This window comes from Spirosoma terrae (assembly GCF_010435915.1).
Lineage (GTDB): Bacteria > Bacteroidota > Bacteroidia > Cytophagales > Spirosomataceae > Spirosoma > Spirosoma terrae.
This window is the reverse complement of record NZ_JAAFZH010000008.1, coordinates 173015-230685: the sequence shown is the minus strand read 5'-3', so window position 1 is coordinate 230685 and position 57671 is coordinate 173015. Positions and strand designations below refer to the sequence as shown.

General features: G+C 44.7%; 53 protein-coding genes (2 of these 53 running past the window's edge). 24 read left to right on the top strand and 29 right to left on the bottom strand.

Annotated elements, in window-relative coordinates; translation table 11 throughout:
• On the top strand, window positions 1–3084 hold the 3' portion of the coding sequence (locus tag GK108_RS18465) for a ThuA domain-containing protein (protein ID WP_163951778.1). Its footprint begins 336 nt before the window's first position; the window shows 3084 of its 3420 coding nt (coding positions 337–3420); its start codon lies off the left edge, out of view; its stop codon occupies window positions 3082–3084.
• Between the two features lie 55 nt (window positions 3085–3139).
• Here GK108_RS18465 and GK108_RS18460 read toward each other — a convergent pair whose 3' ends face one another.
• On the bottom strand, window positions 3140–4033 hold the full coding sequence (locus tag GK108_RS18460; protein ID WP_163951776.1) for an AraC family transcriptional regulator: 894 nt from the start codon (window positions 4031–4033) through the stop codon (window positions 3140–3142).
• Between the two features lie 397 nt (window positions 4034–4430).
• Between GK108_RS18460 and GK108_RS18455 the strand changes: the two genes are divergently transcribed.
• Window positions 4431–5645 (top strand): proline dehydrogenase family protein, encoded by a 1215-nt coding sequence (locus tag GK108_RS18455; protein ID WP_163951774.1) that lies wholly within the window; start codon window positions 4431–4433, stop codon window positions 5643–5645.
• Window positions 5646–5659: 14 nt separating this feature from the next.
• Here GK108_RS18455 and GK108_RS18450 read toward each other — a convergent pair whose 3' ends face one another.
• Window positions 5660–6196, bottom strand: coding sequence for a transposase (locus tag GK108_RS18450; RefSeq protein ID WP_212592832.1), 537 nt, complete (start codon window positions 6194–6196; stop codon window positions 5660–5662).
• A 53-nt stretch (window positions 6197–6249) separates the two neighbouring features.
• Window positions 6250–6690 (bottom strand): helix-turn-helix domain-containing protein, encoded by a 441-nt coding sequence (locus GK108_RS18445; protein WP_163951708.1) that lies wholly within the window; start codon window positions 6688–6690, stop codon window positions 6250–6252.
• 180 nt (window positions 6691–6870) lie between these two features.
• Between GK108_RS18445 and GK108_RS18440 the strand changes: the two genes are divergently transcribed.
• The 5 genes from GK108_RS18440 (at window position 6871) to GK108_RS18420 (ending at window position 9835) form a co-directional block, all read left to right on the top strand.
• Window positions 6871–7062 (top strand): hypothetical protein, encoded by a 192-nt coding sequence (locus tag GK108_RS18440; protein ID WP_163951772.1) that lies wholly within the window; start codon window positions 6871–6873, stop codon window positions 7060–7062.
• A gap of 199 nt (window positions 7063–7261) precedes the next feature.
• Window positions 7262–8158 (top strand): NUMOD4 domain-containing protein, encoded by an 897-nt coding sequence (locus GK108_RS18435; protein ID WP_163951770.1) that lies wholly within the window; start codon window positions 7262–7264, stop codon window positions 8156–8158.
• On the top strand, window positions 8148–8774 hold the full coding sequence (locus GK108_RS18430) for a hypothetical protein (RefSeq protein WP_163951768.1): 627 nt from the start codon (window positions 8148–8150) through the stop codon (window positions 8772–8774). The genes GK108_RS18435 and GK108_RS18430 overlap by 11 nt, the downstream gene beginning before the upstream one ends.
• Before the next feature lie 16 nt (window positions 8775–8790).
• The gene (locus GK108_RS18425; protein WP_163951767.1) at window positions 8791–9162 is read left to right on the top strand and encodes a hypothetical protein; all 372 of its coding nucleotides are present in this window, start codon (window positions 8791–8793) and stop codon (window positions 9160–9162) included.
• Entirely contained in the window at window positions 9155–9835 is a 681-nt protein-coding gene (locus GK108_RS18420) for an antA/AntB antirepressor family protein (protein WP_163951764.1), read from the top strand. Before GK108_RS18425 ends, GK108_RS18420 begins: the two co-directional genes overlap by 8 nt.
• 69 nt (window positions 9836–9904) lie before the next feature.
• On the opposite strand, the gene GK108_RS18415 is transcribed toward GK108_RS18420, so the two are convergent.
• The gene (locus tag GK108_RS18415; protein ID WP_163951762.1) at window positions 9905–11335 is read right to left on the bottom strand and encodes a phosphoribosyltransferase-like protein; all 1431 of its coding nucleotides are present in this window, start codon (window positions 11333–11335) and stop codon (window positions 9905–9907) included.
• Window positions 11336–11554: 219 nt separating this feature from the next.
• Between GK108_RS18415 and GK108_RS18410 the strand changes: the two genes are divergently transcribed.
• The 4 genes from GK108_RS18410 to GK108_RS18395 all read left to right on the top strand — a co-directional run bounded on the left by GK108_RS18410 (window position 11555) and on the right by GK108_RS18395 (window position 13837).
• Window positions 11555–12160, top strand: coding sequence for a ParA family protein (locus tag GK108_RS18410; RefSeq protein ID WP_163951760.1), 606 nt, complete (start codon window positions 11555–11557; stop codon window positions 12158–12160).
• A 58-nt stretch (window positions 12161–12218) separates the two neighbouring features.
• Window positions 12219–12491: a hypothetical protein gene (locus tag GK108_RS18405; RefSeq protein ID WP_163951758.1), complete on the top strand. Its 273-nt coding sequence runs from the start codon at window positions 12219–12221 to the stop codon at window positions 12489–12491.
• 102 nt (window positions 12492–12593) lie between these two features.
• On the top strand, window positions 12594–12959 hold the full coding sequence (locus GK108_RS18400) for a hypothetical protein (RefSeq protein ID WP_163951756.1): 366 nt from the start codon (window positions 12594–12596) through the stop codon (window positions 12957–12959).
• Window positions 12956–13837 (top strand): hypothetical protein, encoded by an 882-nt coding sequence (locus GK108_RS18395; protein ID WP_163951754.1) that lies wholly within the window; start codon window positions 12956–12958, stop codon window positions 13835–13837. The genes GK108_RS18400 and GK108_RS18395 overlap by 4 nt, the downstream gene beginning before the upstream one ends.
• A gap of 21 nt (window positions 13838–13858) precedes the next feature.
• Here the strand turns inward: GK108_RS18395 and GK108_RS18390 are convergent, their stop codons facing one another.
• The 8 genes from GK108_RS18390 to GK108_RS18355 all read right to left on the bottom strand — a co-directional run bounded on the left by GK108_RS18390 (window position 13859) and on the right by GK108_RS18355 (window position 19389).
• The gene (locus tag GK108_RS18390; RefSeq protein WP_163951752.1) at window positions 13859–14167 is read right to left on the bottom strand and encodes an HNH endonuclease; all 309 of its coding nucleotides are present in this window, start codon (window positions 14165–14167) and stop codon (window positions 13859–13861) included.
• 260 nt (window positions 14168–14427) lie between these two features.
• The gene (locus GK108_RS18385; RefSeq protein WP_163951750.1) at window positions 14428–14799 is read right to left on the bottom strand and encodes a hypothetical protein; all 372 of its coding nucleotides are present in this window, start codon (window positions 14797–14799) and stop codon (window positions 14428–14430) included.
• A gap of 217 nt (window positions 14800–15016) precedes the next feature.
• Window positions 15017–15823, bottom strand: coding sequence for a helix-turn-helix domain-containing protein (locus GK108_RS18380; RefSeq protein ID WP_163951748.1), 807 nt, complete (start codon window positions 15821–15823; stop codon window positions 15017–15019).
• 95 nt (window positions 15824–15918) lie between these two features.
• Window positions 15919–16224: a hypothetical protein gene (locus GK108_RS18375; protein WP_163951746.1), complete on the bottom strand. Its 306-nt coding sequence runs from the start codon at window positions 16222–16224 to the stop codon at window positions 15919–15921.
• 450 nt (window positions 16225–16674) lie between these two features.
• Entirely contained in the window at window positions 16675–17283 is a 609-nt protein-coding gene (locus GK108_RS18370) for a phosphoribosyltransferase (RefSeq protein ID WP_212592833.1), read from the bottom strand.
• Window positions 17284–17293: 10 nt separating this feature from the next.
• Window positions 17294–18016 (bottom strand): DNA-processing protein DprA, encoded by a 723-nt coding sequence (locus tag GK108_RS18365; RefSeq protein WP_163951744.1) that lies wholly within the window; start codon window positions 18014–18016, stop codon window positions 17294–17296.
• Between the two features lie 110 nt (window positions 18017–18126).
• Window positions 18127–18783 (bottom strand): recombinase family protein, encoded by a 657-nt coding sequence (locus GK108_RS18360; RefSeq protein ID WP_163951742.1) that lies wholly within the window; start codon window positions 18781–18783, stop codon window positions 18127–18129.
• 69 nt (window positions 18784–18852) lie between these two features.
• The gene (locus GK108_RS18355) at window positions 18853–19389 is read right to left on the bottom strand and encodes a hypothetical protein (RefSeq protein WP_163951740.1); all 537 of its coding nucleotides are present in this window, start codon (window positions 19387–19389) and stop codon (window positions 18853–18855) included.
• Between the two features lie 178 nt (window positions 19390–19567).
• On the opposite strand from GK108_RS18355, the gene GK108_RS18350 reads away from it, so the two are divergent.
• The 5 genes from GK108_RS18350 to GK108_RS18330 all read left to right on the top strand — a co-directional run bounded on the left by GK108_RS18350 (window position 19568) and on the right by GK108_RS18330 (window position 25303).
• Entirely contained in the window at window positions 19568–19744 is a 177-nt protein-coding gene (locus GK108_RS18350) for a hypothetical protein (protein ID WP_163951738.1), read from the top strand.
• A gap of 38 nt (window positions 19745–19782) precedes the next feature.
• Window positions 19783–20178 (top strand): hypothetical protein, encoded by a 396-nt coding sequence (locus GK108_RS18345; RefSeq protein WP_163951736.1) that lies wholly within the window; start codon window positions 19783–19785, stop codon window positions 20176–20178.
• The gene (locus GK108_RS18340; RefSeq protein WP_163951734.1) at window positions 20175–22745 is read left to right on the top strand and encodes a DnaB-like helicase C-terminal domain-containing protein; all 2571 of its coding nucleotides are present in this window, start codon (window positions 20175–20177) and stop codon (window positions 22743–22745) included. The genes GK108_RS18345 and GK108_RS18340 overlap by 4 nt, the downstream gene beginning before the upstream one ends.
• A gap of 33 nt (window positions 22746–22778) precedes the next feature.
• Complete coding sequence (locus tag GK108_RS18335) at window positions 22779–24401, top strand: hypothetical protein (protein WP_163951733.1); 1623 nt, start codon at window positions 22779–22781, stop codon at window positions 24399–24401.
• Window positions 24402–24886: 485 nt separating this feature from the next.
• Window positions 24887–25303, top strand: a complete 417-nt coding sequence (locus GK108_RS18330; RefSeq protein WP_163951731.1) for a hypothetical protein — start codon at window positions 24887–24889, stop codon at window positions 25301–25303.
• A 758-nt stretch (window positions 25304–26061) separates the two neighbouring features.
• Here the strand turns inward: GK108_RS18330 and GK108_RS18325 are convergent.
• Complete coding sequence (locus GK108_RS18325) at window positions 26062–27621, bottom strand: hypothetical protein (protein WP_163951729.1); 1560 nt, start codon at window positions 27619–27621, stop codon at window positions 26062–26064.
• A 141-nt stretch (window positions 27622–27762) separates the two neighbouring features.
• On the opposite strand from GK108_RS18325, the gene GK108_RS18320 reads away from it, so the two are divergent.
• A complete protein-coding gene (locus GK108_RS18320; protein WP_163951727.1) occupies window positions 27763–28467 on the top strand; it encodes a hypothetical protein in 705 nt (234 codons plus the stop codon).
• 12 nt (window positions 28468–28479) lie between these two features.
• Window positions 28480–29619, top strand: a complete 1140-nt coding sequence (locus tag GK108_RS18315; RefSeq protein WP_163951725.1) for a hypothetical protein — start codon at window positions 28480–28482, stop codon at window positions 29617–29619.
• A gap of 804 nt (window positions 29620–30423) precedes the next feature.
• On the opposite strand, the gene GK108_RS18310 is transcribed toward GK108_RS18315, so the two are convergent.
• From GK108_RS18310 to GK108_RS18280, 7 genes are all read right to left on the bottom strand, one after another.
• Window positions 30424–30783, bottom strand: a complete 360-nt coding sequence (locus tag GK108_RS18310; protein ID WP_163951723.1) for a helix-turn-helix domain-containing protein — start codon at window positions 30781–30783, stop codon at window positions 30424–30426.
• On the bottom strand, window positions 30767–31078 hold the full coding sequence (locus GK108_RS18305; RefSeq protein WP_163951722.1) for a type II toxin-antitoxin system HigB family toxin: 312 nt from the start codon (window positions 31076–31078) through the stop codon (window positions 30767–30769). The genes GK108_RS18310 and GK108_RS18305 overlap by 17 nt, the downstream gene beginning before the upstream one ends.
• Window positions 31079–31847: 769 nt before the next feature.
• A complete protein-coding gene (locus GK108_RS18300; protein WP_163951720.1) occupies window positions 31848–32624 on the bottom strand; it encodes a hypothetical protein in 777 nt (258 codons plus the stop codon).
• A 250-nt stretch (window positions 32625–32874) separates the two neighbouring features.
• Window positions 32875–33525, bottom strand: a complete 651-nt coding sequence (locus GK108_RS18295) for a hypothetical protein (protein WP_163951718.1) — start codon at window positions 33523–33525, stop codon at window positions 32875–32877.
• A gap of 11 nt (window positions 33526–33536) precedes the next feature.
• Window positions 33537–34655 (bottom strand): DUF2971 domain-containing protein, encoded by a 1119-nt coding sequence (locus GK108_RS18290; protein WP_163951716.1) that lies wholly within the window; start codon window positions 34653–34655, stop codon window positions 33537–33539.
• Window positions 34656–34751: 96 nt separating this feature from the next.
• The gene (locus GK108_RS31495) at window positions 34752–35330 is read right to left on the bottom strand and encodes an ImmA/IrrE family metallo-endopeptidase (RefSeq protein ID WP_163951714.1); all 579 of its coding nucleotides are present in this window, start codon (window positions 35328–35330) and stop codon (window positions 34752–34754) included.
• A gap of 11 nt (window positions 35331–35341) precedes the next feature.
• Window positions 35342–35689: a helix-turn-helix domain-containing protein gene (locus GK108_RS18280; protein WP_163951712.1), complete on the bottom strand. Its 348-nt coding sequence runs from the start codon at window positions 35687–35689 to the stop codon at window positions 35342–35344.
• 191 nt (window positions 35690–35880) lie between these two features.
• On the opposite strand from GK108_RS18280, the gene GK108_RS31095 reads away from it, so the two are divergent.
• Complete coding sequence (locus GK108_RS31095) at window positions 35881–36048, top strand: hypothetical protein (RefSeq protein WP_170305404.1); 168 nt, start codon at window positions 35881–35883, stop codon at window positions 36046–36048.
• Between the two features lie 89 nt (window positions 36049–36137).
• Window positions 36138–36410: a hypothetical protein gene (locus tag GK108_RS18275; RefSeq protein ID WP_163951710.1), complete on the top strand. Its 273-nt coding sequence runs from the start codon at window positions 36138–36140 to the stop codon at window positions 36408–36410.
• A gap of 226 nt (window positions 36411–36636) precedes the next feature.
• On the opposite strand, the gene GK108_RS18270 is transcribed toward GK108_RS18275, so the two are convergent.
• From GK108_RS18270 to GK108_RS18235, 8 genes are all read right to left on the bottom strand, one after another.
• The gene (locus tag GK108_RS18270; RefSeq protein ID WP_212592832.1) at window positions 36637–37173 is read right to left on the bottom strand and encodes a transposase; all 537 of its coding nucleotides are present in this window, start codon (window positions 37171–37173) and stop codon (window positions 36637–36639) included.
• 53 nt (window positions 37174–37226) lie between these two features.
• Window positions 37227–37667 (bottom strand): helix-turn-helix domain-containing protein, encoded by a 441-nt coding sequence (locus GK108_RS18265; protein WP_163951708.1) that lies wholly within the window; start codon window positions 37665–37667, stop codon window positions 37227–37229.
• A gap of 136 nt (window positions 37668–37803) precedes the next feature.
• The gene (locus GK108_RS18260) at window positions 37804–39393 is read right to left on the bottom strand and encodes a S10 family peptidase (protein WP_163951705.1); all 1590 of its coding nucleotides are present in this window, start codon (window positions 39391–39393) and stop codon (window positions 37804–37806) included.
• A 140-nt stretch (window positions 39394–39533) separates the two neighbouring features.
• Window positions 39534–41021: a S10 family peptidase gene (locus GK108_RS18255; RefSeq protein ID WP_163951703.1), complete on the bottom strand. Its 1488-nt coding sequence runs from the start codon at window positions 41019–41021 to the stop codon at window positions 39534–39536.
• Between the two features lie 33 nt (window positions 41022–41054).
• On the bottom strand, window positions 41055–43958 hold the full coding sequence (locus tag GK108_RS18250) for a tetratricopeptide repeat protein (RefSeq protein ID WP_163951700.1): 2904 nt from the start codon (window positions 43956–43958) through the stop codon (window positions 41055–41057).
• A gap of 293 nt (window positions 43959–44251) precedes the next feature.
• On the bottom strand, window positions 44252–45781 hold the full coding sequence (locus tag GK108_RS18245; RefSeq protein WP_163951698.1) for a SusD/RagB family nutrient-binding outer membrane lipoprotein: 1530 nt from the start codon (window positions 45779–45781) through the stop codon (window positions 44252–44254).
• Window positions 45782–45814: 33 nt separating this feature from the next.
• Window positions 45815–48976, bottom strand: coding sequence for a SusC/RagA family TonB-linked outer membrane protein (locus GK108_RS18240; RefSeq protein WP_163951696.1), 3162 nt, complete (start codon window positions 48974–48976; stop codon window positions 45815–45817).
• Window positions 48977–49707: 731 nt separating this feature from the next.
• Window positions 49708–50268 carry a hypothetical protein gene (locus GK108_RS18235; RefSeq protein WP_163951693.1) on the bottom strand — a complete coding sequence of 187 codons (561 nt, stop codon included), beginning with the start codon at window positions 50266–50268 and terminating at the stop codon, window positions 49708–49710.
• 201 nt (window positions 50269–50469) lie between these two features.
• Between GK108_RS18235 and recQ the strand changes: the two genes are divergently transcribed.
• The 4 genes from recQ (at window position 50470) to GK108_RS18215 (ending at window position 56649) form a co-directional block, all read left to right on the top strand.
• Window positions 50470–52599 (top strand): DNA helicase RecQ, encoded by a 2130-nt coding sequence (gene recQ, locus GK108_RS18230; protein ID WP_163951691.1) that lies wholly within the window; start codon window positions 50470–50472, stop codon window positions 52597–52599.
• A 185-nt stretch (window positions 52600–52784) separates the two neighbouring features.
• Window positions 52785–53849: a lytic transglycosylase domain-containing protein gene (locus GK108_RS18225; protein ID WP_163951689.1), complete on the top strand. Its 1065-nt coding sequence runs from the start codon at window positions 52785–52787 to the stop codon at window positions 53847–53849.
• Window positions 53850–54028: 179 nt separating this feature from the next.
• Window positions 54029–55261 carry a lytic transglycosylase domain-containing protein gene (locus tag GK108_RS18220; RefSeq protein WP_163951687.1) on the top strand — a complete coding sequence of 411 codons (1233 nt, stop codon included), beginning with the start codon at window positions 54029–54031 and terminating at the stop codon, window positions 55259–55261.
• Between the two features lie 152 nt (window positions 55262–55413).
• Window positions 55414–56649, top strand: coding sequence for a lytic transglycosylase domain-containing protein (locus GK108_RS18215; RefSeq protein ID WP_246224964.1), 1236 nt, complete (start codon window positions 55414–55416; stop codon window positions 56647–56649).
• Between the two features lies 1 nt (window position 56650).
• Here GK108_RS18215 and GK108_RS18210 read toward each other — a convergent pair whose 3' ends face one another.
• Window positions 56651–57671: the final stretch of a carboxypeptidase-like regulatory domain-containing protein gene (locus tag GK108_RS18210; RefSeq protein WP_163951685.1), read on the bottom strand. It continues 2327 nt past the right edge of the window; only the last 1021 of its 3348 coding nucleotides appear in the window; the start codon falls outside the window, past its right edge; the stop codon is at window positions 56651–56653.

Here is a 57671-nt window from a genome sequence, read left to right as displayed (position 1 = left end):
GATGAAGCACAACAAGCGGCCTTCGAGCGGTATATCCAGGCAGGGGGCGGTTTTGTTGGTATTCACGCAGCCGCCGATACCGAATATGATTGGCCCTGGTATAACCAACTGGTGGGTGCTTATTTCCTAAGTCATCCTAAGCAGCAAAATGCCGAAATCGACATCGTCGATAAAAATCACCCGTCCACTAAAATGCTGCCTGACCACTGGAAACGGTGGGACGAATGGTATAACTACAAGAGCATTCAACCCACTCTGAAAGTCCTGGGTAAACTAAATGAAAAAACGTATGAAGGCGGCCAGAATGGCGATAATCATCCGTTTATCTGGCATCATGAGTTCGATGGAGGTAAAGCATTCTATACGGGTGGTGGCCACACAGACGAATCCTATAGCGATGCGTTGTTTTTACAGCATATTTTAGGTGGTATCAAATCGGTGATGGCCAGTAGCCTGAAGTTTGGTCAGGCTAAAACGCAGCCTTATCCCGAGGAGAATCGTTTTGAGCGGCAGGTACTAACGGCCGGTCTGGATGAACCGACGGAACTGGTTGTGCTCGACAACGGAAAGGTGCTTTTCTCGGAACGGAAGGGTGCTTTAAAGCTTTGGGACCCTACTAAAAAGAAAGTAAAGGTAGTCGCCAATTTTCCGGTGTTTACCAAGTTTGAGTATGGTCTGATGGGATTAAACGTAGATCCAAATTTCAAACAGAACAAATGGATTTACGCCTACTATTCTCCACTGACGGGTAATTCAGTAGCCGACACCGCGCAACACTTATCTCGGTTTGTTTATGACGATGTTAAGGATACCCTGTTACTCAACACGGAAAAAGTATTGTTGACTATTCCGGTTAAACGCGATGGATGCTGCCACACTGGCGGCTCGATTGCCTGGGATCGGAAAGGCAATCTGTACCTGTCGACTGGCGACGACACGAACCCGTTTAACTCTGACGGCTACGCTCCTATTGATGAACGTCCGGGACGTAGCGGCTGGGATGCTCGTTTAACGTCAAGTAATACCAACGATTTACGTGGAAAAATTATCCGTATCCATCCCGAAACCGACGGTACGTATTCCATTCCTGAAGGCAACCTATTTCCGAAAGGAAATCCTAAAGCCCGCCCTGAAATCTACGTAATGGGTAACCGAAACCCATACCGTATTTCGGTCGATCAGCGCACAGGTTTTTTATATTGGGGCGAAGTAGGTCCTGACGCTGGTAACAATAGCGACAAATACGGCCCGCGCGGTCACGATGAGATCAATCAGGCGCGGCAGGCTGGTTATTTCGGCTGGCCGTTGTTCGTAGCCGATAACCGCCCCTACCACACACGGACCTTTGCTGACAGCACAACCGGTCCGCTTTTCGATCCGCAAAAGCCTATTAACGACTCACCCAACAACACCGGTTTGAGAGAATTACCACCTGCTCAGAAAGCGTTCATTTATTATCCATACGCTGAGTCACCAGAGTTTGGTGAGATTGTTGGCAAAGGAGGACGTAACGCCATGGGTGGACCCGTATATTATTACGACGATTATCCAGAAACATCGGTGAAATTCCCCCGCCACTACGATGGTAAATTCTTTGCCTATGAATGGATGCGCGACTGGATTCATCCGGTTACGATGAAAGAAAACGGCGATTTTGTGAAGATGGAAACCTTCCTTCCCAACACGAAATTTTCGCACGTAATCGACATGCAGTTTGCCAATGACGGTTCGCTCTATACGTTGGAGTATGGCCAGCAATGGTTTGCAGCGAATGCCGACGCCCGACTGTCGCGCATTACGTTCAATGCTGGTAACCGCAAGCCTGTAGCGGTAGCGAGTGCAAATAAAATGGTAGGTGCAGCCCCGTTAACTGTCAAGTTTGATTCGAAAGGGTCAATGGACTACGACAACGATGCGCTGAAATACGAATGGACGTTTGGTAAAGGTATGCCAAAACAAACGACGGCCAATCCAACCGTTACGTTCAGCAAACCTGGCGTTTATACCACCACCCTGAAAGTTACCGATGCTGCTGGTAATTCGGCCACCCAAAGCATGGATATCAAGGTTGGGAATGACGAACCTAAAGTGGAAGTTGCGGTTGCTGGCAATAAAACCTTCTATTTCCCGAATCAGCCGGTAAAATACACCGTCAAAGTCGTTGATAAAGAAGATGGTACGTTACAGAAAGGTATCAGCCCCGACGACGTAACCATGACCATCGATTATCTGGAGGGCTTCGATAAAACGATGCTGGCGCAAGGCCACCAGGCTAATACAGGCTTTTCGACCGGAAAACGGCTGATTGAGCTGAGCGACTGTAAGGCTTGCCACGCTATCGATAAAAAGTCGATTGGGCCTGCTTATATCGACGTAGCGAAGAAGTACAAAGGAGGTTTTCAGATTGAGGGAAAACTAGCCCGTAAAATTATTGCTGGTGGCGGTGGTGTCTGGGGCGAACAGGCCATGAGTGCCCACCCACAACTGAAAGAAAGCGAAGCAACTGACATGGTTCGCTACATTTTATCGCTGGCCAACGAAAAAGCGGCCAACCGCCAACCTCTTGCTGGCGACTACGTGCCTGCACAGCAGAAAAAAGATGGCTCCTACCTATTGACTGCTACCTATACAGATCGTGGTAATGGCGCTATTGGTCCCGTTACAGGAACCTCAACACTGGCGTTACGTTCTCCGGTCGTTAAAGCCGTTTCAGCCGATGTTAAACAGGATATTTTCCAGTACGATATTCCGAAGATGGGTCCTGCCGCTATTGGCCTGAAATCGGGCAGCTACGTAGCCTTTACAGATATTGATCTAACCGGTATCAAAGGCATTTCGCCAACCGTATTTGCCAGCAACGATCAAGTAGCGGGCGGCAAGCTCGAAGCCCGGCTAGACTCACCTACCGGTACGTTATTGGGCGAAGCAGATGTAAAAACAGGGGCTACAGGTGCTGTCAGCATTCCTTTCCGGCAACCTGTATCGGGTCGCCATAAACTGTATCTGGTATTTGTCAATCCAGAAGCTAAACAGAAACCTCTTTTCGCTGTAGACGCGGTTCAGTTTACAACACAAGGGATGTAATTCGGTCAGCTTACAGTCAATAAAAAAGCCCACTTAGGTGGGCTTTTTTATTGACTCAACTAGCTAATTTGTCGAGTTTACTTTTATAAACTTTTATATAATCTCGGGGCGACATGCCCGTTGTTTTTCGAAAAACACGATTAAAGTTTGTGGCACTATTAAATCCCGTTGAATAGGCTATTGTAGAAATCCCATCATGATTACTATTTATTATTTTTTTACAAGCCTCACTAATACGTATTTCATTTAAAAAAGCATTATACGTTTTCCTGGTATGCTTTTTAAAATACTTGCAGAAAGCATGCGGAGTTATATGCGCTATTTCAGCAATTTTATTCAGCGTAATATTTTCAGCGTAATGTTCTAGCGTATACTGAAATACATCGTTCATCCGAACGCCTTCGCCATCAAAGAAATAATTTCTCGACAAGCCCGAATCTAACGATTTCCAGTCTCTTACCTGCTTGGAGAAATAGTCAAATAATTTGATCAGCGTTAATAATCGGTCGAGGCTATTTTTATTTTTCAGCTTAGTTAATACGCGGCTAACATGTGTTACGTATTGAGAAGGTAGTTGTAATCCGTATTGCGTCGTAGGCAGAAAATTACTAATCGATTCCATTTCAGGAAGGTCAAAAAACTGCCCTGGAATTCGACTCTGATCAAAATAAACGTGAATGGCATGCGCATTCATACGTTCTGGATGACTAAAATGTGAGGCATCCGACTTAAATATATGTGGCTGATTAGCCCCTAGAATATAAATATCACCGGGTTTGAAGGACTGACTATAATTGCCTGCTGTTAAGGTACCCGTACCATGAAGAATTACTGTTATCTGTAGTTGTTTATGTCGGTGAAAGTAATTGTAAAAATAGGGCAGGATGTCTTCATCAACTACAACCGAATCCTCTTTAGGGACAGGCGGTGTAAATTCCAACACTTTCATAGACAAGACGGTTTATTATTATTTCAGAACGAACTTATACTATTTACAGCCAAAGTAAATTTGCTTTTAAAGCATTTATTCGTAAAATATGGTTACTTATTGGCTGTAATGCAAGATAATCATATGCTTCTTATTCCAGAGAAAAAACTAACAGAAATTTTAATTAAAATTTCATGTTATCATAGTATAAAAAACCGCAATAAGTATAATTACTCAGCAGCTATATTGTTATTTTTACACAAGTAAAATAATTATCTGTATAGACAGTTGTTTGACATATGGTATCTGATCAGGCTGTTAACAGGATAAAATTTCACAATAATTGTCCAAGTCTTTTCAAAAATTGCCAGCACCACTTTCAGGAGAATCCTAGGTGTAGATTTGAAAAAAAATAGGCATGAATAGTAAAGCTAAAATTTCATTCGACAATACTGAACAGGCTTTTATTTATAAGTCTGATAAACAATTAAAAAAAACGTATCGCCTGTTTCAATTAATGAATCAGGGATGGCTGGTTAGCATTGGAACAGAACTTACCATACTAGCCGTTAAATGGAAACTACCCATCAAAGGTCTGCTACGATCTACAATCTTCGAACAATTTGTAGGTGGCGAAACCCTCCAAGGTACGAAAACGGTTGCCGAAAATTTAAAGAAATATGGCATTGGTATAATATTCGATTATGGCGCAGAAGGGAAAGAAAGTGAAATAGATTTCGACAATGCCAAAGACGAATTTATCAATGTAATTAACCACGCGGCCAATCCAGAAACAACCAATCTGATTGCGGTTAAAATAACGGCACTCGCCCGGTTTGCCCTCCTTGAAAAATTAAATACAACCTCTAAGCTGACAGCCGAAGCAGCTACGATCAATACCGATCAGCTTACTACGTCTGAAAAGCAGGAATGGGACAAAGTAATACAACGCCTGGTTGACTTATGTAAGCTAGCATCCCAGAAAAATGTGGGTATTCTGATTGATGCTGAAGAATCCTGGATTCAGGATACGATTGATGCCATCACCATGCAATTGATGCAGGTCTATAATAAAAATAGAGTGGTGCTCTTTAATACCATACAGCTCTATCGCCACGACCGGCTTGAATTCCTGAAACTTTCGCACGCGATGGCGTTAAAAAATGATTTCATTTTAGGGGTTAAAATTGTGCGGGGTGCCTATATGGAAAAAGAACGGAAACGAGCGGAGTCTCTACAGGCCCCCTCGCCTATTCAACCGGATAAATCGTCGAGCGATCAGGATTTTAACGCAGCTATCGATTACACAATTGAACGGCTCAGTACCCTGTCGGTAATCATTGCCTCCCATAATGAATACAGCTCTCAGTATGCGGTTCAACTACTCGACGAAGCGAACCTGACACTCAACCACCCCCATGTGCAGTTTTCGCAGTTATACGGTATGAGTGACAACATTACGTTTAACCTGGCTAAAGCAGGCTGCAACGTAACCAAGTACTTACCCTATGGGCCTATTGATGATGTTATACCCTATCTGATGCGCCGGGCACAAGAAAACAGCTCCGTTGCTGGCCAGACCAGCAGGGAGCTGTTTTTAATTGAAAAAGAAATAAAGAGGAGAGGTATTTAAGTAGTGCTCGATTATTAGTTTGCATTAAAAGCACTAAAATTGATCGTTAACTCTCGACCCACATTCGCTAAACAGCGATTTAAGGCATAAGCTAATTCATCGCTGGTCGAATAGTCCTCGGGTTTTAACCATCCCCCTTTTAGATGTCGCCATAGCGTTTCAGCAAGGTTGAAATGAGGACAATAAGTCGGTAAGAAAAATAGATAAAGCCCTCTGGCTTCCCAAATCGAACGCATCCCTTGGATGTAGCCCGCTGTGTGAATCCGAGCATTGTCCAACACAACCACTGTCGACCGATGAATCCTAAACGAGAGCTTATCCAGTTGTTCACCCACAAACCGAGCCGTGATGCGTTGCTGAGTAGTGGACCAATGCAAGCTATTTTGCCGGTTAATCAGCCCCCAAGAGTTGATTTTGAAGCCCTTTTGGGCCACTATATGAACATCTTCCTGGGGAAATTGCCAGCCATAAGGCACATAGCCTTCACTACACACATGGGTTTCGTCGCCATAAAACAGATCAATCAGCCCTTGCCCAGAAAGTTCTTCCAACTCCCTAAGTTGTTCTTTTTTGTAAGTATATATTACCGGATCAGGCTTTCCTTTTACCCGTCGGCGAATTCGTTTATATCGCCCACCAAGGTTTTTAAAAAGGTACGAAACGTAGACTCGCTGACGGGTTTGCTACCTTTTTGGCGAGTGGCTTGCCAGTCAGCTTTGGCCAGTTGGATACGCTGGCGGTTGGCTTTGACAGCCGCCAGCACGGCCTCTTTGTCCGCTATTTTATCCAGTAAGGGCTTACGGCCCCGCCCCGGTTTAATTTTTAGCCCTTCGATCCCATCATTTTTAAAGCGTTTTAACCAACTATTCACACTAACATGGCACATGCCCACGATCAGAGCCACGTCTTTCGAGTTACGGCCAGCCGCTTTGAGCAGGATGGCTTGGCAGCGCATGCGAAAGCTGTGGTTGTCGTTGCTCTTCAGTTCGCGTTCTAACTCAGCCTGTTGGGTGTTGGTTAGAACGGGTGTGTTTACTCGTCCCATGAGGGCAAGTTAGGAAATAATGCAAACTATTTCTTACAGACTACTTACACACTTTAAAATAGTGACAGTATGTAGTATATAGATATTTACTAGGTACTATATATTTGTATATATGCAAATATACTTGTTGTTTGTATATATGCAAACAAGATTAGTTCTCTATAGATAGCTCAAAGCACAATGAAGTATGCAACTCCATATCAATACGCGAAACTTTGCGGAGTATCCACACAGGCTATTTATAGTAGAATAGCTAAAGGATTGATAGAAAAGATACAAATACCTGATCCGACAGGTGCACTCAAAGATTATATAGATACTGAAAAATACCCACCTGAAAGGCTAAGAAAAAAGGCAATAGGGAAAGAATAATTTATTTGCATATAGACAAATAAAAATTAACTTCGTTGATCAATTCAATACGAAAGAGGCTATATAGTGTCCACAATTTGGAGGACTGCCTAGCCAAAACGGTAGATATTGAAGGGTAAACAAATAGTGAACCCCCTCATTTGAACTTTGGACGGTGCAATGAGGGGGTCATGTAAACACCCTAAACAGTTCATTTATTATGTCTACGGAGCAAAGCTACGTGGGTAGGGGAAACTTTGCAACAACCCCTCCACCAACGGCCCAAAATGCGGCCTCACACCAATCTACAGCGGATGATCGGCTCTCATCCATTCATGTCAATCCGCTAACTGGACAGCCCAATGAAGTTTGGAAACCTCTGGCCGGATTCGAAACTCAATACCGTATCTCTAATCTGGGTAACGTATGGAGCAATGCTGATCGGGATTACGTCAAAACCTGGCCAAACAAGGATGGTGATCATTGTTTTATTGTCCGATCGGGTCAAAAGAGAATCTCGGCAACCATTCGGGTCCACAGAGCCGTTGCTGAGGCTTTTCTGCCCAATCCAAACGGATATGACTGGGTTCGGCGTAAAGTCAAAGACGGTAAGCGCAACGAAGTAACCAACCTTCGCTGGGAACCCTCACCCCGTTTCAACGCGAAAAACCGTTCCGCTACACAGGCAACCTCCACCGAGACTAAGCCCCTTGTCCCTGAAAGTGATCCGGAAGAATTGTTAGCAGAGATTCCCGCTCTGCTAACAATTCATGACCGAACAGCAGGGTCTAAACACCGTCCAGCGGCTGTTTCAATTCTTCACATCGATATCTGGTACCGCAATGGTCTGAAAGGTGAAATCAATCTAACCTCGCCTAATCTGATCAGTGGTGAGTTTGTCGAAATGCAGTACTTCTACATGAAGCAGTATTTCAACAAGGTCGGTCAGTGGATGGAACTGGAAGCCTACCAGGCCAGTATCTGTTTCCCCAGGCCCGATGGTACGATCAATACGGTCGGTGTTTTTGACAAGGTGATCTTTTCTCCCGAAAAGGCCTACAGGACTAATCAGTATTGCGGCTGCGATACCCAGAAAGGAGGGGCAGATGTCCAGTAAAATAGCCGTAGAGGAATTTGTCTCCTCAACCGCTCAGTGGTCAGCCAGGGCTTTGCACCGCCTGAAGTGTACCCGCCTTTTAGCAGACTATGAGACAACGGAAGCATTGGCTGTGCTTGGTAAACACATGCGGCAGCTGAGGGATACAACCAACAGCATTGCCTATATGGAGCAGAAAGGGACTACTGTTCATGGATGGGAGCGGCTCCTTGATCAGCTCTACTACCGGCAGCTCAAAGTAAACCAGACTGCCCGCCTGTACGAGATCACACCTTACCCACTGGCAGGCAATGGTCATGAGCCGGTCAAATTAGATGCTGTTTTTTCGGCCTGGTCGAACTCCATGGCTCCCCAAATTCTAAAGGGAGATTCTTTGAAGGCTAAACCCATCGATCGTTACCATTTTATGTCGACTAATGGTATTGTAGCTCTAGCCTACCGTTATAACAGAACCCATCCTCGCACCTGGCTGATTGGCCGGGTTGAGCCGGTCCAGAATAGACTTCTCCGTCTGACGCAGGATAATAGCCTTTTTGGCCACATGGACCGCGTCTTTCCACTCAGGCAGGTAGTGATGATGTATAAGATCGAAGAACTAACCCGGCATTTTGCCTAAAGAAAGGAGCCATAACATGAATTATATAACCTCAACCGGCAAGGATATCCGGCACAGTACCTTCTGGGCTTTTGAGCTGGAGATTGAGACAAGCTCCAACCTTGATTTACCGATGGCCCTTTCGGGCGCTGAGATTGTACTCGATGCCTTATGGGCTCATCTGGATAAAGCCTACGAAGAATTGGAGTATTATACAGAGAAATGGCATAGCGGTTTGAAAGAAGGAAAGTCGGTTGTACTCGATGATTCCAGCCAGAAGGAGATTATCCTTCATCTGGAACAAGTCAAAGTACTGACTCGCTATATTGCCTGCATTACCAATGACCTGGGGGCTGATCTGCGCGAGATTGGCAACGCTATTAATCGAAAGGAGGGCAGTCATGAATGAGCTGATCCCTATTTCGACTAGTGGCCAGGGCTTACCTACAGTTTCGGGCCGGGAGCTGCACCGTTTTCTGGGAAATAGGAAGCATTTCGCCGATTGGATGAAGGGCCGTATCAAACAATATAAGCTTGTCGAAGGTCAGGATTATACATCGGTTTCACTAAATGGTGAAACCGGTGGCCGGATCATTGAGTATGTACTTACGCTGGATACAGCCAAGGAACTGTCCATGGTAGAACGTACCGAAAGAGGCAAACAGGCTCGTCAGTACTTTATCGAGGCTGAGAAACGATTACAGCAGATAACTACTCAGCCGAACCAGCTGCTTACCCATCTTGATAAGCGTATAACGGATCTGGAGCAGAAGCTTAAAGCCGTATTAGACTCACAGCAGCAGGCCGCTCGATCGCTACTGGATGTCCCCCGAAGCAGTGAAGCGTTACCGGTTGAAACAACGCGCGCTAAAGTACAGCGGATTGTCAATGGCTACTGTCGGGCAAAGGGGGTTAGTCAGCAGAACGCCTGGCGATTGGTGTATAACCGGCTCTATTACCTCTACCGGATCAATATTCGAGGCCATAAACGCACTGAGCGGGAGAGTTGGCTGGATGTGGCCGATCGGAAGGGGTATATGGAAAATATTTATGCGATTGTCAGTGCAGAGCTCACCATTTAAGCAATATTAATATATCCTCAATTTTATTGGAAGATTGAGGATATATTAATATATAGTCAAAACATTTTTCTAACTTTTTTTAACCTGTTTATTGAGAGCTTGGCTTATCGAGCTAATTAGTTTTTCCAATTCTTCATTATTGGCATATTGTCTAAGTAAAGCACTTAAAAGACGCTTTCTATTAGGAGGCGCATAGCTTTTGAATAAGAGATCTTCAAGTTCTTTTTTTGCCTCTCTACTATTTATGTCTTCTTCTTTAATAATAGGAAGCTTTAGGCTAGTTTTTATAGTCTCTAGTCCAAGAATCGCATTGATATCTAAATAGTAAATTATTGGTTTTATTTTAATATGAGGTTTATTATTAAAAAGTTCCTCCATACGTTTAGCCCAAGTATCAGATGCATACGGGCTATCTTCTATGATAAATAAATATTTCGTATCACTTTTATTTAAATTCTCTATTAATTTTTCTGTAATATTTCCTCCTAGTGAAATGATAGTAATATTATCTGAGTTAACTGCTTCTTTTAATTTAGGCAGTATTAATTCAAAAAATATCTCTTCTGATTTTCCCTCAACAAACAATGTTATCTCTTCTTTACCTGGTTTTGCTTTAGGCTTTTGAGATTGTAAATTGTCAAATTGTTTATAATATGAATCAATTCCATTTATCCTCAGAGTCCTCTTAAATAGTGGTATCCAAGCATTAAATGTTGACCATATATGTGGTATAGTGGAGTTTGGTGTATTATAAAAAAAAACAATAAGACCACCAATTCCACCATAACCTAATGGTGATTTTGGATTGCAAATCTTCCCATAATATTCAAGGCGCTCTTTTAAATTTTTTCTGTTCTCAAATTCTAGGCCATCATAAAAAGACGAGTCAAATGAGATAATTGTATCATTTGTATCGTATTCGAAAGCAGAAAATACATATGCTCCTGTATCCTTTTCTACCTTTTTTATACCTTCCTTCATTCCCACAGCAGTTAAAAGGAATATATTTTTAACACCTAGTGGAATTAAAGTTTCTGTGATTTTTTGTATTTCTTTTATAGCTTGGTTTCCTGTAGATATGATGTCATCAACTAGTACTAAGTTTTCTATCCTACCTTTCTCAATATGAGCAAATGAATCTTCATCTAAAAAATTTTCTTCAGAAAGCTCATTAGAAATTCTGAAATTATATCCTATCATAGCTCCGCTTTTACCTCCGTCACCGATGCCCGCAAATAATGTATTCTTGCTATTTATTTTGGTGCCTTTATCTATTGACATCCTTTCAAGCTTACTATATGCAATATGAAGAGCACTTTTTAGCTCTTCGTAGCCAATAATATTTAGATTCTTAATAATTCTATAAGCTAATTCAAAGTCATTGTTATCAAATTGCATCATCCATTTTACTACTTCTTCAAAGGGTATTGGAATAGTCCAATTTTCAACAATAGATCTAATTTCATCTAGTTTGGATGTTAAAGCTTGTGGATATTTCATGAAATAAACAATTTATCAATGTCGATACAGAATAACAATTGAGTGTTATTCTACTTATGTTTGATTTCTTAGTATGCTTGTTTTGTAAAATCGCACACATATACACTTAATAAACATGAAAATATGATCATGTAAAAAGTATTAGAATAGGAAATCTGCTGAATTGGCTTTACATAAATATGCATTTATATAAATTGCCCCACCTTTTAACGACTGCCAATGAAAGTAATCACCATTGCCCACCAGAAAGGAGGGGTCGGCAAGACTACTTTGGCCATTAACCTGGCGTACTGTTTCGCCGAAGATGCCAAAGTAGCTATTGTCGATACGGACCTGCAGGGTTCCGTTTCCGATCTGAAAGAATTTTTGTCGGGCGTCGACATTGTTGATCTGGAGCTGCTGCTATCCAATAAGCTCTCCGACTATGACTTGGTCGTTGTTGACACGCCCCCGTATCTGTCCAACCGGCTCAGCGAGCTGTTCGCGCTCTCAGATTACGTGCTGGTACCAACCAAGGCTGGTATTCTGGATGCGATGGCCATTCGAGCCACGATCGCCCTGCTGCAGCAAAGTATGAGCCTTAAACCCACTCTCAAGGCCGGTATTGTACTCAATATGGTTCTGTCCCGTACCAGCCTTACCGAAGAGGTTAAAGAGATTCTGACCGAGTACGCCATTCCGTTACATACAACAGCAATCAGCCAGCGCGTCAGTTATACCCGTTCGCCAATGACCAATAGTGTCTTTGGTAGTGAGGATCAGCGCGCCAAAGATGAAGTGATCGATTTGGCCGGTGAGATCTTGGACCGGATGAATGCCAGCTAGATAAATTATTCCTTATCCGTCTTATAGGTTTTATCTATGAGATTCACACCAAGACGCCATGAGCAAAGATTATCAAGAAAACCGCAAACGGTTAGCGGAATCTCTTAAGAAAGATCCCCCCAAAACACCCATTCAGGAAGTACGGCCAGTGGAAACTGAACCCGTAAGTCCTCCTGCTAAAACGACCGAAAAGAAGCCGGACGAAGTGCATTTTAACTTCTGGGCGGATCGCGTGTTGATGCAACGGGTTAAGATCCATTGTGCCAAGACGGGCAAATCCATTAAGGAAGTGTGTACAGAAGCATTGCAGGCTTATTTACCCGCCGATTAAGGGCATGCCAACAATAGAAACGAGTTAGAAATACGGGAAAACTACCCTATTTCTACCTTGCTCTTACCAATAGCTTTGTGGCTTTTCTATCACAGAAGCACTATGTCTATTATAGCCATCACTGTCCTGCTCCAAGGTAAAGACCAACTTCATGAACCAAAACTTATTTTGGAAGGCCTACCTATCACGATAAGAACTCTAGACGGAGAGAAATGGGAAAATAGTTCAGTCAAACTACCAGTCGACAACGTTTTGAATATTCGATTAGAAGTTTTTGGGGTACGAACAACAGAATGGACATTGACAATCAATTATAAATTGACTGGCGATGAATTATATAAAAAGAAGAGTGAAATCGGTAAAAATATAGGAACTGATGAACCTGAAGATGTCAACACCTCCATATTAGTGGACAAAAAAGAATTAGGAGATGAGAAAGATGCCAACATAACTGAAATCAATGTATGAAATTTTTCTCTGCTCTTATAGTATGCTGTGCCTCTTTTAACTTCGTATATGGCCAGAATTCTTTAATTCAGGACACCAAAGGTGAGACGTCTTTAATTATAAATCAGAATTCAAATAGGTTATTATCTATTAATGTAGCTGATGCGAGTATTGGACTATCAGTTTTGGACAAAAACAGTGGCAAGAAGAGCTTTTGGGGGGGGCTGGCCAAATTTAAAACATCTGAAAATGTTGCTACATTATTAACCGGAAATGTATTCAATCCTTCTGTTGATTTGAGTGCTTATTTAGGGAGGTATATTAAATCAGACCGCGGCAAGGTTAGAATATGGTATGTCGCTCCTAGTATAAAGCTAGATGCTTTTAAAGTTCTTGAATCTAATAGTTTAAACAATAAGTATTTTTTTGGTGGATCAGTTAAAGGTGGATTTAATAAAATAGGTAAGGCATTTAAAGGAACTGCAATAATTGGTTATTCTGGATCGATTGGATATCTGAATAATACATCCGATTTGAAAACAGTTGATGTTTACACACGAGTTGAAATTGATTCAACTGTTATACTGAAAAATAAGAAATCCGGTTTTGTTGATAACTACCAGAAATTTTTTGGAGCCCGTTTAAATATTGATTACGCTGTATTTCCTTTCAAAAATTATGGCTATATATCAATAGCGGTTTATGGTAGGGGGCAGCTCTGGGGATACCAACCTACTCAGAAAGCAGGTATTGGTATTTTTGTAGGCCAACAGGGAGCTCCAACCAAGATCGTAGCTGGTATCGCCTATCAAGTTAATGATATATTCAATGCTGTTAGCGATGAGCCAACCTTTCTCAAACGGACGGGAGTGAATTTAGTTGCTGGCTTCAACTTCTAGATACACTGTATAGTTCTATGTTTAAAACTTCCTGCTCCGTTCGCTTTGCCGTTTACGTGCATGACAACTCGAGCATAATCCCTGTTTGTTACTAAGATCCCATTTATCCCCGCCCTGGTTAATGGGGGTAATGTGATCAAATACGGTAGCCGGCGTTACCTTTCCTGTTTTCTGACATTCCGCGCAAAGCGGATTATCTTTCAAGTAAGCAGCGCGCTCCTTCTGATGGCGCCGGGTATTGTAAACGTCCCGGTTTGCGTTAGTGTCTACTTTTGGCTTTGTTGTTTTGGATTGGATCCAGGGGCGAGTCACTTTGTGAATAATAGGCATATAGTACGGTGGATATCGTTTGATTAATTATATAAATATATAAATAATCATTATAAATAAGAATCTTTTACTGACCGGGTAAGATCATGTCCGAAAATTAAAGAGGAATGAGTAATTGATCGCTTTTGCCAGCGTTGCATTTTGTAACGCTATAACAATAAGCTAAGCAGGATCAGCGTGACAAATAGTAACGCTAGCTAGATGTAGGTCAGTAGTGATGCAAAACCAATTTCAGATTCTCCAATAGTAGCTGTTGGGTGTTAGTTATTCGACTCTAACCATCTTGAAGCCTCCGTATCAAAATTACCCAATGCACGCCTGATAACCTCTGATTGATTATCGGTCTCTGTGCTTATCAGCTCATGGCCATTACTACGCTTTTCATTCTTTCCAGCTTCTTGGAGTATAGCTTGCACAGCAGGGTTTATCTGGGCGAAAGCTTTATCTCTTGAATCGATAAGCTCAACTGGTAAAGCCATAGATCCTAAGAAATTAGTAGTAAATTCTATTTTCTTGATCAAATTACCCATAGCATATTTGGCTTTACTCGCCTCACCATAAGTCAGATTACCAATCGACATTTTCAGGTTGTGAAGCTTATCGATATCAAGCTTTAATTGCTGCTTATTCATTGGTAGTAGATGAGTAATTTTAATTATTTGATATCAAATTGAATATACGAGCTTACCAATATTTTAAATGTAAAAGATCTCTTTTTACATGAAAAGGCCTGCACAGTCCTGTACAGGCCTACCTGCGCAATCTTTGCAGGTATTGATGGAATGGATAGGTAGACAGAAACTACTTAATAGACATCTTTTTAATCAAATTAGTCAGCTGAAAGCTAGCTTAATTTTTAAGGCAATCAATGGGAACATCCACACTTACAGATTTTTTCGATTGCTCCTGTTTCGCCTTAAAAAGCTTGACGTGCATGGCTATAATAGCATCAGCAACTTTAGTTGAAGATGAATCATCCAAATTCGCAAGCGCGCTTGCTTTTAACAGAATAGCATGAACGGGTATATCGCCTAGAGCATGAGCAATGCTACTCAATGTACTCAATGTCGGTACTCTGTCATTACTTTCTATCATAGAAAGAGCGGATCGTCCAATCGACAATTTATTGGCCAGGTCGACCTGTTTTAGTCCCATAAGTTTTCTGATGTAAGTTATGGAACCGCCCACATCTCCTAAATTCGCCAAAGGATCATTCGGCGCTAGTTCTATAACGCCAGATTGTCCAGATGTTGGACTAGTTTCAGGGATCGAATAAGGCATACTCAAACCGTCAGTCGGGTTATTTAGATCGGAATCATCCGATTCCTTTTGTGGTTTAACGCGCACATAAAGCACAGCACCTGCATCAGAAGCTGTAAAAGGATCTTTATGAGCAAGGGCCACTAAATCAGACTGCTTTTTTACAGGAATGCAAACAACAGCGCCTCCATTGTAACCCAACCCTGTCAATAAACTTTCTAAATCCAGTTTCATTAAGTCAGCTATTTTTTCAGAATTATCGGGTTTAGTATAGGCAAATATTTGATTATTTTTAGGATGGTTGTGGCCATCGTAACTAGAAATACCACTAGATGAATCTTCTGAGAAATCATCAGAAATAGCATCCGAAAACTGAGGAAAAGATAGCAAATACATGGTCAAAAATGTTTAAAAGTCTATCTTACTTTTAGGTCACGCGCAATTATGGTATAGGGGAACCTAAAATCCCCTATACCTACTCATTTCTTGTTTTATAGAAACAAGACCTCAAATGCTGTATGAACTCCTGCATGAACCGCACCTGCAGTAGCTCCTTTCAGCATAGTCAGCATGTACTCGGCGTAGCTGACTTTATGCAAATTGGCATGATCCCGCTCTGGGTCACGAGGTAAGTGTTCCCAATTCCTTAAAAAGGTCAAATACAACATTAACGTTGCATTATTTGGATCTTTTTGGAGGGACTCCTCTGCACTGCTAATAAGTAGCTTTATTTCGCTCAGAGAGACACTTACTTTGTGATCGTCAAACAGGGGCGCATTGGTAACTTTAGCTTCCATGGGTTGGGGCTGGGGATGAAGAAGATAGAACTATGCACCTCCTAATGCTACACAATCAGTCTAGATGACTGCCAACGTTAGTCTAATATTTAGACGTCGCTTCGAGCAACCCCACCATGCCTCCCGCACTTAGGGATTCATTAATTCTGTCACTTGTAGTGAACAAATCTAATAACCCTATTTATTGATTCCAAACAAATCTGAAGAAAAATGTCACAAGTAGTGAATTTTTAATAGGTAGAGGAAATAACAGCCAATGAAAAATTTCAGGTTTTGACTAACCCCTTAGCCGAAAAAAGTAAAGATTAGTTAGGTCGTAGCCGATCGTTAGTGGAGGAAGCCAGATGAGTTTTTATCTGATTCGCTTTTCCTATTTGGAATAGTAAGTGTAGACTATTATTGAAAAACCATCTGGCATTAGATTCTATAATACTAGCAGTAGATGCCCAGTTAAGGATGCCTATTGACATCGCCATACCCATCGAATACAATATCACCAGTGGCAGACTCTGCGAACTGTTCAATGTCATCAACGAGACCTTGGGTCCGTATTGGCGCAAAGACTCTTATTTCAGTATCGGGAAAGGCTTCTGAAAGACGGAGTGCGCAAGCGAAAGACGTCCTTCCTCTAGTTAAAACATCATCTATTATTGTTATCCGTTTCGGTGAGATCACTTCCAATTGTTGTACAACCAAGCTTTTATATTGGTCTTCAATTGTTGGTCTATTCCCCGGTGATGAATTTGCCGACTTTTGTATTGCGTAAGCTCGCTGTAGGTAAGGCATAACTATTTGGGCAAGACCAACATTGACAAGTTCATCAGCGATCAACTTAGATGGCCATAAGCCCCCTGTTACTAAAAGGGAACTTCTTGGTACTGGAACAAGCACAACATCATCTCCAAAGAAGTCATTAAAAATATCTGATTTTTCATATTGACCCTTAAAATAGTTGGCAAAATTGTTTAGTGTTTCTGCGTTCCCATTTTTCAGCCTATTGCAAGAATCCCTCGAGCGTATCGATAGACTAGAACTTCCTCTTGGAGAATAATTTGCCACTGTCGCATACCTAAGCGGCGAAATCTGAGTAGCATTCGTCATTAATTATGCCCGATGGTATGGTATAAAATAAGTCATCAAAGTTGTCTTGAGTTAGCAACTGAGCGCCGTACTTCATCATTTCTTCAGCCCACGATAATTTTCTTTCTCTAACTAGATTTTCTAATAAATACAATGGTCTTCCCAGCCTTAAGGCTTCCCAACCTTGGTGAACAGTGCCACTTTTCTCTGACGCTTCGATGACAATGGTTGCATGGCTTATCAGGGCCATGGTCCGGTTACGAATCGGGAAATTTTTGGGTTGAAAAGGAGTATACGAGGGAAATTGAGAGATAACTAATTGGTTATCGGCTAATCGTTCAAAAAGTTCTTGGTTGGATTTTGGATAAGGTTTATTCAAAGGAGTTCCTAAAACAGCTATTGTTCTGCCGTTGTAGTTCAATGCAGTCTGGTGAGCAACGGTATCGATTCCTTCGGCAAGACCACTCACCACAGTAATCCCATTTTCAACTAAACGCCTTGAAACAATTATGGCCCTCTTTACTCCATTAGACGTAGGCTTTCTGCTACCGACTACGGATACACGCCCCCCTCTTCTTAGTAAATCTAGGTTGCCAGAGTAATATGCTTTAGGTGGAGCATGTTTCTTTTCATACTCATTTAAAGCTCCGATCGTTTCTGGAATTGAGAAAGAAGGAAATTCTTCATTTTCTTTCAAGTCTCTCCAATTCATATAGTCTACCTCTTTTTCGTTAGCAAAGTGTGTGTTTTTATTTTTTTAATCAAGTTAAAGCACTTATGTGGTGCTTTAGGGCAATTCTGCATCAACTGGATTAGTAGATTTTACATCTCTGAGTTTGCACGATTTAATAATCTTTGTACCTGCATGGGATGGAACTCAAAACCCCGTGCCGTTCTGAACCCATACTGGTTTAACTCCTCGGCTATTTCAGTATAGGTTTTCTTATCCTTGCGCAATTTCTTGGCCAACCCAACCGCCTTCCGAGCTTCAACATTAGATATCGCCTTGGCCCGGTTTGCCTGAGCGCCTTTCTGCTGGGCTGCGTGGGTCATGTTCTCTGGCTTACCTAACTGTACACCCTGGGCGATCTTAGTCTGTAATGCAGCCTTTGTTCGTGAGCTGATCAACTCGCGCTCATGCTGAGCCAGCGTTGCAAAGATTCCGATCGTGAGCGTATTAGCATCTGGCATATCAACGCACTGAAAGCTTACCCCAGAATCCTTTAGCGCAAAGATAAACGATGCATTACGGCTCAATCGGTCGAGCTTGGCAATCACAAGAGTTGCTCCTGTCTTCTTGGCGTGATGAATAGCAGCCGCTAATTGAACCCGTTGGTTATTCTTGCCCGATTCTACCTCCGTGTATTCAGCAATGATGCTGCCCTTTACAAAGCCAGCCACGGCGGTACGTTGTGCCTCCAGTCCTAAACCCGATTCGCCTTGTGCTCTAGTTGAAACACGATAATAGGCTACATACATAGTTGATCCCGTAGTAGTAGAGATAGTTGATTTCTTTGCCACGATGTAAGAGGTTTACTTATGTTGATGCTACGTCCTTTTTTGTTCTGTTATTTGCTCTATTAGTTCCTTGTTGTACTCAGCACAAGCAGCCTCCTCTTTTTGGGTTAGCTCCTCAACATAGGCCTTCAATTTTTTGCCGCTGTTGAGCGCATAGTATTTCATTGGATGAGGTAAAGGGTATGCCTCAAACCTAGCAGGTTCCGCTTTATTGTCGGCAAGAAACAAAACCTTTCCCTCTAAGTTCAGTGGGCGCAAACTTTGATCAGGGTGAAAAGGCGTTATATCAATTAATTTGCCTAGAGGAGAGCGCCAGACTGCATGATTTGTTGCTACTAAATATCCAACCTCAGAAATATCAGGCGCAAACTTGTGGCTAAAATGCCAGCCATATTGAGCGCTCCCCCCTTCGCGAGCAACTTTGTCGTCAACATTTTGATAACAAGCATTTACTATTGCTCTAACATCAGGTAGGTGCTGAACATCTTGTACAGAACTTGACGCCCCCTTAATCTCTTTTGCGAAAGTCCGAAGATGGGGTTTCATTTCTTTAATAGTCATATTCATAATAGCACTCCATCAAGTAAAATAATGCTTTTATACTCTCTTTTTAACAACTCTTAGACGACCGTTTAAGTCTTGTTAAAGATAGTGTATTAATATTGTTTATACAAATATTTCCGCTAAATGTATTAGTATTGTTCATACAATTTGCTAATTTTAGCAAACCCAAAAAATTATACTAATGCCCAAAGAATCAGCAACTTTAACGCTTAGGCTCAGCACAAGGCTAAAGGAGGATTTCCGCGCAATGTGTGATGAGGACGAAATTGATATGTCTGATAAGGTGCGTGAAATTATTGCCAATCTGGTAAGAAGTCGTAAACGCCAAAATGGTAAAGCCGAGAAGCAGGAAGCATAACTTCCTGAAAATCAATTATAAAACTATCTTCTCGACGTATGATCAAACCACTTATTGCTCAATTTGCCTTTGCGGGCACCTCTGTTAACTCCGACCGGGCGTGTGGCTATCTGTTCGATCTGGATTTAGGCTACTACCGAGCAGCCTACCAGGGCGGAGAAACTGAAGAGGTACTCAACATCCTAATGTGCACAGAGTATTTTGAAATCAAACTGCGACGCTACATCGCCGGCTTCTACAAAACACAGCGCTCACTGATGGCTGAGGTGCGTATGTTTCTGGCAGAAAGTCCTAAGGGCGCTCCTGAGATTATCCGGTCCATCATCCAGTCGACGCGAACGTTTTTTCTTGAACAGGAATGGTATGAACTAATGCCCCGCCTGGAAAAAGCCGCCAAGCGAATCGAGTCTCTGCTTACCTCAGCTCCTTTATGAATCCAACAACTGAGCTCCTTCAAAACGAAATATACCCGGCTCTGTTCGGCGTGTTACCTTATGCCCTGCCTGAATTCGAGTTCATCAAAATTGCCAATGGCTACAAATCCACGACAACCCGAAAGATTACTGGCGAAGAAGGCGACAGTAGAGGCAAGGTATACGTATACGAGCATTCGCCAGGCTACATAAAAGATTACCGGGTCGGCTCGCTTTCTCTGTGGGACTACGTTCAGGAGCGGGATGGGTTGACCGAGGCCAAGGATGTTGTTCGACGACTGGCTGAAATGGCGGGCGTTGTTTTGCCCGAACAGCAGCTTACACCCGAGGAGGCCGATCGCATCAGACAAGCGCGTCGGCTGGCTGATACCTGGGAGTGCGCCAACGACTATTTTATTGATTGTCTGAGCGGGCTTACCAACGAACAGGCTGCTTCGGACCGGGCCACCAAGGTTCGACAGTATTTGTTGAAGCCACTATCTGAGAACGGACGCGGCTATGGTACCGACGTATTGCGCTTACCGGGTCAGGAACGGGACCGTGAATCGATCAAGCTGGAACTGGGTTTTATGCCTGGTCTATCACTACTGAAAGAACATCTCACTAGCAAAGGTTTCTCAGAAAGTGAAATACAAGCAATTACTGCTACTATTGACAATCCGCAAATCGGATCCCAGAATGTGCTGTCATTTCCATATCGGGATCATACCGGCCGGATCCGGGGTATGGCGTTTCGGACGATAGAACGGGGCATAGAGCCTAAATATCTATACTCCCGGTTCGGTCAAGGGGAACGGGCTTCGATTCTGTTCAACCTGAAAGCCGTTTCCAAAGATACCGATCTGGTCATCGTCGAGTCTCCGCTTGATGCGCTGCATGCGGCAGCACTTGGCATTAAAAACGTTACGGCCCTGGGCGGATCGGGCGATACCCTAAACAAATCCCAAATTAGTCTGGCTATTCGGCTTGGCATGCGTAAGATAACGCTGATGCTCGATAATGATAGTGAGGATGGCGTTGAGCGGGCTGGCGCCAAGGGTACCGACAGTGCTATTGCCTTTCTGCAAAAAGAGTTCCCAACCTTACGTATATACGTTGGCCAGTATCCGGCGGGTGTAAAGGATCTGGATGAGCTGCTTGCCACCCAGGGCAAAGAGGTTTTTTATCAGGTAAAGGAAAATGCTATAGCCGCCTGGCGGTATCAACTGGACCGGATCTTTACGCAGTATGCAGCCCTGCAGCCTGAGAACGGTTACCTAGGTGACAAAGAACAGGATGCCATGATTGGCGATATCGTCAGCACAGCAGCCAAACTTACTACCATTGACCGGGATAGCTTTATTAGTGCCTTTGTATCAGATCGGGGCGTCCAAGCTTTAGGCATCAGCCGGAATAGTGTTGATCAGACAGTCGAAGCAATCCGTAAGGCCGAGCTTAATAAAAAGCAGAGTGAAGATTTACAGGGTTTGCTGCGGGACGCCAAAAAAGCAGGCGATTCCGGATCCACTGGCGAAGCGTTGGATCTGCTGGATAAACGAGCCCGTGAGATCAAGAGCGTCAACAAGGCTGATACGTTTGCGGCTCTAACAGCTGTCAGCTCGGAAGACGAAATTAAGCGACGGATTGCTTCACGTCCCGAGTCACTGGATTCAGGCTTTACCATTGATCGGGAAGCATTGCTCATTCCGGCTGCAGCGATCTCCATCATCGCCGGATCCACCTCTCACGGTAAGTCTATACTACTAGCTAATCTGGCCCTTAATCTGGCTAAGTTATATCCTCATAAGACGTTCCACCTCTTCAGTTATGAAGTGGATGAGGAACGATATCTGATCAATTTGCTCAATAGCTACATCGGCAATGAAAACCTGGCGTATAACAACCGGGAATCGATCGAGCACTACTTCCGGGGTAAAACATCAATCCGACGGAAAGATAAACTAGATCCTACCAGAGAAACGACCTGGCCACTGTTCAACAAGGAGATGCAGGCTCTGTTTGATCAGAAGAAAGAAGGCTTTTTCAGGCAGCTGATTGATTCGGGCCGACTTAAGGTCCACTACGTAACCTATGATTCGGATACGCTAATTGATGCCATTCGGTACCTGAGTAAGACTGAGCCACTGGGAGCGGTACTAGTCGACTATATGCAGTTGATCTACACGCCCACCGGCAAGATGCGTAACCCATCGCGGCAGGAGGAAATCAAACAGATGTGTATCGATTTCAAGGATATTGCCCTGGAAACAGGCCTGCCCTTAATATTTGGGGCCCAATTCAACCGGGAGGTGAATAACTTGGTTCAGATGCACGCCACAAAGCTGGGAGAAGCGGGCGATCTGGAGCGTATTGCCGATCTTATTATCGGAATCTGGAATAACAGTCGGAAGTATTCCGGTACGCCCACCAAAGCCGAACTGGCCACCATCGAAGAGCGGGTCGGCGTGGATCCCAATCCTAACACCTGGTACGTTGAAATTCTAAAACGCCGGGGTGGACGGGTTGAGGTTTGGGATATTTGGGACTATCTTGCTAATGCGGCCAAAGTATCCAGCAATAATAAATAACGTAGTACAAACCCTACCCTAAGCAACAATACAATGACCGAGTTCACCTTACTACATGATAACCCTGCCCTTTCGTACACCCTTTCGGAGAAGGATGGAATCACCTTTGAACTAGGTCCGGACGAGCGATCAATACGAATTGAGAATCTGCAATTCACGCACCTATTTTTCCTGTCGATGTCGCAATTGATGGCTAATCCAAAGGTGCCGGAGAATCTGCGAAAAGATGTAGAGGTAGCGTTCGAATTTCTGACCAATACCCTTGACCAAGTAAAGGTTGAACTTGAAAAGGACGATACGACTATCAAATCAACGGGCTTTACTCTTAAAAAAGAGCATTTGTTTGTTCTAGTCGATGCTCCGCCGGAAGACCTGAAAAGAGCGAATGAAATACAAGCCAAACAACGGACTGGTACCGCAACGGGAGATGAGTTAAATGAGCTGACTAATCTCAAGCTGGGAGAGCGGGCTATTCCTAACACAGAGGAACACCTAGTTGCCTATGTAGAAAAGTGCCTGAAGTTGCCAGGTGTATTTACTGCTCTTCGAATGGCCGTTATTTCCTTACGGGATCTGAAGGAATCCGAACAGCAACCTAGTCAGGAGACACCGGAAGAAACCACTGGCCAGCTGCGACTTTTCCCCAATAGCAATGAGATCGACCCAAGCAAGCAGTATGGTGTGCCCAAATACATTGCCGATGGCCTAAACCGGGTAATCAAGTCGATGAGTAACAATGCTATACTTACCCAGTACGAGCAAGGAAATTTTGCAAAGACCCGTAACAATCCTTCCTACAAAGTACCTTCCGCCAACAAACGGGCAGAAACTGAAATCGTTTTTGACCGTGAGCGTGTAACTATTGCCGGAGCCAAACAGTTTGCCGAGCGACTCCTGAAAATTAAAGACGCGAAGGTATTGCAGACGTTCTTTGCACTAATGAAGTATGCTAACATAAAGGATACCTCTAGGTTCATTGATGTCCCCATCAGCGAAGTCATGGAGATAGTACTTAAATCGACCGGCGATTGTAAGTTTAATTCGGCTCAGCGTAGGGAATTTAGCGAGATTGTCGAGTACCTATCTACCATTTCGATGAACCTTAATTATATCGGTGAGGAGGTTAACAAAAAGACAGGCAAGAGCAAACCTGTGCTGCAGGAAGAAAAGGGAGTAAAGCTGTTTCGGATGATAGCTACCTACTCAGTGAAAAAACCGTTTCAGAGCTTATCCAAAGAAGAGCTTAAGGAAGAACATTTTGATAAAACCGTTATTACCAAGTTTTCGGGCGAGATCTTGCCCAATCATGGTCACTTATTTACGACCCGTGCCAGTATCTACTTCGATAGCCTCTTAAAGCTGGATGCCAATAAAGATGCTAAAGCCGTATTGTTAGGCTTTTTGATTCAAACCCGCTTCAACCAGTTATCTGATAAGGAAAAGTGCATTGAGCTGGACAGAGCCTACCTGGTGCAACAGTGCGAGTACGAACGGACCGATAATACGAAACCTAGTAAGGCTACCAAGCAAATCGCCAATGCGCTGGATAAATTACTGAAGGGTGGAATTATTTCTAAATACGTTGGCCTTACCAATAACAACGCTGATAAAGTCCGGATTTATCCACCCCTGGCAAAAGCAATAGCATCTGCTTAAGGTATTTGAACTCGGGAACCGCTGACTATATGGACAATAGTTCAGACCATAGGGTCAGCGGTTCCCATTCATAGGGTCAGCGGTTCCCATTCATAGGGTCAGCAGTTCCCGACTATAGGGTCAGCGGTTCCCATTCATAGGGTCAGCGGTTCCGGGAGCCCGCTTTAACACCCACAGAGAGAGACGATTAGGAGACTGATTTTTCTTATTAAACTAATTAAACAGATTAAACCAATTAAGCTGATTAATTAGTTTTGGAAAAAGGGTCCGCTTACAGCTACCCCTTTCCAAAACGCAGAGGATAATTTCGCTTATAGTTACTCACCAGGGAAAGCATTTCTGGGCACGCGCCAGTTCGGGATTATCCCGGTTCGCCTTAAAAGAGTTCTTGATAAGAGTAATCTTTATTAATCGATTATTACCCAGTGTTAGGAATCCCAACGCTGACGGTTTAAAATCGAAACCCATAACTAACCTACCGAACCATGTACAATAAAAAAGCCCTTCGATTGAAAGCTAAGTTCACAGAGTCCTATCCAGCCACTACACTCTATTGGCATAGATGTAAGTTCACTGGCAAGCTCTTTTGTTCTCCGATCCGGCGCGTTACCTATTCCAATGAAGGGTTAAAGCTTAAAAAAGAACAGGATCAACAGATCAAGGAGGCCCGTAAGCTGTCGTGCCGGTTATACATTCGCCAATGTCCTAAGACCAAACAATGGTATAGCAGTCCTGACCGCATTTGGACGTACTCGAATGAGGGCAAGGCTCTGGCTTACCAGGCTTCGCTAGAGCGGGATCGAGCTCACCGGCAAAAACCAGAAGTAAAGGAACGTGAACGGATCCGAAGTCAACGTCGTTGGCAAGCAGTTAAACAGCGTGCCGCTGCTACAAACGTATAAAGGGTAGGGGTACCCATTTACCTAGGCTTGATAGTGTTGTAGATCGCTGTCTAAATCTAGCTACACTCGTGCAAAATAATTAGGAGGGGGTTACCCATAGCTTACAATGCCTGTATCTGATCAGTATAGGCCGATTAATAGTACCAAAGCTCTGCTGTGAATGGTGCCTGAAGAGGCATGAACTATGGTTAAACGGTCTTTATTCCAGCTACCCATACCCCTAGGGGCGGGTTAGATCCCTAGACTAAGCTTGCTTTGTAGATCGCTGTATCCCCAAAAAATCCGCGCGTCAAAATTCAGGAAAGGGTTATTGGGTCTGCATAGCCAGGTAAGCTCTTGTCTTCATGCCAGCAGGGTAGTTACTGTAGACCGTATAGCTATCAAAAGAAATCCATGCCAAATTCAGGGGGTGGGGGTATAGGCTTCTAGCCTTCCCGAGATTGTATCCCGGTTGCCCCGGCTTTGTAAACCGTAGTATCAGCTAAAAATCCGCTCGCCAATAAGGTGATTAATTACCCCTGTACGGAATGTGGGCATTAAGTTACAAGCTGATTGCTGTATACCGTAACTATACGGAAAAAAGCGCTTGTCAAAATTCTGAGAAAAATATAGTAATAGTTGATGTTAATATGCCTGAATACTAGTGAGTTGAATCAAAAAAATAATTCAAAGAAATTAGCCGTTACTCATGATGAATAATAATCATGAGTAACGGCTAATTTCGCTTAGTTAGGCGCCCTAATGCAAGGTAAGGGGCATTATCTAGGATAAAAACTGAGGTATTTTTTCCAATCCTTTTCAACTAGTGAATCGCTGAGAGGATCCTCACCTTTTTCTGAGTTAAAAAGCTCTAGACATACTCTGGAATCAGCTGATTCAGCTGCTCCTTTGATAAAATTAGGTAGTTGATCTTCATGCAGCTTATCCCACAGTACTAGGCAGTCTTTACGCTCGTGAAAACAATATCCGAACTCGATCAGCATTCCTGTTAACTTATTAGCTTCACCTTCAGCTAATAAGCTATGATACAACATAATAAATACCCTACTCTTTCGTAAACTACCAATTAACCTATCAAATAAAAGTCTTGACCTTGATTCGATATCGGCATAGTCTTTAACAGATTCTTCTTCGAAAAGAGTGAATACTTTCCCCTTGCAGTCGTACCATTCCTCCAATTTAGACTTTAAGAGTAAAACTTTATTTCTGAACTTCTCATACTCTTCGGGAGGTAAGAGCGTTGCTGGCCCAGACAAGAAGAATTCGTAGGTATATTCAGAAACCTCGGCTTCATTGATATATTGAAAATTTTCATCACGGTTCCATTCGTCAATATGTTTAGTAGTAAAACAGTTGCGAACAGATATGAAACTTTGTGATTTCCTGGCAAAAGTTTCTTTTACGCTATATGGTAAGGATTGAAACCCATGAATTTGATCAGGCTTAATCGACTCTGGTTTATCAGGTTTGTATTCCTTTACAAAAAAGATTGCTTTCTCCTTGTCGTCCCTTTCATGGATCGGGCCAATCTTGTTGAATAGTATCTTTCCGGAAATAATGTTACCCCGTCTACTAACATTATGATATTGGCCAGTAAGCCATGGCGAATTGCCACCTTCATCCTTATATAATAAAATATGTAGGTCGCGTTCACCATTATGCTTTAATTCAAACAGGTATCGCTTGTCTCCATCATTATGCATCTCGACTTTCCCCTTGTAATTACAAAATTTAGGAGTACTTTCCCCTTCTTCAGGAAAGAAGTCGTCGTAGTGGTATATCGTTACGTCGTCGGGCGATATTATTTCAACAAGCAAACGAAGAACTCCTTCGCGAGTCCTGCCATTGAATTCTTCAGCATGGTAGCAATATAACCACCAAGCTGTGTTGGATAGATTTTGCAATGCTGGTTTCATTGAGTCAGGTTTTTGTATTGGTTTTAGGTTGTTGTTTCTAAGGTGATCCAGTAGCTGTAAATAATAGTCCTTGTTTTCGTAATACTGGTTTACGCCCCTTTTAGTCAACAGCCATTTAGATAATGCAGCTATCCTTGAATTATATTTTTTGCCCTGGAATTCAGAAGGTTTGTTTAAAACATAGTCAATGTAATTACGGATATTATCTTTTGTAACAGTTATATTTTCCCCTCCAACATTCTGAATTTCAATATTTCGACTAAGGTTGACTCTGTTTTGGTGAGTGATTCTATCTAAAGGTAACAAGATATCACACGCCTTAAAAGCGTTGCTCAGTACTAGTTTAAGGTCTTCTGGCTTGTACTCTGGTTCTGAGGAATTATTGTGTTCAGTCTGTTCCATGTCTGGTGTGATAGGTTTAAACTCAAATCTATACTAATCTATACTAATCTATACTTTACCCCCTCTTACTTCATATTTCTCAATTCTCATATTTGCTCAACGACCATTTCTCTTACTAAAAAACGTCGTTATCAGCTCGTTATGTGGATAATTCACTTCTCAATCGTCCTGTTACTGACGCTTGCGTCGTTAGTAGCTTCAGGTCAGCCTGTTGGACCACCAGTGCTGATTGTGCTGGCCGTTGATGCATCTAAGTCAGCGCTTCCAGTTCCTAAACCAACTGTACGGCAGCTTCGGGAAATTGAAGCTTTACTGCTCGAGAATAACACGAGTGGGACGATAGCATTTGCCGTTATTGGGAATCCCAAACCCGAAATGCGCCACTTTTACCGATTCAATTTAGAATCGTTGCCGGTTGTTAAATCCAATGTAGTCCTTACGGTACAGGCACAAATACGCCGCCAAGCTCAGCTTGCGATGGCTGAAAACCGACGGCGTAGTATTGAATGGGAAGCACTCTATCAACAAGTAGTGCTTCAGTATAAGCCAAATGGCTCTGAATTATCTAACGTAAGCGAGGTCTTCGCCAAAGCGACCATTCTTCTTCGTGAACCTGCGTATAAAGGTTACCGTAGGATACTAGTGTTCTGCTCTGATTTGAAGAATGAGCCGAAACGGCCTAATGCTGTTGTGCCGTGGTCAATTTCCCTAAACGGTATACCACAACTCACTGTAATAGGCACTGGTGCCAGCGACCCGAATCCATTTACCGGGTTATCAAACTACGTTGTCTTAGCTGACGTCGCTGGTTTAGTTCCTGCTATCAAAGCAATTCTTAATCCATAACTAATTATCATCATGAAAAAAGATTCCTCATTTATGGACGGTGCCCGGCATTATGCTAGCCAAGCTGCCCGGCATATCAAACGAATGACCGAGCTTGTGGGAACACTTCACGGGACAGGAGGGCCTAAAGGCCAGGTGGGCAAGGTTGAGCAGCTTAGAGAATGGATTGCGATTATGCTGCCCTGTTTTGTGTTGTTATTATGCAGTGCCAATATTCTGACAGCTGCAGTGGAGATTTATATTCAGCAGCCAATATGGCAATGTCTTTCGCCCGATGACTTATATGTCGGTTGGCTTGGCGCAATAGCTATGGTCCTTGTTGGGGCGTACGTCAGCCATTGTTTTGCTAAATTCTTTGTAGGCGAGTTACGGGACTGGTGGATTTATATGCGAATGAATCGTAGTGACCGGCCAGATTTGGATGATGTACGAACAGCATGCCAACAGGACACGCAACGGGATGCAATAAAAGGTCTGATTATACTTTTGCCAACTGCATGGTGGGTATATCACCTTACCGTGTTACGTGTCGAATTGGAAGCTCAGGCAGCTGGCATGGAACCTGTATTTACTCCTTTAGATTGGCTGCCTACAGTTGTCTACGTACTTAATGCAACTGTAATGGGAGTCTTCTGGGAGTACGTCTTTAAAAAACAAGCTTTGATTCGTGAAATAAGCAAGCTGGAAGCGCTCCTAAAAGCTGCCCATGAAGCAGCAACATCAGCAGCACAAAAAGCGAATGAAAATTTCCGTCAGGCTCTTGAGAACAAAGAACCAGAGTCAGCTAATCCATCAAAGGAGGTTCGACAGGTACTGGATTGGTATAACAAGACAACTGGTCTTAATTATAATATGGATCTGGTGGAATCGCTTGATAACGAAATCTTGTTCATTTTCTACAATGAAACCCAGCCGTTGAAGAACGAGCCTCTTATTGTATGGTTGAATGACAATACTCAGTTGCCCGTGATATATACTGACCATGGGGGGATTGCCCTAGCTCGCTGGAGCGGACCTCAGCAATCAATCAGCCATATTCGGCTTCTGCATAAAGAAATATTGATAACAAATGGTCCTTGGTTACCAGGCACGCACGTTAAAATTGATGTCAGCGGTCAACTACCTAAACCACCTGTCCTATCTCTAAACTAATCTGTGGATCTACTGGCGAGGAGGTTTCCTCGCCAGATAACAAAACTCTTCTATGAAAAAATATTCAGTCGTTTTTATATTTAGCCTGATAGTGGCCTTACTAGTAACAATTGACTTTGCCTTTGCGCAACGGCGTGGAGGAGGGATGCGGGGGTTTAGAAGCAATGCTACTTCGATTACTGCTAATCGCTCTAGAGGTTTCGGTAGGACTGCTACGAGTAATCCGCGTAGATATGCTGTATACAAGAAGACGAATGCTCGAACAGGGCAAGTGTATTATGGTAGAACAAGCGGTAGAGGCAGTACTCGAAGTATTGTAGCACGTCGGGACCGTAATCACCACATGAATAAAGCGGGCTATTCGAAAGCTGTACCAATTCGTAGTTCTACTAATAAAGCTGCCGTAAGAGGACTTGAGGATAAGCTTATTGCCAAAAATACTCAGCGAGGGAGAAACGGAAATGCCATCAGGGGTATATCGCCGAGAAACCCTAATCGTTCTCGCTATCATTTGGAATCCAGAAAATTGACCCGCAGGCTAGACTAGATCTTCAAATATATTTGCTTGTATTTTGATACTTGATCACCAGAGCGGATTGCCCTGGTGATCAAGTATCAAACCCTTAGGACCTTTGACAAGCCGTGTTTTAAATGGGCTACGATCTACAAATCGGTTTGGTCAAGAGGAATTAGCCCACCCATACTATTCAATGATCTCTATTATAGATTTACTTAATTATGCTTTTATATAAATATATAACAGACCCCTATAGAAGAATGCTTATTGAAACTGATGATATAAAGTCAATAAACCCCTATCAGACTTTCTGCCGGAATGTGAAGCATACTATTTAGCCGCCGGATCATCTCCAGACTCAGCTTTCGCTTACCACTTAAAATCTCAGATTGACGATTTCGGCCACCCAATATCTTGCTCAGCTCAGACTTAGCCATACCCAGCTGCTCCAGGCGAAAGTTGATGGCCTCGATGGGATGGGGAGGAGCAATGGGATAGTGCTGCGCTTCATAGTGCTCAATGAACAGCGTCAAAGCTTCCAGTTCATCCGATTCAGGCGAGTCGTCGACCAACTCCAGCTGCATCAACTCGTAAACCCTTTCCAAAGCCGATTCATACTCAGCCTCGGTCTTAATCACTTTTAGCATAGTTGACTGTTTTGACGTCGATCTTATCGTACTGGGCATGGGTACCGATCCAGACGATGAAGACGAGTTTCTTTTTGAATTCTATGTCGGCCACCAGCCGGTAGCTGTTACCCTTGATGTTAAAGACGAACCGCTTACCTGTAATTACGTCGGCCGTCGGAAAGGCCTCAATCACATCGCTGGGCTTCTCCCAGTTGGCGGCTAGCACTTCATGATAAAACGCTTCCAGGCTGGACTTGGAAGCTGAATAAACGTTGTAAAACGTAACCAGTGTCTTTTTGGCTATGATCCGCATTGGGGAGTAGCTTTAGTTTGATATTATTCATACAGCTATTTGTTTAACTGAGTTATTAGTAACTATCGGGCTGTTCCCGTATTGGGAACAATTATAAAACAAGAAAGTTCACCTCTGCAAAAAATAATCAGTTCTTTCATTAGTGTCGGGTCAAAATTAATTTGACTTAATTATATAATTATATAATTACTTAGATTGCAGATCTAATGAAAGTCACCTTAATCAGGTGAGGTATCAGGAGTTAAAAGGGACAAAAGAGCGACTACATATTGTCGCTCTTTTGTTTTTAGAACTGATCGGGCAAAATTGACCATTTTTAGGCCTATAGTTAAGCGATCTAGTTAAAGCCTAACAACAGTTCATCTTGCATCTTACAATGCCTTAAATCGAATATATGAGCGTCGCAGAATAATCACCCAATTCTTATAAATACATAATAATAAATGGTGACATCGCGCGGGCTCCCTGTTTTTTTATGGCAATTAGGCAATCTGTAGGCCAGACCAAACCGCCTACCCATTTTTCCGCTTCAGCCGCCAAACCTTACTTCATGCGAACAGGCACACACGCGATAGCGCTGTGCTCAACCCTAAGTGTTAGTGTGTGTATTGTTGGTTAGGTAGTCTTATCCATTAAGTATCTTAAATAATAGCGTGCCATTTTTGACATACGCGTTTGCTAATTTTAACATCCCCGTATGCTATTTTTTACATATAGTATGTAAAAAATAGCATACGGGGATGGAGTATGTCAAAAACAGCAATGTATATCAGATCACTCTGCTATAATGGCCAGCGAAATACTCTCCAAATGCATAGATAACACTATAGCCCCAGGGACTGGGATCGGGGTTTATATCGCTATTTTGTCCTGTTGAATAGCTTAAAAAATAAGATAATGGACTGCGGGGGACTTGAGGCAGTAATAATTTATGATCTGGGGAGAGCGTAGATGTTGAGTGACGGTTTAATACATCACAGAAAACAATAAACGCATGCTCTATGTATAAAACGTCGCCGATTGCATTAATCGCATTAGCGAGCTTTTTAATGTGTACTGGTGAGAATTTCAAAGTACCGCTGGCTAGCCTAAAAGGTTTGCCATTGCTTTTTTTAGTTAACTCGGCATTGTAAACATCTCGCCTGTCTTTGAAATGTTTTTCAAGTTTATAGGCCAGTTCTTTGGCTTGGTACTCTTTATAATTTGTTTTTTTGCTGGATTTCGATGGTGTAACATCTGCCTTAGGCTGTGCAGAAGCTAATTGTTTAAATAATTGGCTATGAAGGGAGATGTCTATTTCTTCACCTTTAGCATTACGAGTCCTATATATCTTTTGTAGGGTTGCCGGTTTGGCTAACTCTGCAAAATTGATTCGGTAGGCCCTGATTTTATTATCGTCTCGATCGCGGACAATTCGGGTAGACAAAATGCCCCAGCTGGTAAAGAGCTCTCTGAGTGAAGTAATACGCCCTCGTTTGATGCCTAATTCATAGCGTAAATCATTATCGGAGTGCGTCCATTCAACATTATTCTGGCAATGGAACACAAGGTATGGAACAAAATAACCCCATCGTTAGTAAGCTCTTCCAGGTTGAATTGCTCCCAGGTATTAAAGTTGATTTGTATTCCGATTGGGTATAAATTTACGCGGTCGCTCATTGTATGAGTTGCTTATGTACATAGCGGGATCGGTCGCCAAACTAAGCCCGCTCTACGGTCATTGAAGCCCTGCCACTGGTGGGGCTTTACTGTTTTCAAAGGTACAAATCTCTACCGAGCTAGTGCCAATTCATTTGTTAACTCGTAGCAACTTTGCCGACCTTCCGGATCGCCTGAGTCAAACTCCAGATCCGCATTCCACCGCCCTGATTGGCCTGTTCAGGGGATAAGAGTTTGTGGGCTAATTCCTCAAAGCGTGCGCTGTCTTCTTTGAGGAGCCTACGCAGCGTGGCCTGAGCCGCAAAGTGACTATCTTGGCGCTGATGGGTGATATCCAGACCGGTTACCGGGCAATAGCGGATTGGATTATAAGCTTCAGAAGACAATTTGCTGTGACTCGAATTAGGACTATCCGTGATTGACGGATAGGGGGTGCTCATTTGCGCAGGGGCTATCCGTGATCGACGGATAGGGAGTATGGCTGGCCGACTTAATCTATTCGTACTTGATGGATACTCTCTTAAAAGCCTGCCCAAAGGCTTTAGTGATCGTTTATTAGACTGATGCTTGTCGACCATTAATTCCAGTAAATTGACATCAACTAGGCGGGTTATTAGATCAGAAACTGTTTTAAGGTGCATAGCCGTAACCTTGCCTAACTCTTTGTTTGAGTCCTGGCAAATGCCATAAGTCTGTGCAGCTCGCTCGCAGATCCGTGCCAGCAGAATCTTTTCGGCGGGCGTTTGTTTCAAAGCCATTATCGAGGCCGATATCTGAACTCCTTCCATAGATTGGTTATTTAATAATCAGTTGGTAAATTTTCCCTTGGCTTCAGCTCCTGCAGTTCAACAGCATACTTACCCAAAACGGGATTGGCTTGGTAAAATCTTGCATTCGGATAGTTTGCTTCATGAATTATTTTCATGATTGCCTGTATATCGGATTCCTTGCATTTCATCCCAAAAATTATTTTTTTCAACGCCTTTTTGTCATAACTAACCTTCCTTTTTTCTTCCGCGTTTAGGCCAACCTGATAGATTCTAAGTTCCTTCTCATACTGCCAGTCAATGGCTTTGGTAAAAGTCATATTACCGATGGCGACTTCCGGCTTTTTATTGAAGTTGGTTGTAAAGAACCTGTCTGTGTAATACACGTCCAGAGCTGACCGAATAAGTTTATCAGCCTTATAGTCAAACTCCAGACATACACCCATATGGTTATAAGCGTAATGAGACCACATTAGGATGTTGGTGCAGCTTCTTGAGAAACAACAGATGCCTACATTTCGAACTGCCTCTTCCAAGGCCTTTTTGTAATGCTGCTTAATTTCATGAACTTGTTTGGGGGAAAGCTGCTTGCCATTGATCGTTTCCAACCTTTCTAGATAAGTCCTGTATTGCTCGTCATTGTCAGCAAAACCGACGAGGCTCATTGAACAGTCGAACGGGTCATTGAAATTGGATGGTCTGTTAAAATAGAAGTAGCCATTCTTTATAGAATCAAGGAAATAGGGATTAACAGTATAGTATTTATAGATTGAAGTAGGAAGACCAATTCTGACCCTAATTGCTTCAATTTCTTTCAGTACGTCCAGCTCATTCGTGGAGTCGGTACCTTCTTTTCGAATAAGAATCGGTTTATTGAAAGTGTCTCCAGGCTTTGCATTAAGGTCAATTTTTCCGATTACTTTCAAACCAGGTAATGTAGGCCTTTCTGACTTTTCGTCTGTTACTGGGTATGCAACTAGTGATGGGTTGTTAAATTTTTTAGCCAGAAATTCCAGCTGCTTCGTATTAACCTGATAATTGGGATTAACGTCAATTTTAAAGCCGCCTTCCTGCAAAGCTTTGGCTACTTTTCTTATTCCTTTGTTTAGAAGCTTAGCGACTAGGCTTAAGCGTTTCGAATTTTCTGACATGGTGTTTAACAATAAAGAAAGAGAGCCTTACTAAGACCCTCTCTAATGACAATATTCAATATATAATTATATAAATACTTATAAGCTCAATTGACATTATTGTCTTTCCGTTTGTAAAAGCTTCATGTCTTTTGATAGCCCCATTACATTGATTCTGTATTGGACCATCTGCCGACTAGCTACAAATTTTTTGGCAATTTCCTCAACAGTCATTTGCTCACCATGAACTGCCCAAGACAACGCTACTCTGGGCAACTGGAGAGTAGCACCTAGATAGAAAGCCTCCTGTTCGTGTCTTGGGTCGGTTGCCATCATCAAGGTTGGTAGCGGTCCTTTTACCGGCTGTGGGATCAGTGGATGTTTGCAGTAATAATGACCTATTTCATGCATTATATCGCTCTGTTGTCGGGACTGGCTACGTCTGATATTATGAATAATGACTGGGTTGCCTGACTTCTTGTAAATCAACATGGCGGACCAGTCATCATATGGTTCCCCGTCGTCAACTATCCCATAGTCATAAATCGACTTTATAGGGATCCCAAGGTGGTTGGCAAGCTTGAAAGCGCATAGCGGAGCATGCTTAGGCAGATTAAGAGCGTCACGCATGTTAGCGGCAACCAATTCGGCTTGCTCTTTAAATTCTTGATTCAGTAAGGGATGGTGTGGAGGCACGATACAGTAGATTAATCTTCTTGTGAATATGCAAGTTCTATAACCTTTACTAACATTTCAACCGTTTTGGGTTTCAGCGTTTTTTCAGCGCGCAGATGAGCAATGATCTTCTCTTGACTTGTGTCAGCTTGGACGGAAGTATTCGCTGGAATGACAAACGTTTCTGTTGGTTCTCCTAGCCATTGACATATTTTGATGAAAGTTTCAACATCTGGTACATGCCCCTGCTCTATTCTTGATAACGTTGATGGGCTAATCCCTCCGATTTCTTTAGCAACATCCCTAAGCACTTTCTCACCCCTTCGGACTTTTACCATATTTGATAATAAATTGGTATTCAGGTAACTGTGATCCTCCATGTGTTTTATATGTAAAAAATTTATATATTTTTTTTCATTGATGAAACTAATGGCGTTTCTATCACGTTTTATTAATAAGACAGGGATTCGATTTGTTGCTTAAACTGTACAAATCTACTAACTGTTTCTCTGCCTTACAAAAGATTACATTACGGGTACATTTTTTAAACTAAAAAGAAAGGAGGTGAAAAATGGCTGTAAACAAACCTACTGGTGATGGACGTCGAATTGGCGCTGTTCGCCAACGCTCGCAGTTTGAACATAACGGGGTATACTTCAAACGTAATGCTACAACCGGCCAGATTATGTCTGGCAAAAAAGATGGAACTCCTTATAAAGGAGTACGTCGTGAAGATTAAGTCTAAGAGCTAGTGGTAGAGAAAATACCACTAGCTCTACATAATGGAGTGGGCTTAAGAATTATTATCCATACTTGAATACTGAAACAATGAAAAACCGTACATATTTCTTTGGCGTTCTTATTGGAACAGCTGCATTTGTATACTTGGTTAGTTCGTTTCTGATCGCCACTTTCGACATCACTCGCTGGGAAGACGGGCATCGCTTCTTTGCTGTAGTAGCTTATCTATTCTTGGTGGTAAATCTTCTTGAATCGACTCCCTCCAAAAAATCGAATAAAGTTGTTAAAGCCGAAGAAGGTAGTCAGGAAGCTGATGTTCAGAAAAAAGAAGTAGAAATGAAGTTGGACAGTCAGTCTTAATCTTTGATATACCACGTTAAGGAATAAACTGTATTCTGGTTTATTTCCTTTATGGGCCACATCTAGTCAGATGTGGCTTTTTCTTTGTTAATCAATCCTCTCCTATTTCTGGCTTTTTTATTCTCCTTGCCCGTTTATTTGTTCGACGAGCCATTAGTTCAACTTTATTGGCTGAATATCTCGCATCCTTATTTCAATGTTATTGACAATAAGTAGTGCTCGATTATTAGTTTGCATTAAAAGCACTAAAATTGATCGTTAACTCTCGACCCACATTCGCTAAACAGCGATTTAAGGCATAAGCTAATTCATCGCTGGTCGAATAGTCCTCGGGTTTTAACCATCCCCCTTTTAGATGTCGCCATAGCGTTTCAGCAAGGTTGAAATGAGGACAATAAGTCGGTAAGAAAAATAGATAAAGCCCTCTGGCTTCCCAAATCGAACGCATCCCTTGGATGTAGCCCGCTGTGTGAATCCGAGCATTGTCCAACACAACCACTGTCGACCGATGAATCCTAAACGAGAGCTTATCCAGTTGTTCACCCACAAACCGAGCCGTGATGCGTTGCTGAGTAGTGGACCAATGCAAGCTATTTTGCCGGTTAATCAGCCCCCAAGAGTTGATTTTGAAGCCCTTTTGGGCCACTATATGAACATCTTCCTGGGGAAATTGCCAGCCATAAGGCACATAGCCTTCACTACACACATGGGTTTCGTCGCCATAAAACAGATCAATCAGCCCTTGCCCAGAAAGTTCTTCCAACTCCCTAAGTTGTTCTTTTTTGTAAGTATATATTACCGGATCAGGCTTTCCTTTTACCCGTCGGCGAATTCGTTTATATCGCCCACCAAGGTTTTTAAAAAGGTACGAAACGTAGACTCGCTGACGGGTTTGCTACCTTTTTGGCGAGTGGCTTGCCAGTCAGCTTTGGCCAGTTGGATACGCTGGCGGTTGGCTTTGACAGCCGCCAGCACGGCCTCTTTGTCCGCTATTTTATCCAGTAAGGGCTTACGGCCCCGCCCCGGTTTAATTTTTAGCCCTTCGATCCCATCATTTTTAAAGCGTTTTAACCAACTATTCACACTAACATGGCACATGCCCACGATCAGAGCCACGTCTTTCGAGTTACGGCCAGCCGCTTTGAGCAGGATGGCTTGGCAGCGCATGCGAAAGCTGTGGTTGTCGTTGCTCTTCAGTTCGCGTTCTAACTCAGCCTGTTGGGTGTTGGTTAGAACGGGTGTGTTTACTCGTCCCATGAGGGCAAGTTAGGAAATAATGCAAACTATTTCTTACAGACTACTTAGGAGTTTTGAGTTTATAGTTTTCAGTTTATAGTGGCTGAAGCGCCAATAACTTTAAACTGAAAACTATAAACTCAAAACCATAAACTGTTTAATACTTCGCTGGCTGATTTGGTTTTGGGGTTGATTTCTTGATGAAATCCCGTAGGTCGTCGTTCGACTTAACCAAATCTTCCTGACGCAGGTACATCATGTGGCCACTACGGTATCCTTTCCAATCCATCCGGGTTTTCAGTTTACCACTTGGGTCCATTTGCCACATATTGTACTGAGCCCCAAAGTAATCACAAGCGCCATCATAATAACCGGATTGAACCAGCAGATGTAGGTAAGGGTTCTGAGCCATTGCCTGACGCAGGTTTTCGCCAGTACGATCCGTATCAGCGCCCGTACGTGCCCATGGATGAACTGGTCCGAACATATAGTATTTCAAATCGGTCTTGTAGTTCAGGAACTCGCGGAAATAATAGTTGATCGGAGCCGCAAACGAGTGCAACCATGACGTTAATTCAGGTGAGTAATCAGGACGTTCGCCTGCATCTTCGCGGTCGATACCTAAGTAGCGTGAGTCAAGGCGGCCAACGGTATAACCTTTGTCGCGCATGAGTTCTTTCCAGAAGAAAGACGTCGGAATCATCAGATTATGTTCCAGAATCACCTTTTCTGACAAACCCGAGTAGCGGGCCACTTTGGTAGCAATCTGCTTTTTCTTATCAGCTTCCAGGAATCCGCCTTTTGCTAAAGCGGGCAGGAACTCATTAATCGTAAACTGCTCCACTTCTGGTAACATAGCTGTCAGGTCTTTTTGCTGAAGATCCTGAGGCAACCGCTTATGGAACCAGGCCGTTGCCGCATAGTATGGCAATAGATTTGCCGCACCAACTGGTCCTTCCCGGTTGATCCCCAGATCCGTTGGCGACACCAGAATCACACCGTTCAGATACATCCAGCTAGCATTCTGCAGCTCCAGGGCCAGGCCCGATACGCGCGTTGTACCGTAGCTTTCGCCAATCAGATACTTAGGCGATGGCCAGCGATTTTTACGGCTTACGAACACGTTCAGCCACTCAGCCAGGTATTTAATGTCGGCATTCACACCGAAGAATTTCGAACGTGGTACGTCTTTGTTGGCCATCCGAGAATAACCGGTGTTAACTGGATCGATATACACGATGTCAGCTACATCCAGAATCGAGTTCGGGTTGTCTTTGATCGTGTAAGGCTGTAATGGATAACCTTCATTATCAATGTTCAATAGCTTTGGTCCCGTATAAGCGAGGTGCATCCAAACAGACGCCGTTCCAGGTCCTCCATTGAAGGAAATAACCAGCGGGCGAGTTGTCCGATCTTTTACGTCCGAACGCTCGTAATACGTATAGAATACACCAGCAACAGGTTTCCCGTTTTCATCCCAGACAGGCTGTGTACCAACCGTAGCCGTATAGGGAACGCGTTGTCCTTTGATGGTCACAGCGCTGGATGTGGTTACGGTCGAATCCATCGGCAACGTAAGGTCACCGGGAGCCGGTTTTGACGAAGCGGCACTCGATGCTGGGCGAGCAGGCTGTCCTTCCGCAGCGGGTGCAGCGGCTCCGCGCTGGCCCTGTCCGCGTTGCCCCTGAGCAAACGATAAGGAGCCGGTTGTTAGCCCAATAATCAATAAAATGGCAATCCGTTTCATGTAATAGTTTGGTAGTTGTTTAGTTGGTTCTATCCTTTTTGTGTTTTCAGTTTATAGTTTTCATGGGGCCGCCCGAGCGGTAGCTGACGCATCAGCAATTCGCTTGCGTCAGCCACTATAAACTCAAAAACTGTAAACTTTTAATACTTCGCGGGCTGATCTGGCTTCGGCAATGTCTTCTGAATGAAAGCCCGGATATCGTCGGTTGACGTGACCATGTCTTCATCACGCAAGTACATCATGTGGCCTCCCCGATAGCCTTTCCATTCCAGTCGATTTTTCAGTTTTCCGCTCGGATCAATATGCCACATATTGAATTTAGCATTGAAGTAATCGGTGGCGCCATCGTAATACCCTGACTGAATCATTACGTGGAGATATGGATTCTGAGCCATTGCCTGACGCAGGTTAGCTCCTGTACGATCGGCATTGGCCCCATCGCGATCCCAGGGGCGAGTTTGCCCAGCAATGTAGTACTTGAGGTCTGTTTTGTATTTGAGGACCTCGCGCAGGTAATAGTTGATAGCGGGCGTAAACGAATGTTGCCAGGACGTATATTCGGCAGCATAGTCGGGCCGGTCTCCAGCCTCCTCGCGGTCGATACCCAGATAACGAGAATCAAGGCGGCCAATCTGATACCCTTTATCACGTAGCAATTCTTTCCAGAAGAAAGACGTCGGAATCATCAGGTTATGTTCCAGAACAACCTTTTCCGACAAGCCTGAGTACCGGGCAATTTTAGCGGCCATCTGTTTTTTCTTATCGGCTTCCATAAAACCACCTTTTGTTAAAGCAGGCGCCAGTTCGTTGATCGTAAACTGCTCCACTTCGGGCAGAACCGCATCAAGGTCCTTCTGCTGAAGGTCCGACGGAAGCTTCTTGTGATACCAGGCTGTAGCCGCATAATACGGCAAGAAGTTAGCTGCTTCGACTGGGCCGCCCCGCTCGATACCCAAATCGGTCGGTGATACCAGAATCACGCCATTCAGATACATCCAGTCGGCATTCTGCAGCTCCAGTGCCAGACCCGATACGCGCGTTGTACCGTAGCTTTCGCCGATTAGATACTTCGGTGATGGCCAGCGATTTTTACGGCTTACGAACACATTGAGCCACTCGGCCAAATACTTAATGTCAGCGTTGACACCAAAAAACTTGGACTTTGGAATCGAGTCGTTAACGGCCCGTGAAAACCCGGTATTGACAGGCTCTACGTATACGATATCAGCCACATCCAGAATCGAGTTCGGATTGTCCTTTATACCGTATGGCTGCAACGGATAGCCTTCGCTATCGACATTTACCTTCTTAGGCCCCGTATAGCCAATATGCATCCAGCAGGAAGCCGCACCGGGGCCGCCATTGAACGAAATAAACAATGGCCGAGTCGATTTGTCGGCTACGTCTGACCGTTCGTAATACACATAAAACAACGTAGCGATGGGCTTTCCGTTTTCGTCATAAACAGGCTGGTTGCCAGCCGTTGCGTTATACGGAACAACCTTTCCTTTGATCGTAACCTGATCTTTGGTCGTTACGTCACCATTCAGTTTCAGCGTACGATTCTGAGCAGTAGAAAGGGTCAGGGCAAGGCAATAAAAAAGGAACGTGGTAATCGTTTGTTTCATAAGCTCAACTTTACAGTGGTTTTGTCATGAAGTTTAATCTAATTCAGCACTCTTTCCGGGTTTAATATCTAGTTGACTGGCCTCCGCCACTAAGCCTTTCAGCTCTGTTTGTTTACCTGCCTGTTTATAAATACCTGCCAAACCAGCATAGCTCTGTAAGTTATACGGATTAAGCGCCAGCGATTTTTTGTAAGCATTTATAGCCTCATCTGTTTTGCCACCTATTGCATTGAGGGTTCCGCTGGATTGCTGGGCCGCCGACTGATAGAGCGACGTTCCCTTGGTAGGTAAGCTCTTGAAAAGTGTTTCGGCATCGGCCAGGCGGTTAGCCGTTGCCAGCAAACGTACCAGCCGTTGCTTACCCAGCGGATCGAGTTCCGATTTTTCAGCAACAACCTTATCCAGATAATACGTCAACGAATCTGGCTTATTCAGTTTGGCATAACTCTCCGCAATACGCAGATCAAAATCAGTACGTCCGTTTTTGCTCGCTTCCAGAATTCGCTGCACCTGCTTCATGGTTTCGATGCAATCCTGATAACGACCGTTGGCCAGCAATGCATCGGCGTATAAGCCGCGTAACTGATAGTTTTGTGGTCGCTGTAAAACCAGTTTGTTCAATACGTCGAGTTGGTCGGCATAACCTAACGTAGCGCGCTGAGCAGCGGCAAATGCTTTTGCATCATCGCGACGGTCGCGCAGGTACGTAGATACGTCAGGTCCCGTACTGGCATACTCTTCGGCGGCCTTGATGGCCTGACTGATTTGTCCATTCTGGAAGAACATATCCCGCAACTGGATGGCTACGGCCGCGCGCGTCTGATAATCCTTCTCCAGATCCAAGGCTTTCTGATACCAGCGGGCCTGCGTAGCAATCAGATCGTTCAGGCTCTTATCGGGTGTATATTTAGCTTCTTCCAACTGGGCATAAGCCGCATAGACTGGCGCATAATTGGGATCGATAGCTTCAGCCGATTTAATGTAGCTCAGCGCCTTGTCGAAATCGTTCTGCTGCTGTTTAAGCCGGGCATAGGCTAAATACGCGGGTTGGTATTTATTGTCATACACTAAAGCCGTATCCAGGTATTTGCTGGCCTTGTCGGCATCGGAACGCGCTACCCGATTGCTCATATTGAGGTACACCTGCGCCCAGTTCGACGCCATTACGGCATGATCGCCGTTCAGATAAGCCCGCTCTTTCTTGACCAATGCATCCAGAAACTTATACATCTCAGGGTCACGCGATTTCAGTTCTGCCGTGATATTCATCGACTTGAAATCGAGCGGATGGACTTTCACTTTTTCAAAATAGGCCGGATACGTCTGCGCAAAATACTCAGACTCGTTGTTCTGCGAATAATAATCCAACGTCAGTTGCTTTTTCATCGCGTCGTAATAACGCTCCCGAATCTTCCGGTTTTCGGCATCGGTCAGTACGCGGCCATGAAACAGATGGACGTATTCGTGCAATACTACGTTACGTTCCTCATAAGCCCCCCGCTCTACGTATTCAATATCGGCAGCACCACTCCCTACCCCACGAATGTCCATCCACTGCCGATTATCGAACGTAGTGGTATAACGGAACTGCGGAGATCGCATCGTCAGGGCCAGATCAATATGGAGCGGAGAAACCGCAAACGCATTACCCTGCTTCGACAGGAACGGGAAATAGACAACACTGGTGTACATCTGATTCCAGACCATCGCTTTAACCCGGTCGCCGGGGAAATAACTTAGATCAGGGAATACATTCGCGAAATTGTCGGGATCTTTTATTTTCGTGGTTTTCAGTACGTTCGTAATCGAATCGTAGGTCATCAGATACGGTATTCGTTTCGATTTGATGACAGCCGATAGCCCGTTATGCGCTGGGCCGTAGTGTTTTTTCTTATCCAGGATCGACACAAATGTCTGCTGTGCCGAATCCAGATTCGCCTTGCGATTGGGCGTTTCGAAATCGCTGTAATACAGCGAACCCCGGTGCATGGCGGGCAATACTGAAGTCGGGTATTCTTTTTCGATCTTATACGTAACGGCTACGGCATCAGCCAGGCGCTTGTCGTGGAACAGCTTATCGGCTTCTCTTAATTTTTCCCGGATTTCTTTCTCGTTTTTGTCGGCATAATCCGCAAACGTCAGATTCGTATGCCCATTTCCCCAATGCCAGTGTGTCTGAAAATGGAGCGGATTAATGTCCAGCGCCAGTTGCCACTGCGCGGCCATGTCATTCAATTGAGTCGCATCGACCCGGCGCCAGATAGCGTATCCATAACTGAACCGGGCATCGGCATTGAGCGGATCGAGCGTTAATGATTTTACCAGTGGCGCTTCCGCTTTTTCAGGGTGTTGATCCCAGAAATACACATTGGCTTCCAGCTGGTAGGCGGCAGCCAGTTTCGGGCTCTTTTTCTGAAGCTTCTGCGCCACCGATAAGGCTTCAGGGTATTTCTTCTGGAGCATCAGGGCTCTTCCTAACACAATGGCCGTTTCATCGTCGTTTGGATTGGCGCCCAGCAGTTGTTTACACTGTTTTTCGGCATTCTGAAGATCCCAGGCTTCAATAGCCAGCAACGCCTTCAGCCGTTTTCCCCACGTACTGTTTTTATCAGCGGTCAACGCGGTTGTTACGTCCTTTTCAGCGGCTTTAAAGTCGTTGATCAGCCAGTGATACTCAGCCCACAGCAGCGACTTTTCAGCGGCAGTTAAGCCCTTATCCGCCTTTAGCGCATCGGTAGCCTCTTTCCAAAGTCCCAGATCCAGCATTCGTTTCACAATGGCGGCCTTATTGGCTTTTGCCTGCTGAAATTCACTACGTGTGACAGTACGTGTTTTCTCCAGCAGTTCATGAGCAGCTTTTGTATCATTAGCCGGTTGGGCCGATACGATGCCCGTAATATATAGCAAGAGTATAGGAAGGCAGGATAACTTCAGCATGATCTACTGATTAGGAATAATTAGTTACCGATGGTCAATACAAATTAGACAATAATTTTCCGTATGACTTCCAGCCGATAGAACAGGATAAAACTTTCACCTCATCCTAAATTGAGAGATTTAGGGTGGCGTAAATACACTCATTTTCTTTAGGGACTAGTCACTAGCTCCAGAATCCAGAACCAATGACTAGTAACCCGTATCTCCGTAAATAGTCCGACGTTCAGTAGTTTAAGGATAGATGATGAAGTACAATTGAACACTCGGAAGCCAAACGCCGGACTATTTACGGGCTATCGGCGGGTATCCCAGAATACCCGGTCAAGCATAGAGGTTTTCTGAACCACATTCGGATTGTTACTAATCTCCGTCTGAGCGTAGAACAATACGTGTGGCACTTCGTCGTAAATCGCAAATGGGGTTTTTAGTGGCGTTAGCGCAGGATAACCTGTCCGACGGTAATCCGTCCAGGGCTCCATCAGTACGGCATGGTTTGCCACGTATTTCTCATTGATGATCTGTTCCAGCATTTGCGTCTGCGTACCCGTCAACGTACCGTTTGCAGTCAGATAGGTTGCTACGTCGGCAGCCGCAACGCCTGCGTCCGTCATCGATGCCCGAATTCCTGCCTCAAAGAAACTTTGTGCACTGCCGGCAGCTCCGTACATTAAAGCAGCTTCAGCGCGGATAAAGTTGTATTCAGCAAATGTTAGCAGGCGCGCGGGACCATTGCCACCATACGTAATGGCACCATCTCTCAGGCTACCATCCGCACTAATCAGCGACTGATTTACCGCCGACGGTGTTCCGTAGATATAGCGGTAATTGCGCGAATACGCTGCCGATGGATCAGGGTCGAGAGCGCTGGCTCCTTTGTAGGTTGCCGTAGCCGTATTGGCCGTATAGGGGAACGGTACGAAATAAGATGCCCGACGTGGATCAGCCTTCGAATTCATCAGGTTAACAATGAATCGGTTTGGAAAAAACTGATTCTTGAACTGACCATTTTCCATGCTATACAGCGGATTCTGCCGTTGCGACTCCGTCAGGAATCCCATCTGGAAGTTATCAGAAGGGCTTTCCATAAACTTAGCCCCACTGTTAATCAGTGCCGTAATCTGCTCTTTTGTGTAGGCCGGATCTTTAGCCGAGTAGTGCAGGAAAATCCGTAGCTTCAATGTATTGGCAAACTTGACCCACTGTGCCTGTGAAGCCGCCCAGGTACCACCTGCATAAATCGTAGTATTCACGTTTGGCGACATAGCCGAGGTCGTAGCGCCAACGTCCTTGATACCATCATCGATCAGCCGGATCAGGTCTTTATAAATCGCTTCGTCGTCGTCGAACTTAGGATAAAAGTTAGCACTGTGCTTCACAGCTTCAGTGTAGGGCACATCGCCCCAGGCATCAACTAAAATCTGATACACATACGCTTTCAGTATTTTGCCAACACCAGCGTAGTGAGGGCTTCCTTCTTTGGTAGCCTGCTCAATCATCAGTTCCGTATCGCTCAACGTAGTGGAGAAAATCCGAACCCACTGGTTGTTTACGTCGGAGTTGTTGATGTTGTAACGCTCGTACTCTTTGAACGTAGCGAAACCCGTATTAGGCCCCTGACCACTGAACTGCTGCACGAGCAAACTGGCGTAGCGGAAAAGATCACTGGCTCCCATATAGCCCACGTTGACCGTAACGGAGGGCAACAATTGCGATACCTGAACAGCCTGAATGTTGTTAGGATCACTGTTTACGTCCAGGAATTCACTACAGGAGCTAAGCGAAAGCCCCACAGCCAATACACTTGTATAAATTAATTTCTTCATGATATCAAGTTTTTTCAGGATAGTACGGTGCTGTTAGAACGTTGCGCGTAAGCTGCCACCAATCGTGCGGGCAGTCGGTGTAATACCAAACTCAAGACCACGTGCATTGCTAACACCCAGCAGGTTTTGCTCTGGATCAAGATCTGGATAGTTCGGCGCATAGATGAACAGGTTACGTCCGTATACCGACAATTGCAGGTTCTTGATGAATTTCGCTTTACCAAACCACTCCGTTGGGAACTTGTAGTTCAGCGTGGCTTCCCGCAGTTTCAGGAACGTAGCATCGAGTACGTACCCTTCCCAGGCAACGTATTTACCCTGCAGGCTGAAATACTGCTGCGCCGTAACAGCCGTCGTATTAGGCGTGCCATCCTCTTTCACACCTTCGAAGGTATAGGCCCGGTTCGGTGTGCCATCGGCGTTGAATCGGGGGAATTCAGCGGTTTCGGCCGAAACGCCATTGATCCGCAAATCACCGATAGTACGTGAAAGCTGATCGCCTTTATGCTTGTAATCGAACAGGAACGACAGGCTGAAGCCTTTGTAATTGAACGTATTGCTGAAACCAGCTGTGAACCGTGGGTTCGGGTTACCGACAGCCTGCACGTTTGTCGTTACCTTAGGCAAGCCGTTGGCTCCGATAATCATCCGGCCCTGTGCATCACGCTGATAGGCATTCGACCAGATTTGACCGTACTGCTGACCTGGAACCAGCTGAATGTTAGGTGAGGTAAATCCTCCAATGGAAATATTGCTTACACCCGGAGCTAATTCTTCTACGATTGACCGGAAGCTGGTGAAGTTAAGCGACGTTTCCCAGCTGAAGTTTTCTTTTTCAACGGGCGTTCCTGAAAGCAGGAATTCAACACCTTTCGTTGACAGTCTACCCGCATTCGTTACGAGGCTGGTGAACCCAGACGTAGACGGAACGGGAACCGAGAAAATCAGATTGCGGCTATCCCGACGGTAAACCGATCCATCGAAGGAAAGCCGTCCATTGAACAAAGTAAACTCGGCTCCTAATTCAATCTCACGTGTAAATTCTGGAGTCAGGTTAGGATTTCCCGTACCGTTGTCGTAGGTATAACCAGCCAGTCCGTTGAACGGGAAGCTAACGCCAGTTGAGCCAAGTCCATCACTAGCACTGGCCTGTCCGAAATAGGTATTGATAGCATAGGGGCTAGCGCCTTTACCAACTTCACCCATATTGGCCCGAATTTTAGCGGACGACAGCACTTTCGATTTAATGGACGGGAAAGCCTCTGTAGGTACAAAACTGACGGCCACCGCTGGATAGAAGATCGATTGTTTCCCTGGAGCCAGTGTTGATGAGAAGTCATTTCTAGCCTTTACGTTAAACGACAGCCAGGTTTTGTAATCCAGCACCACATCCCCAAAGAAACCAACTAAGCGCTGTTGCGTAATGCTCGATGTTGGGGCAAACGTCAGGAAGTTCTTAACATTATCGAATCCGGCCACAACAATGCCCCGGCCGATGTTTTGCAGCGAGCTGTTATAGTTAGACACAATCTCGTTACCTACCGTAGCCATCAACTGAAGGTCGTTGTTGATTTTCCGGTTGGCCGTTAACGTAAAGTATGAGTTCAGGTTACGCGTAATGTCAGTACGATCCAACACACCACCAGCCCCGGCCGACGTCGTGTTGGCATTACTACGTACTCCTTTGTCATCAAAGCCTTTTGTACTGAACGTAAATACGTCGGTACCTACTTTCAAATCGGCCTGCAACCAGCTTAGAATATCGTACTTCAGGTTAATATTTCCGAAGAAGCGGTTTGTTTCCTGGTGGTTTTTGATGTGCTCAATTGACCAGTATGGCTGATCTTCGGCGGCAAACCAAAGCTGGTTGCCAGCGGCATCCTGATAGGGCTTGTTGGTCAGGTCATAGCTCCGGGGCGCATAAATACCGCGCCACAGCGGGTTAGACCCCTGGTTACCCGATTGCGTCCGATCCGATATATTGTTGGTATACGTGAACGACGTTCCAACCCGAAACTTATCCGTTAACTGAGTGCTGGCATTTACCGACAGGTTATTCCGGTTCAGTTTATTATTAGGTACCAGCGCTGTTTCTATCGAATTGCCGTACGACACCCGATAGTCGAATTTATCCGTAGCGCCCGAGAAGCCAATGTTGTTTTGCGACGAAATCGAGTTTTGTAGAATATCACGAACATTGTCTGGATAAGCCTGTAGTTGCTCCTGTTGGCCAAACCAGTTCGTAACGGTCTGTCCCTGAATCAGTGGCCCCCAAGATCCTGCTACGTTGTTTGCATAGTTTCCGTTACTTCCCTGCGCGTATTGGTTCTGGAATTTGGGGAAACGGCTTATGGTTCCAACAGCCGTGTTCGTTGAAAATGTGATCTGGCGGTTGGTACCTTTTTTACCTTTCTTGGTCGTGATCAGAATAGCGCCCGAAGCCGCTCTTGAGCCATACAGTACGGTAGCAGCAGCGCCTTTCAGAACGCTTACGTTTTCAATATCCTGTGGATTTATATCCGAAATACGGCTGGAATTCACTACGCCCGTATTCACTGAGTTGCTACCGCCCGAATTATCCAGTGGAATACCATCCACTACGTAGAGCGGCTGGTTGCTGCCCGTAAAGGTTGAAAACCCACGAATCGTTACGTTCGATCCAGCAAAACCACCACCAGCACCCGTAACCTGTACACCCGCTACCTTACCAGCCAGCGAGTTGGTAACATCGGTAGTAGGCGATTTGGTAATCTGCTCAGCTTTAACTTCACTCAGGCCATAGCCCAGTGTTTTCCGGTCACGTGTGATACCAAATGATGTGACAACGATTTCGCTTAGTTGTTGGGCATCGGCCTCCATCGCAATGGTTAAGGATGTACGGCCATTTAACTTGATCTCCTGCGAGATATACCCGATATAACTCACGACCAGAGTCGCTTCTTCGGGTACGCGAATTCTAAACTTACCATTCGCGTCGGTAATTGTTCCGACATTAGAACTGCCTTTCAACAAGACAGAAGCACCCGGAAGTGGCGTGCCATCATCCTTAAATGTGACAACACCTGTCACATCCACATCGGCCATTCGGGAAAAAGAGGGTACAGGACGGGCAAGTCCGCTGCTTTCGGTGAGTAAGCAGACAAATGCGATGACGAATGCCATGTATCCTCGCATTACAGTTAGAGATTGTTTCATATATGTGGGCGCAGTTTATTGATTAAGTAAATTCACGAAAAAGAGCAGCATGCATTTGCCTTATTATTCTACTAGAGCAAATCGGGTAATTACAGCACGAATGGTTGGTTTATAATAAAAAGGATCTATATCATATCGCGTTCGATATACAAAAGCCGTGAGCTATATTCTCGCATATCGTTCAACATATCCATTACAAAAGCCGCGTAGAATGGGGTGTGATAGCCTACCATTTTTGAACGATCTGAATCGTATCAAGCCTGGTTTGTCAGTAAAGTAAATAAAAAGAAAAGATAGGTTTTGAGGGGGAAAACGGGAGAAGAACGATTCGACTAATATTTATTTATTAACGGACAATTTTAGCCAAGTCCAATATTAAAATCCGTAAATTCCATAAAACGAAGAATATAACACGTATTAGTAGAAGTAACTCTTCTATTTTATTCGACAATTTTCAAAAAACGCAGTTATAACCTCATAATCAGCTTATTAACCTACGAAAATTAGCTTTGATATTCTTTTTCAAACAATAAATAATACAATTTTTATCCTCTAACAAATCTTACTTAAGTATAAATACCAATCCTAATGATCATGCTGCCTCTATAAGCAAAATCGCTTGTTTTTACACTTCGATACGTGTAAAAACAAGCGATTTTGCGAGCCACCTGTGAACAATCAGCAAGATAGTTACTAGTATGAATTAAGTGGCTCTTATAGCCCTCTATTCATCAATCTTTCACGCTGCTCAAATACGTCTTGTTACCGTTTTTATTGATATAGTATTTACCACCGCGAGGTCCCGTATAAACAGTGGCTCCGCCGGGCCCTTTCATGCTTTTGTCGACTGGTGCCTTGTAGTCGGCGGGCGTAGCTTTTTCCTCTTTGGGCAACTTAGCCATCTTTTCGTCGGCCTTTTTCGCCGACTTGCTCATTTTATCATCTTTCAGACCAGCCACTTCTGCTTTCTCAGCCTTTTTCTCTACTTTCTTTGCTTCCTTATCAGCTGTTTTGTCAGCTTCCTCTGCTTTAGCTGCTTTTTTCTCCGCTTTGGCTGCTCTGACCTTGGCCATCCGCTCGTCCATAGCTGCTTTTTTAGCCGCATCGTCGGTAGACTTTGTTGCTTCCTTCGCAGCCTTTGCTTCCGCTTTAGCGACTTTCTTCTCCTCCTTCTCGGTACTTTTTATTTCTTTCTTAGCTTTATTTTTGCTGCCTTTATCGTCCTGAGCTACACTCGTAAAAGCAACGAACAAACCAAGCGCAAGGCTTAGTATCGCTTGTGTTTTCTTCATGATTAACAAATTGGTTTATTTGGTTAAGGTAATAAGACGTAATGAGTAGGCTAAAATCACGCTTTTTGTGACGGAAAGCTGTTAATTTTTTCTTAAATTTGAAAGAAAGACACTAGCCCGTTAGCTAATGGCAAACTAGGCTTATATCGTCTACCATAAACGTCTTGTGCATCTGACGTTTTCTTTGCTCGTGATTATCCAATGACCAGTGCTGCCCCGATACGTTCTCAAAATCCTGTCGATTATCTCAAACGCTATTATGGCTATGATCGCTTCCGGCCCATGCAGGAAGATATCATCCAATCGGTGTTGAGTGGGCGCGATACGTTGGTTCTGATGCCAACTGGTGGCGGAAAATCGGTTTGTTTTCAGATTCCGGCCATCATGCTTCCGGGCATAACCATTGTTGTGTCGCCCTTGATTGCGCTGATGAAAGATCAGGTTGGTGCGCTGCACCTGAACGGCATTTCGGCGGCTTATTACAACAGCACACAAACTGGGCGAGAGCAACGTAACATTGAAGAGGATTGCCTGAGCGGGAAACTAAAACTACTGTATATCTCGCCGGAAAAACTACTAACGGAGTCTTTTCTCAGTTTTCTCAAACGGATCAATATCTCTCTGTTCGCGATCGACGAAGCGCACTGTATCTCGTCGTGGGGGCATGATTTCCGACCAGAATACACGCAGCTAAACATACTAAAGGAGGCATTTCCAAGTATTCCGACCGTAGCGTTGACAGCCACTGCTGATAAACTGACCCGGCAGGATATTGCCCAACGGCTCGGCATGAGCGATCCGGCTATTTTTGTAGCCTCTTTCAACCGAACCAACCTGAGTTTGCAGGTGCTTCCCGGCCAGAATCGGATTCAGCAGATCTTTAAATTACTGCAACAAAAACCCGATACATCGGGCATCATTTACTGTCTGAGTCGCAAATCGACGGAATCGCTGGCGAGCAAATTACAGGAAAAAGGCTTTAATGCGGCTTTCTATCACGCCGGAATGGATCCTAACGAACGCTCACGCATTCAGGAAGCGTTTTTACGTGATGATGTACGTATCATGTGCGCAACCATCGCTTTTGGGATGGGCATCGACAAATCGAACGTCCGTTGGGTGATCCATTATAACATGCCCAAAAACATTGAGGGCTTTTATCAGGAAATCGGGCGGGCAGGCCGCGATGGTGCAGCTGCCCAGACGGTCCTGTTTTACAGCTTCGCGGATGTGGCTACGTACAAAGAAATGCTGGCCGAAAACAGTCCGGCTAATCTTGGGCTTCAGTTGGCCAAGCTGGAGCGAATGCAGCAATATGCCGATGCCCATACCTGCCGTCGTCAGATACTTCTTTCCTATTTCTCGGAAGAACTGCCCGAACCCTGTGGGAACTGCGACGTGTGCCGCGATCCGCGTGTTACGTTCGACGGAACCATTATTGCCCAGAAAGCGCTGTCGGCTATGGTCCGGACTGGCGAGCGAGTTCCCATGAACCTTCTGATCGATATTTTGCGGGGGTCACGTAGCCAGCAGGTTCTTCAGGGTGGCTATGATCAGATTAAAACTTACGGCGCCGGTCGTGATCTCCGCTTTGAAGACTGGCGTAACTACCTTCACCAGTTAATCAACGTTGGCGTTATTGAAATTGCTTACGATCAGCACTACGCTCTTCGACGGGGGATTCTTGCCGACCAGGTACTGTATGGTGGCCGCCGGATTGATCTGGTACGCCCCGACGATGCACCGAAACCCGTTGTGGAGAAAACGAAAACAAAATCCGAAACCAATCGCGACGAATTATTTGAACGGCTACGCGTGCTCCGCAAAGCCATTGCCGACGAGCAGAATGTTCCGCCCTACGTTGTTTTCACCGACACTACGTTAGAAGATATGGCCCGTCAAAAGCCGGTTACGCCCGATGCGCTACGTAACGTGAGCGGGGTTGGCGAACGTAAATTACAGCTCTTTGGGAAGCAGTTCCTGGACGAAATTGTCGGCTACGTTCGGGGACGCGTACAGGCAGGCGAAAAACCCAAAGGATCAACCCAACTTGTTACATTCGATCTCTACAATACGGGTATGACCATTGAGGAGATTGCCGCCGAGCGAAAGCTTACACCAGGGTCAATTGCCGGTCATTTGGTCCAGTTGGCCAAAGCCGGATACGACATCGATCTGGAAGCTCTGATTAGCCCTGAAGACCGATACGAAATTGAAAAGGCAATTAACGTAATAGGTCTCGAAGAAGGTCGACTAAAACCACTATTTGACTATCTGGGCGGTCGGTACGATTACGCCAAACTAGCCTTGGTGGCGGGAATTATGGGATGATAAAATCCTAATTCTACCCTTCCCGTTGGATAATTCCCAGAATCATTATTTGGTCCATACCAAAAGCCCGGTTATCTTCGTATTCTGTTTCTGAATAAGCCCGCTACTTCGGTACGGGTTTTTTCGTCTCATGTCTCACAACAAATACCGTTATTTTGATTAAAGAAGTAATTATTTCACTGCTCATGGCAGCCGTCAGACCGGCGCTTGGGCTCTCCCTTCCGGGAGCCGACACCAGTCGGTCGCTTCTATCGTCAAATGGACTGGACAGCCCCACGCTGATGGTAGTTGACTCATCAAAACGAGTCTTCCCTATCTATTTCTGTGGCGAAGAAGTACCCGTTCATGAACCGCGTGTCTCGCGTCGCTGGATGCAAACCTTACGAACCTATGGCGCTCAGGAAGAATGCCTGTTTGACTTACGGAGCCGAGCGTCCACGTTCTTTCCCATTATCGACCCGATCCTCCGCAAGTACAAAATTCCTCGCGATTTTCGGTTCATGCCATTAGCCGAAAGTGCTTTAGTCAACGACTGCGTATCGCGCCGAGGAGCGTCTGGCTACTGGCAACTCATGCCCGAAACCGCCCGCGAACTGGGTCTGACGGTGAATAAAAAGGTTGACGAACGAAACAACCTCGAAAAAGCGACTATAGCTGTCTGTCGATATCTCCACCAGTTATATGGTCAGTTAGGTTCCTGGACACTCGTAGCCGCTGCCTATAACGGCGGCATTACGCACGTTCAGAACAAAATGCAGCAACAAGGCCATTCGAACTATTATCGGTTACGCCTTCACCGGGAAACGAGCCACTATTTGTTTCGGATTCTGGCCTATAAAGAACTCTTGAGTAACCCACGTCAGTACGCGCTTTTGCTACGTACCTCAACCATTGAGCAACTGGTAAAACCACTGCCAAGCTGGAATAAACCACTGGCGCTGCCGAAAAAAATTAAGGATGCTCCAACCGTTGAGCTAGTCGATGCCGACTATGCCGACCCTACCTGGGGCCCCCGCCCCAACGTACTGCTGACCAAGGCACCGTCTGATACGCAACAGTTTATTGCCACGGCTGCTTCAACAAAAAAAGCAGTGAACATGCCTAACGCTGATCTGGAAAAGCAGGCCTCAGCGTTGCCCATTAAGAAATTGATGATGGGACTTATGGTGCTACGTTTTCGGCGTCCCCGCATTTTGAAATTGAAAAAAGGTGAAGGTATCCGTCCGCTACACTTCTGGGACTGGATTTAGCCCTATTTTTTACGATAGAAGGTCTCGCTTTAGAAATTTCTAAAGGCGAGACCTTTTGTCTATTTATAGCCCGCTCGCTTAAAACAGGTCTCAAAAATACTTTTAGTAGCCTGTTACCCAAGATTAAACTTGTCGTCAAAGTATGTAGAACCTAAAGATGAAAAATACTCACCGTATTAATGAACGTAGTAGTATCAATACCGTTACTCGTTGGCTTAATTATTTCGGCAATTCAACCGGCCTCGTTTCTCCAATCAACATCGGCTCACTCTATAGGTCCTGAATCCGCCAATTATTTTTTCATCCCCAACCTAACACCGGTGCTTCCTCCGGTCTATTTCTGTGGCGAATCGGTCCCACTTCATGAAGAAGCGGTAGCCCGGCGTCTGGTTTCAGCGTTGGTTACGAATACGCATAAAAACCAGGCTTTATATCGGATACGGCAACGAGCCGCTACGTTCTTCCCAGTTATTGAACCTATTCTCGCTCGTCATCGCATTCCATCCGATTTTAAATATTTACCCTTAGTAGAGAGTGCCCTTACAGGGCTTGCTGTATCACCTAAAGGAGCCGCTGGCTATTGGCAGTTTATGCCCGAAACGGCCCGGGAGCTAGGGTTAACCATCAGACGAGGTCAGGACGACCGGCAAAACCTGGTCAAGTCGACGGAAGCCGCCTGCCGTTATCTTAACTATCTCTACGCACGATTAGGCTCCTGGACCTTAGCCGCAGCGGCCTATAACAATGGCATCGGCGCGTTGCTCGGGAATATCAAACGGCAACAGCAATGGGATTACTACTACCTGCGACTTAATGCCGAAACGGGTAAATATCTATATCGGATTCTGGCGTTCAAAGAGCTTTTCTCCAACTACCGCAGCTACGGAAACATTATACCCAGTCAGGCATTGGCTTATCTAAGCCAACCAATCGATTCAGAATCGTTTAGTGAGGACGACGACGTCATTCTACCTGAAATTTTAGTCGACGAAGCCACTGAATCAGCCATACAGTCCTCCAATCAGGAAGTACGGGTGGCCAGTAGCAATCGAGTGGACGACATTCCTCTACCAAACGCAGCCGACGTATTTAAGGGTGGCATTAAAGCCAAACTGATGCATTTCAGCGGGCTACAGCGCGGTCAGGTCTGGACTTTCCATCTTACCCGCGATGGATTTGCGGGCGAACAGGATGTGGAAGAAGGCGATGTGCTGTATGCCATTGTTGAGGATATTGATTCACAAACGGGTAAACTATACCTCCGAACGGACAAACTGTATTCGGCCGGCGACAAGCATACGTATCATCTTACCCTGGCCGCTGTCGATGCCTCTACGGGGCGGGTGGGCATCAAATTACCAGAAGTCGATCAGCTCAAAGCAGGTTGGATACTGACCTGGAAAGCCCTGTAAGCACAATTGAGGTCTACTACGTTCGCGCTTTACGGCACTGAGTCCAGGTTCTTACTCCATCTGCCACTGGCTAATCTTTAGTAACCTATTCGCTCCGAACTAAACCCTCTGGCATTATTGTTGTCTATTGGCTGAATCATCGATTCCTGGTTTTGAACAAGGTCTTACAACTCGCTACGTTACTGATTTGCACTGGTTTATTCCCAAAACCGATGGCCAACGCCCAGAAACAACTGGCCGTTGGCAAGGTAAAAAGCGTACGCCCGACGACACCGAAAACGCGCCCATTACCTGGCCCTACCCGACTTCATTTCTGCGGTGAAATAGTCCCAACCGAACAAGGGGACGTATCGACAAAATTAGCATTGGCCCTAGCGAGCAGTTCTGGATATAGCAGGCATGTTAACGGTCTAAAAGCTCGTTCAGCCCCTTATTTTGCTGTAATAGAACCGATACTGAGCAAACACGGCATTCCCAACGATTTCAAATACCTGCCCCTGATCGAAAGCGCCTGGCAGGCTAATGCAGTATCGTCGGCAGGGGCCATTGGCTATTGGCAATTTATGGATGACACCGCCCAGGACATGGGTCTCTCGATCAAGCCAGGCAACGATGAACGAACCGATCTGCGTAAATCGACCGAAGCCGCCTGCCGTTACCTTCGCTTTTTACATCAGAAACTTGGCTCCTGGACCCTCGTAGCAGCCGCTTATAACGGCGGAGTTGGCATGGTTCAACGTAAAATTAATCGGGTTGGTCATCGTGATTATTACACCATGACCATGAACGCCGAAACCGGTTATTATCTATACCGGATTCTGGCCATGAAAGAGTTGTTTACCAATCCGATGTATGCCGTGTCGATGGGTGCGCTGATCGCTTCCGGAAACGCTTACGAGCAGGAGCGTGAGCAGGCTCGCCGAATGGGATGGCTGCAGGACGAAGAGCCAGAACTGACAGGAACACCCATTGAATCACTGTCGGAGGCAACCGGTATTCACAGCCGAAGCGAAGCCGTTGTAATGGATAGCGTATTAACCGAACTACTAAAGAATAAGTCGTTCAGTACGCCTATTTTCGTTGGTGATCTATCGGCTCGGCTAACGCGGGCGGGTCAGCTCAAAGTTGGACAAAGCTGGACGTTTACGCTAGCCGAAGATGTCCAGATCGGCGATGATGAGTTCAAAACCGGCGATGTTTTATATGCCATCATCGACGACATCGATACGCAAGGCAACCTTTTCTTCCGGGCGACAAAAGTTGTTTCAACCCAAACGAAACTACCAACTTCTGTTACGTTAATTGGTATGAACCCGGCAACAGGTCTGGCCGGAATTCCCCGCCCAAAAGTTGTCAAGCCCGGCTGGGTTGTGCAGTGGAAACTGTGACTTATTTAAACACGAAGTTGTAGGACAGTGATGCTATTGGTGCCGCAAAGATCTGTAGCATATAAGCATTAGTTTTTCCGCTTTCTGTTTTAAAGAAAATCGAATAGGCGTTTTTCCGGGCATACAAATTATAGACTGTAAATGCCCAACGGCCTTCCCAGCGTCGGTTACGCATACTAGGATTGTAGATGTTCCAGGTAAAGTCGAGTCTATGGTAAGCCGGTAAGCGTTCGTTATTGCGGAGTCCGTAATAGGGATATTGCACGCCTTCGATGGTTACGTAGCCTGTAGGCGATGAATAAGGCCGTCCAGTGCTGTAAGAAAAGGTAAAGCCGAAACTGTTATGACGGTCTACATCAATAGTCATGTTGGCATTGACCGTATGAGGGCGATCATAAATGGCTCGGTACCAATTGCCATTATTTACATTCTGTTCCACCGTTGCCCCTTCATATACCTGGTTAAACGTTCGGGCATACGTATAATTCAACCAGCCCGTCAGCTCTCCTTTTTTCTTTGACAGCATGGTTTCAACCCCATACGCCTTGCTTTTTCCCTGGAGCAACTGGGTTTCGGGGTAAGGCTGTAATAGAAAATCAGCTCCGGGACGATAGTCAATAATATGTTGCGTTGATCGCCAGTACCCTTCCAGGGTCAACTCATAAATATTGTCCTTCATGGTCAGGAAATAGCCAGCAGTCAATAATTGACTAACCTGTGGCTTAATAAAGGGATCAGACGTTTTCCAGCGCGAGGTTGGCAGTGGCGTAGCGGTATTGGTAACGACCTGCAGATACTGCCGCATCAGATTATACCCGAATTTCAGCGAAGCATTAGGGCCGAGCGAATAGCGAATACCCAGTCGTGGTTCAAAACCGCCATACTGCTGCGTAATCTGCCCTGCACCATATTGAATCGAGTCAATCACCGAAAATTCGTCGCGCGTTTCACCCGGCCTATATCGTCTGACTAAAAGCGGACCCAACGATAAAAAATGAGAATAGCGCAGCCCCACTGAAACG

Bases quoted from the DNA above. Each gene is read 5' to 3' on its own strand.
- GK108_RS18335 (WP_163951733.1), top strand. From the start codon at position 22,779: ATGACCGAGTTCACCTTACTACATGATAACCCTGCCCTTTCGTACACC.
- GK108_RS18425 (WP_163951767.1), top strand. From the start codon at position 8,791: ATGAATTATATAACCTCAACCGGCAAGGATATCCGGCACAGTACCTTC.
- GK108_RS18235 (WP_163951693.1), bottom strand. From the start codon at position 50,268: ATGAAGAAAACACAAGCGATACTAAGCCTTGCGCTTGGTTTGTTCGTT.
- GK108_RS18360 (WP_163951742.1), bottom strand. From the start codon at position 18,783: ATGTATGTAGCCTATTATCGTGTTTCAACTAGAGCACAAGGCGAATCG.
- GK108_RS18350 (WP_163951738.1), top strand. From the start codon at position 19,568: ATGCCCAAAGAATCAGCAACTTTAACGCTTAGGCTCAGCACAAGGCTA.
- GK108_RS18315 (WP_163951725.1), top strand. From the start codon at position 28,480: ATGAAAAAAGATTCCTCATTTATGGACGGTGCCCGGCATTATGCTAGC.
- GK108_RS18310 (WP_163951723.1), bottom strand. From the start codon at position 30,783: ATGCTAAAAGTGATTAAGACCGAGGCTGAGTATGAATCGGCTTTGGAA.
- GK108_RS18320 (WP_163951727.1), top strand. From the start codon at position 27,763: ATGTGGATAATTCACTTCTCAATCGTCCTGTTACTGACGCTTGCGTCG.
- GK108_RS18365 (WP_163951744.1), bottom strand. From the start codon at position 18,016: ATGAATTGGAGAGACTTGAAAGAAAATGAAGAATTTCCTTCTTTCTCA.
- GK108_RS18380 (WP_163951748.1), bottom strand. From the start codon at position 15,823: ATGTATTTGCTATCTTTTCCTCAGTTTTCGGATGCTATTTCTGATGAT.
- GK108_RS18295 (WP_163951718.1), bottom strand. From the start codon at position 33,525: ATGGAAGGAGTTCAGATATCGGCCTCGATAATGGCTTTGAAACAAACG.
- GK108_RS18220 (WP_163951687.1), top strand. From the start codon at position 54,029: ATGAACGTAGTAGTATCAATACCGTTACTCGTTGGCTTAATTATTTCG.
- GK108_RS18385 (WP_163951750.1), bottom strand. From the start codon at position 14,799: ATGAATAAGCAGCAATTAAAGCTTGATATCGATAAGCTTCACAACCTG.
- GK108_RS18355 (WP_163951740.1), bottom strand. From the start codon at position 19,389: ATGAATATGACTATTAAAGAAATGAAACCCCATCTTCGGACTTTCGCA.
- GK108_RS31095 (WP_170305404.1), top strand. From the start codon at position 35,881: ATGGCTGTAAACAAACCTACTGGTGATGGACGTCGAATTGGCGCTGTT.
- GK108_RS18275 (WP_163951710.1), top strand. From the start codon at position 36,138: ATGAAAAACCGTACATATTTCTTTGGCGTTCTTATTGGAACAGCTGCA.
- GK108_RS18460 (WP_163951776.1), bottom strand. From the start codon at position 4,033: ATGAAAGTGTTGGAATTTACACCGCCTGTCCCTAAAGAGGATTCGGTT.
- GK108_RS18280 (WP_163951712.1), bottom strand. From the start codon at position 35,689: ATGGAGGATCACAGTTACCTGAATACCAATTTATTATCAAATATGGTA.
- GK108_RS18260 (WP_163951705.1), bottom strand. From the start codon at position 39,393: ATGAAACGGATTGCCATTTTATTGATTATTGGGCTAACAACCGGCTCC.
- GK108_RS18430 (WP_163951768.1), top strand. From the start codon at position 8,148: ATGTCCAGTAAAATAGCCGTAGAGGAATTTGTCTCCTCAACCGCTCAG.
- GK108_RS18420 (WP_163951764.1), top strand. From the start codon at position 9,155: ATGAATGAGCTGATCCCTATTTCGACTAGTGGCCAGGGCTTACCTACA.
- GK108_RS18440 (WP_163951772.1), top strand. From the start codon at position 6,871: ATGAAGTATGCAACTCCATATCAATACGCGAAACTTTGCGGAGTATCC.
- GK108_RS18410 (WP_163951760.1), top strand. From the start codon at position 11,555: ATGAAAGTAATCACCATTGCCCACCAGAAAGGAGGGGTCGGCAAGACT.
- GK108_RS18325 (WP_163951729.1), bottom strand. From the start codon at position 27,621: ATGGAACAGACTGAACACAATAATTCCTCAGAACCAGAGTACAAGCCA.
- GK108_RS18375 (WP_163951746.1), bottom strand. From the start codon at position 16,224: ATGGAAGCTAAAGTTACCAATGCGCCCCTGTTTGACGATCACAAAGTA.
- GK108_RS18435 (WP_163951770.1), top strand. From the start codon at position 7,262: ATGTCTACGGAGCAAAGCTACGTGGGTAGGGGAAACTTTGCAACAACC.
- GK108_RS18245 (WP_163951698.1), bottom strand. From the start codon at position 45,781: ATGAAGAAATTAATTTATACAAGTGTATTGGCTGTGGGGCTTTCGCTT.
- GK108_RS18405 (WP_163951758.1), top strand. From the start codon at position 12,219: ATGAGCAAAGATTATCAAGAAAACCGCAAACGGTTAGCGGAATCTCTT.
- GK108_RS18305 (WP_163951722.1), bottom strand. From the start codon at position 31,078: ATGCGGATCATAGCCAAAAAGACACTGGTTACGTTTTACAACGTTTAT.
- GK108_RS18415 (WP_163951762.1), bottom strand. From the start codon at position 11,335: ATGAAATATCCACAAGCTTTAACATCCAAACTAGATGAAATTAGATCT.
- GK108_RS18225 (WP_163951689.1), top strand. From the start codon at position 52,785: ATGGCAGCCGTCAGACCGGCGCTTGGGCTCTCCCTTCCGGGAGCCGAC.
- GK108_RS18265 (WP_163951708.1), bottom strand. From the start codon at position 37,667: ATGGGACGAGTAAACACACCCGTTCTAACCAACACCCAACAGGCTGAG.
- GK108_RS18250 (WP_163951700.1), bottom strand. From the start codon at position 43,958: ATGCTGAAGTTATCCTGCCTTCCTATACTCTTGCTATATATTACGGGC.
- recQ (WP_163951691.1), top strand. From the start codon at position 50,470: ATGACCAGTGCTGCCCCGATACGTTCTCAAAATCCTGTCGATTATCTC.
- GK108_RS18390 (WP_163951752.1), bottom strand. From the start codon at position 14,167: ATGCCTATTATTCACAAAGTGACTCGCCCCTGGATCCAATCCAAAACA.
- GK108_RS18400 (WP_163951756.1), top strand. From the start codon at position 12,594: ATGTCTATTATAGCCATCACTGTCCTGCTCCAAGGTAAAGACCAACTT.
- GK108_RS18290 (WP_163951716.1), bottom strand. From the start codon at position 34,655: ATGTCAGAAAATTCGAAACGCTTAAGCCTAGTCGCTAAGCTTCTAAAC.
- GK108_RS18240 (WP_163951696.1), bottom strand. From the start codon at position 48,976: ATGAAACAATCTCTAACTGTAATGCGAGGATACATGGCATTCGTCATC.
- GK108_RS18395 (WP_163951754.1), top strand. From the start codon at position 12,956: ATGAAATTTTTCTCTGCTCTTATAGTATGCTGTGCCTCTTTTAACTTC.
- GK108_RS18445 (WP_163951708.1), bottom strand. From the start codon at position 6,690: ATGGGACGAGTAAACACACCCGTTCTAACCAACACCCAACAGGCTGAG.
- GK108_RS18455 (WP_163951774.1), top strand. From the start codon at position 4,431: ATGAATAGTAAAGCTAAAATTTCATTCGACAATACTGAACAGGCTTTT.
- GK108_RS18330 (WP_163951731.1), top strand. From the start codon at position 24,887: ATGTACAATAAAAAAGCCCTTCGATTGAAAGCTAAGTTCACAGAGTCC.
- GK108_RS18255 (WP_163951703.1), bottom strand. From the start codon at position 41,021: ATGAAACAAACGATTACCACGTTCCTTTTTTATTGCCTTGCCCTGACC.
- GK108_RS18340 (WP_163951734.1), top strand. From the start codon at position 20,175: ATGAATCCAACAACTGAGCTCCTTCAAAACGAAATATACCCGGCTCTG.
- GK108_RS18345 (WP_163951736.1), top strand. From the start codon at position 19,783: ATGATCAAACCACTTATTGCTCAATTTGCCTTTGCGGGCACCTCTGTT.